49 protein-coding genes and 1 pseudogene are annotated in these 57,671 nt (G+C 38.3%); 17 read left to right on the top strand and 33 right to left on the bottom strand.

Annotation, left to right across the window (positions count from 1 at the left end):
- The first annotated feature begins 934 nt into the window (after nt 1–934).
- Together fabF and fabZ are read left to right on the top strand one after the other, a co-directional pair.
- Entirely contained in the window at nt 935–2,173 is a 1,239-nt protein-coding gene (fabF, locus tag ACPWSO_RS02475; RefSeq protein ID WP_426081213.1) for a beta-ketoacyl-ACP synthase II, read from the top strand.
- A 1-nt stretch (nt 2,174) separates the two neighbouring features.
- A complete protein-coding gene (gene fabZ / locus ACPWSO_RS02470) occupies nt 2,175–2,609 on the top strand; it encodes a 3-hydroxyacyl-ACP dehydratase FabZ (protein WP_426081212.1) in 435 nt (144 codons plus the stop codon).
- A gap of 110 nt (nt 2,610–2,719) precedes the next feature.
- Here fabZ and ACPWSO_RS02465 read toward each other — a convergent pair whose 3' ends face one another.
- From ACPWSO_RS02465 to ACPWSO_RS02430, 8 genes are all read right to left on the bottom strand, one after another.
- Nucleotides 2,720–3,391: a methyltransferase family protein gene (locus ACPWSO_RS02465; RefSeq protein WP_426081211.1), complete on the bottom strand. Its 672-nt coding sequence runs from the start codon at nt 3,389–3,391 to the stop codon at nt 2,720–2,722.
- Nucleotides 3,392–3,687: 296 nt separating this feature from the next.
- Nucleotides 3,688–5,010 carry a PTS sugar transporter subunit IIC gene (locus ACPWSO_RS02460; RefSeq protein ID WP_426081210.1) on the bottom strand — a complete coding sequence of 441 codons (1,323 nt, stop codon included), beginning with the start codon at nt 5,008–5,010 and terminating at the stop codon, nt 3,688–3,690.
- A 12-nt stretch (nt 5,011–5,022) separates the two neighbouring features.
- Nucleotides 5,023–6,297 (bottom strand): DUF4038 domain-containing protein, encoded by a 1,275-nt coding sequence (locus ACPWSO_RS02455; RefSeq protein ID WP_426081209.1) that lies wholly within the window; start codon nt 6,295–6,297, stop codon nt 5,023–5,025.
- 15 nt (nt 6,298–6,312) lie between these two features.
- Nucleotides 6,313–7,182 (bottom strand): alpha/beta hydrolase, encoded by an 870-nt coding sequence (locus tag ACPWSO_RS02450; protein WP_426081208.1) that lies wholly within the window; start codon nt 7,180–7,182, stop codon nt 6,313–6,315.
- A gap of 46 nt (nt 7,183–7,228) precedes the next feature.
- Nucleotides 7,229–8,653 (bottom strand): FGGY-family carbohydrate kinase, encoded by a 1,425-nt coding sequence (locus ACPWSO_RS02445; RefSeq protein ID WP_426081207.1) that lies wholly within the window; start codon nt 8,651–8,653, stop codon nt 7,229–7,231.
- A gap of 1 nt (nt 8,654) precedes the next feature.
- The gene (locus ACPWSO_RS02440; RefSeq protein WP_426081206.1) at nt 8,655–9,596 is read right to left on the bottom strand and encodes a transketolase family protein; all 942 of its coding nucleotides are present in this window, start codon (nt 9,594–9,596) and stop codon (nt 8,655–8,657) included.
- A complete protein-coding gene (locus ACPWSO_RS02435; RefSeq protein ID WP_426081205.1) occupies nt 9,583–10,419 on the bottom strand; it encodes a transketolase in 837 nt (278 codons plus the stop codon). Before ACPWSO_RS02435 ends, ACPWSO_RS02440 begins: the two co-directional genes overlap by 14 nt.
- A 2-nt stretch (nt 10,420–10,421) precedes the next feature.
- Nucleotides 10,422–11,828 (bottom strand): L-fucose/L-arabinose isomerase family protein, encoded by a 1,407-nt coding sequence (locus tag ACPWSO_RS02430; RefSeq protein ID WP_426081204.1) that lies wholly within the window; start codon nt 11,826–11,828, stop codon nt 10,422–10,424.
- A 278-nt stretch (nt 11,829–12,106) separates the two neighbouring features.
- On the opposite strand from ACPWSO_RS02430, the gene ACPWSO_RS02425 reads away from it, so the two are divergent.
- Nucleotides 12,107–13,126: a LacI family DNA-binding transcriptional regulator gene (locus ACPWSO_RS02425; RefSeq protein WP_426081203.1), complete on the top strand. Its 1,020-nt coding sequence runs from the start codon at nt 12,107–12,109 to the stop codon at nt 13,124–13,126.
- A 169-nt stretch (nt 13,127–13,295) separates the two neighbouring features.
- On the opposite strand, the gene ACPWSO_RS02420 is transcribed toward ACPWSO_RS02425, so the two are convergent.
- The 4 genes from ACPWSO_RS02420 to ACPWSO_RS02405 all read right to left on the bottom strand — a co-directional run bounded on the left by ACPWSO_RS02420 (nt 13,296) and on the right by ACPWSO_RS02405 (nt 18,627).
- Entirely contained in the window at nt 13,296–13,595 is a 300-nt protein-coding gene (locus ACPWSO_RS02420) for a hypothetical protein (RefSeq protein WP_426081202.1), read from the bottom strand.
- Between the two features lie 15 nt (nt 13,596–13,610).
- Entirely contained in the window at nt 13,611–14,552 is a 942-nt protein-coding gene (locus tag ACPWSO_RS02415; RefSeq protein ID WP_426081201.1) for a pre-toxin TG domain-containing protein, read from the bottom strand.
- 451 nt (nt 14,553–15,003) lie between these two features.
- Nucleotides 15,004–17,286, bottom strand: a complete 2,283-nt coding sequence (locus ACPWSO_RS02410; RefSeq protein WP_426081200.1) for a family 78 glycoside hydrolase catalytic domain — start codon at nt 17,284–17,286, stop codon at nt 15,004–15,006.
- Nucleotides 17,287–17,310: 24 nt separating this feature from the next.
- Nucleotides 17,311–18,627, bottom strand: a complete 1,317-nt coding sequence (locus ACPWSO_RS02405; protein ID WP_426081199.1) for a PTS sugar transporter subunit IIC — start codon at nt 18,625–18,627, stop codon at nt 17,311–17,313.
- 176 nt (nt 18,628–18,803) lie between these two features.
- Here ACPWSO_RS02405 and ACPWSO_RS02400 point away from each other — a divergent pair, with 176 nt between their 5' ends.
- The gene (locus ACPWSO_RS02400) at nt 18,804–19,787 is read left to right on the top strand and encodes an AraC family transcriptional regulator (RefSeq protein WP_426081198.1); all 984 of its coding nucleotides are present in this window, start codon (nt 18,804–18,806) and stop codon (nt 19,785–19,787) included.
- A 491-nt stretch (nt 19,788–20,278) separates the two neighbouring features.
- Here the strand turns inward: ACPWSO_RS02400 and ACPWSO_RS02395 are convergent, their stop codons facing one another.
- The gene (locus ACPWSO_RS02395; protein WP_426081197.1) at nt 20,279–21,277 is read right to left on the bottom strand and encodes an aldo/keto reductase; all 999 of its coding nucleotides are present in this window, start codon (nt 21,275–21,277) and stop codon (nt 20,279–20,281) included.
- Nucleotides 21,278–21,349: 72 nt separating this feature from the next.
- Here ACPWSO_RS02395 and ACPWSO_RS02390 point away from each other — a divergent pair, with 72 nt between their 5' ends.
- Entirely contained in the window at nt 21,350–21,763 is a 414-nt protein-coding gene (locus tag ACPWSO_RS02390; protein WP_426081196.1) for a MerR family transcriptional regulator, read from the top strand.
- A gap of 166 nt (nt 21,764–21,929) precedes the next feature.
- Here ACPWSO_RS02390 and ACPWSO_RS02385 read toward each other — a convergent pair whose 3' ends face one another.
- Nucleotides 21,930–22,283 (bottom strand): hypothetical protein, encoded by a 354-nt coding sequence (locus ACPWSO_RS02385; RefSeq protein WP_426081195.1) that lies wholly within the window; start codon nt 22,281–22,283, stop codon nt 21,930–21,932.
- A gap of 375 nt (nt 22,284–22,658) precedes the next feature.
- Here ACPWSO_RS02385 and ACPWSO_RS02380 point away from each other — a divergent pair, with 375 nt between their 5' ends.
- On the top strand, nt 22,659–23,351 hold the full coding sequence (locus ACPWSO_RS02380; RefSeq protein ID WP_426081194.1) for a phosphoribosylaminoimidazolesuccinocarboxamide synthase: 693 nt from the start codon (nt 22,659–22,661) through the stop codon (nt 23,349–23,351).
- Nucleotides 23,352–23,656: 305 nt separating this feature from the next.
- On the opposite strand, the gene lepA is transcribed toward ACPWSO_RS02380, so the two are convergent.
- A complete protein-coding gene (lepA, locus tag ACPWSO_RS02375; protein ID WP_426081193.1) occupies nt 23,657–25,492 on the bottom strand; it encodes a translation elongation factor 4 in 1,836 nt (611 codons plus the stop codon).
- Nucleotides 25,493–25,760: 268 nt separating this feature from the next.
- Between lepA and ACPWSO_RS02370 the strand changes: the two genes are divergently transcribed.
- The 4 genes from ACPWSO_RS02370 to ACPWSO_RS02355 all read left to right on the top strand — a co-directional run bounded on the left by ACPWSO_RS02370 (nt 25,761) and on the right by ACPWSO_RS02355 (nt 28,772).
- A complete protein-coding gene (locus ACPWSO_RS02370) occupies nt 25,761–26,981 on the top strand; it encodes a GNAT family N-acetyltransferase (protein ID WP_426081192.1) in 1,221 nt (406 codons plus the stop codon).
- 201 nt (nt 26,982–27,182) lie between these two features.
- Complete coding sequence (locus ACPWSO_RS02365) at nt 27,183–27,665, top strand: nucleoside 2-deoxyribosyltransferase (protein ID WP_426081191.1); 483 nt, start codon at nt 27,183–27,185, stop codon at nt 27,663–27,665.
- 35 nt (nt 27,666–27,700) lie between these two features.
- On the top strand, nt 27,701–28,387 hold the full coding sequence (locus ACPWSO_RS02360; protein ID WP_426081190.1) for a hypothetical protein: 687 nt from the start codon (nt 27,701–27,703) through the stop codon (nt 28,385–28,387).
- Between the two features lie 31 nt (nt 28,388–28,418).
- Nucleotides 28,419–28,772 (top strand): hypothetical protein, encoded by a 354-nt coding sequence (locus tag ACPWSO_RS02355; RefSeq protein WP_426081189.1) that lies wholly within the window; start codon nt 28,419–28,421, stop codon nt 28,770–28,772.
- A gap of 57 nt (nt 28,773–28,829) precedes the next feature.
- Here the strand turns inward: ACPWSO_RS02355 and ACPWSO_RS02350 are convergent, their stop codons facing one another.
- On the bottom strand, nt 28,830–29,636 hold the full coding sequence (locus ACPWSO_RS02350) for a WxL domain-containing protein (RefSeq protein WP_426081188.1): 807 nt from the start codon (nt 29,634–29,636) through the stop codon (nt 28,830–28,832).
- Between the two features lie 238 nt (nt 29,637–29,874).
- Here ACPWSO_RS02350 and ACPWSO_RS02345 point away from each other — a divergent pair, with 238 nt between their 5' ends.
- The 3 genes from ACPWSO_RS02345 to ACPWSO_RS02335 all read left to right on the top strand — a co-directional run bounded on the left by ACPWSO_RS02345 (nt 29,875) and on the right by ACPWSO_RS02335 (nt 33,057).
- Entirely contained in the window at nt 29,875–30,813 is a 939-nt protein-coding gene (locus ACPWSO_RS02345; protein WP_426081187.1) for an alpha/beta hydrolase, read from the top strand.
- A 363-nt stretch (nt 30,814–31,176) separates the two neighbouring features.
- Nucleotides 31,177–32,550: an MATE family efflux transporter gene (locus ACPWSO_RS02340; RefSeq protein WP_426081186.1), complete on the top strand. Its 1,374-nt coding sequence runs from the start codon at nt 31,177–31,179 to the stop codon at nt 32,548–32,550.
- 60 nt (nt 32,551–32,610) lie between these two features.
- Nucleotides 32,611–33,057 (top strand): hypothetical protein, encoded by a 447-nt coding sequence (locus ACPWSO_RS02335; RefSeq protein WP_426081185.1) that lies wholly within the window; start codon nt 32,611–32,613, stop codon nt 33,055–33,057.
- Nucleotides 33,058–33,155: 98 nt separating this feature from the next.
- On the opposite strand, the gene ACPWSO_RS02330 is transcribed toward ACPWSO_RS02335, so the two are convergent.
- From ACPWSO_RS02330 to ACPWSO_RS02265, 14 genes are all read right to left on the bottom strand, one after another.
- Nucleotides 33,156–34,076 carry a TMEM175 family protein gene (locus ACPWSO_RS02330; protein WP_426081184.1) on the bottom strand — a complete coding sequence of 307 codons (921 nt, stop codon included), beginning with the start codon at nt 34,074–34,076 and terminating at the stop codon, nt 33,156–33,158.
- 159 nt (nt 34,077–34,235) lie between these two features.
- On the bottom strand, nt 34,236–36,848 hold the full coding sequence (clpB, locus tag ACPWSO_RS02325; RefSeq protein WP_426081183.1) for an ATP-dependent chaperone ClpB: 2,613 nt from the start codon (nt 36,846–36,848) through the stop codon (nt 34,236–34,238).
- 519 nt (nt 36,849–37,367) lie between these two features.
- The gene (locus tag ACPWSO_RS02320) at nt 37,368–37,841 is read right to left on the bottom strand and encodes a hypothetical protein (RefSeq protein ID WP_426081182.1); all 474 of its coding nucleotides are present in this window, start codon (nt 37,839–37,841) and stop codon (nt 37,368–37,370) included.
- Nucleotides 37,842–37,970: 129 nt separating this feature from the next.
- A complete protein-coding gene (gene dnaI, locus ACPWSO_RS02315; RefSeq protein WP_426081180.1) occupies nt 37,971–38,900 on the bottom strand; it encodes a primosomal protein DnaI in 930 nt (309 codons plus the stop codon).
- The gene (locus ACPWSO_RS02310) at nt 38,900–40,312 is read right to left on the bottom strand and encodes a replication initiation and membrane attachment family protein (RefSeq protein WP_426081179.1); all 1,413 of its coding nucleotides are present in this window, start codon (nt 40,310–40,312) and stop codon (nt 38,900–38,902) included. Before ACPWSO_RS02310 ends, dnaI begins: the two co-directional genes overlap by 1 nt.
- Before the next feature lie 12 nt (nt 40,313–40,324).
- On the bottom strand, nt 40,325–40,810 hold the full coding sequence (nrdR, locus tag ACPWSO_RS02305; protein WP_426081177.1) for a transcriptional regulator NrdR: 486 nt from the start codon (nt 40,808–40,810) through the stop codon (nt 40,325–40,327).
- Between the two features lie 228 nt (nt 40,811–41,038).
- Complete coding sequence (gene coaE / locus ACPWSO_RS02300; RefSeq protein WP_426081176.1) at nt 41,039–41,635, bottom strand: dephospho-CoA kinase; 597 nt, start codon at nt 41,633–41,635, stop codon at nt 41,039–41,041.
- A 1-nt stretch (nt 41,636) separates the two neighbouring features.
- Nucleotides 41,637–42,476 carry a DNA-formamidopyrimidine glycosylase gene (mutM, locus tag ACPWSO_RS02295; protein WP_426081175.1) on the bottom strand — a complete coding sequence of 280 codons (840 nt, stop codon included), beginning with the start codon at nt 42,474–42,476 and terminating at the stop codon, nt 41,637–41,639.
- A 102-nt stretch (nt 42,477–42,578) separates the two neighbouring features.
- Nucleotides 42,579–45,224, bottom strand: coding sequence for a DNA polymerase I (gene polA, locus ACPWSO_RS02290; protein WP_426081174.1), 2,646 nt, complete (start codon nt 45,222–45,224; stop codon nt 42,579–42,581).
- Between the two features lie 593 nt (nt 45,225–45,817).
- Nucleotides 45,818–46,525, bottom strand: coding sequence for a hypothetical protein (locus tag ACPWSO_RS02285; protein WP_426081173.1), 708 nt, complete (start codon nt 46,523–46,525; stop codon nt 45,818–45,820).
- A 20-nt stretch (nt 46,526–46,545) separates the two neighbouring features.
- Complete coding sequence (locus tag ACPWSO_RS02280; RefSeq protein WP_426081172.1) at nt 46,546–47,457, bottom strand: aldo/keto reductase; 912 nt, start codon at nt 47,455–47,457, stop codon at nt 46,546–46,548.
- Nucleotides 47,458–47,516: 59 nt separating this feature from the next.
- Nucleotides 47,517–48,992 carry a helix-turn-helix domain-containing protein gene (locus ACPWSO_RS02275; protein ID WP_426081171.1) on the bottom strand — a complete coding sequence of 492 codons (1,476 nt, stop codon included), beginning with the start codon at nt 48,990–48,992 and terminating at the stop codon, nt 47,517–47,519.
- A 165-nt stretch (nt 48,993–49,157) separates the two neighbouring features.
- Nucleotides 49,158–51,251 carry a heavy metal translocating P-type ATPase gene (locus ACPWSO_RS02270; RefSeq protein ID WP_426081170.1) on the bottom strand — a complete coding sequence of 698 codons (2,094 nt, stop codon included), beginning with the start codon at nt 51,249–51,251 and terminating at the stop codon, nt 49,158–49,160.
- Nucleotides 51,252–51,347: 96 nt separating this feature from the next.
- Nucleotides 51,348–51,908 carry a hypothetical protein gene (locus tag ACPWSO_RS02265; RefSeq protein WP_426081168.1) on the bottom strand — a complete coding sequence of 187 codons (561 nt, stop codon included), beginning with the start codon at nt 51,906–51,908 and terminating at the stop codon, nt 51,348–51,350.
- Nucleotides 51,909–52,130: 222 nt separating this feature from the next.
- On the opposite strand from ACPWSO_RS02265, the gene ACPWSO_RS02260 reads away from it, so the two are divergent.
- The 3 genes from ACPWSO_RS02260 (at nt 52,131) to ACPWSO_RS02250 (ending at nt 55,532) form a co-directional block, all read left to right on the top strand.
- Nucleotides 52,131–52,751: a helix-turn-helix domain-containing protein gene (locus ACPWSO_RS02260; RefSeq protein ID WP_426081167.1), complete on the top strand. Its 621-nt coding sequence runs from the start codon at nt 52,131–52,133 to the stop codon at nt 52,749–52,751.
- A gap of 280 nt (nt 52,752–53,031) precedes the next feature.
- Nucleotides 53,032–54,336: a murein hydrolase activator EnvC family protein gene (locus ACPWSO_RS02255; RefSeq protein ID WP_426081166.1), complete on the top strand. Its 1,305-nt coding sequence runs from the start codon at nt 53,032–53,034 to the stop codon at nt 54,334–54,336.
- Nucleotides 54,337–54,479: 143 nt separating this feature from the next.
- On the top strand, nt 54,480–55,532 hold the full coding sequence (locus ACPWSO_RS02250) for an acyltransferase family protein (protein WP_426081165.1): 1,053 nt from the start codon (nt 54,480–54,482) through the stop codon (nt 55,530–55,532).
- Nucleotides 55,533–55,639: 107 nt separating this feature from the next.
- Here the strand turns inward: ACPWSO_RS02250 and ACPWSO_RS02245 are convergent, their stop codons facing one another.
- The 3 genes from ACPWSO_RS02245 to ACPWSO_RS02235 are packed head-to-tail and all read right to left on the bottom strand — an operon-like array spanning nt 55,640 to nt 57,042.
- Nucleotides 55,640–55,705 (bottom strand): hypothetical protein, encoded by a 66-nt coding sequence (locus tag ACPWSO_RS02245; RefSeq protein ID WP_426081512.1) that lies wholly within the window; start codon nt 55,703–55,705, stop codon nt 55,640–55,642.
- Between the two features lie 39 nt (nt 55,706–55,744).
- Nucleotides 55,745–56,515 carry an IS3 family transposase gene (locus ACPWSO_RS02240; RefSeq protein ID WP_426081511.1) on the bottom strand — a complete coding sequence of 257 codons (771 nt, stop codon included), beginning with the start codon at nt 56,513–56,515 and terminating at the stop codon, nt 55,745–55,747.
- Nucleotides 56,485–57,042, bottom strand: coding sequence for a transposase (locus ACPWSO_RS02235; RefSeq protein ID WP_426081164.1), 558 nt, complete (start codon nt 57,040–57,042; stop codon nt 56,485–56,487). Before ACPWSO_RS02235 ends, ACPWSO_RS02240 begins: the two co-directional genes overlap by 31 nt.
- Nucleotides 57,043–57,358: 316 nt before the next feature.
- On the opposite strand from ACPWSO_RS02235, the pseudogene ACPWSO_RS02230 reads away from it, so the two are divergent.
- A pseudogene (locus tag ACPWSO_RS02230) lies at nt 57,359–57,671 on the top strand (lysozyme); the annotation flags it as partial.

Below are 57,671 nucleotides of genomic sequence, written 5' to 3'. Positions count from 1 at the left end.
CCAAAATCGATGGCACCATAACGCGTTAAAAAACGCGAATTCTAGCCCTTTTAATTATACTGAACAGCTAAAGTCCCATTTTCCTGTCTTTACTTATTCATATTTTAGCTAAGTATTCTTAATCGCTTCATTTTACTCTTGAGCCTGCTTGAAAGTAGAGTAGCAGCCGAATTTTTCAGGGATTATTATGGAAATTAAGAAAAACCACAGGCTAGCTCATTTTAGAATAGTCATTTTTAATACTATTGATTGAAAAATGACTTTTACTTTCGGATGCATACCATTCTGTTAGCACGTCTTTAGGCAAACAGAACTGGCAATATGGTGTGTAAGCAAGTCAGTCGCCAGTTCTGTTTACTTAAATATAGTGACAGAATAGTCTGTGCTGTTTCGATAACGATTGTTTGAAAGAGACTAGCGTAACTTATCTTTAAAAATTAGTTTATCTAACGATTCGTTACTAAAATTTTTAGATATATTCTAACATCTTAGATTTTATTTTCTCTCTTCATTAGAATCTTCTTTGCCTTTCTGCCATAAGCGCTAAAATGAAAAACTAATTGAAAAATATTGAACAATCTTATAGCTATACTTGATTTTACTAAAATAATAATTTCAACAAATCTTTATTCTTCAGCATATCGAATCAATCCTATAATTATTTTAATTTGTGAATATCCCATCAATATCACATTCCTATTCAAATACCACAAATGATTTAGGTTGACGAATAAAAACACAACTGGTATCATCTGTTTGAGAATGATAATATCATTCCGTAATTGAGAATAAAAAAAAGACAGACATTTTTTAATGTCTGAATTATTAACCATTATACTTTGATAATCAAACTATTTCATTTGATAAATCAAAAAAAGTATAAGTTAATCAACCATTTATTACTTTGACTATCAAGATAACTAGGAGGATTTTAATGAAACGTGTTGTAATAACCGGCATGGGTGCAGTGACCCCCATTGGCAATACTGTAAAAGAATACTGGCAGAATTTAATTAACGGGCAATCAGGCATTGGAAAAATCACGAAATTCATTTCTGAAGAGATTGGTGTTTCCTTAGCTGGTGAAGTAAAGGACTTTGATCCCAGTGCCGTCCTTGATCGAAAAGAACAAAAACGGATGGATTTGTTCTCACAATACGGGCTGGCTGCTGCTCTAGAAGCTTGGCAAATGAGCGGGCTGACAGAAGCTCTATTCGACCCTAAACGCTTTGGCGTCATTGTAGGCAGCGGAATCGGCGGCATGACTACGCTGCAGAATCAGGTTCGAGTGATGGACAAAAAAGGACCAAACCGAGTAACTCCTTTCTTCGTCCCTATGGTCATCGCAAATATGGCTTCTGGTAATATATCCATTCGCTTAGGAGCAAAAGGAACATCACAGACTATTGTAACTGCCTGTGCCTCAGCTACAAATGCAATTGGAGAAGCGTTTCGGGCAATCAAATACGGTTCAGCTGATGTTATGATGACTGGTGGAACAGAGGCGACAATATGTGAGATTGGAATTGCGGGGTTTGCCGCATTAAATGCCTTAAATACCACAGACAACCCTGCACGTGCCTCCATTCCCTTTGATAAAGAACGCAAAGGCTTTGTTATGGGCGAAGGGGCTGGCATGCTGGTGTTGGAAGAAATGACGCACGCCCAAAAAAGAGGAGCGGTAATTCTTGGCGAAATTGTCGGCTATGGTAGCAACTGCGATGCCAGTCATATGACGGCCCCATTAAAAGACGGCAGCGGTGCAGCCGCTGCAATGCAGATGGCACTCGCCGAAGCTGATATCCAGCCGGAAGAAATCAACTATATTAATGCTCACGGCACATCCACACCAGCCAACGATGCGGCGGAAACTGCAGCTATCAAACGAGTATTTGGCGGGCAGGCAAAACATGTTCCCATTTCAAGTACCAAAAGTATGACTGGTCATCTGCTGGGGGCAGCCGGCGGCATCGAAGCAATCGCTTGTGTAAAAACACTTCAGGAAGGAATTGCTCATCCCACCATCGGCTATGAAATTCCTGATCCGGAATGTGATTTGGATTATGTAACTGGGAATGCCCGTTCACTTTCAGCAGAATATACCCTCAGTAATTCTTTTGGCTTTGGCGGACACAATGCTGTTATTTGTATGAAGAAATGGAGCGATGAATAATATGGAAAAAGTAATGACTGTTACTGAAATAATGGATTTAATCCCCAATAGATACCCAATCTGTTTTATTGATTATGTAGATGAAATCATTACCGATAAAAAAATTGTTGCTACTAAAAATGTTACAATAAATGAAGAGTTTTTTCAGGGTCACTTTCCTGGAAACCCAACAATGCCTGGCGTTTTGATTATTGAAGCACTTGCTCAGGTTGGTTCCATTCTCATTTTAAAAATGGATCAGTTCAAAGGAGAAACAGCTTATATTGGCGGAATTAACAAAGCGAAGTTTCGACAAAAAGTAGTTCCCGGCGATGTACTAAAGCTTCATTTCGAAATCGTGAAACTACGTGATTTCGTCGGCATCGGTCAGGCTATTGCTTATGTTGATGGCAAAAAGGTCTGTGAATGTGAGCTGACTTTTATTGTCGGCAGATAGCCTCAACTGGCTTTTACGACGGGTAAACTAGCCGCCAGGATTCGAAAAGAGCTGCTGTATTCTCTCATTAAAAAGAGCAGCAGCTTTTTCATGCCAAAAATGTAATGACGCTACCAGATAAAAGGGATTAATCGATATCTAACCTTCTGCTTATACGCTTCATAGCCGGTAAGCGCTTGGGAAAGCACGATTTCTTCGTTTGTTATCCGTTTTATCAATAGAAATGGATAGAGTAAAAAAATTAGCAGTGCTGGTATTGACCCTAGAACAATCGGCATTGCTAAAAAAAGAAGAATTGTGGCTAAGTACATTGGATGTCTAACCACACCATATAAACCTGTATCGATAACCTGCTGATTTTGCTGCACCTCAACCGTACGTGACAAATAGGCATTTTCCCGCATAACTTCCCCATACATAGCATAGCCTATCAGCAACAGGACGGATGCCAAAACGATTAACCACAACGGTAAACGGCTCCAGCCAAATCGAAAATCTAGGCCCGCAGTAATAAAGCCCCCTAAAAACATTATCAGAGACAGCCAAACGACCTGTTTTTGCTCGGTTTCTTTTTCTTTTGTATTTAGACGTTTTTCCAAGAGCACAGGCGTTTTTACCCACAAAACAATACCCAACACTGCCATAGGTATAAACAACAATCCCCCAAGCAGCCATGCATTCCAAAAATCCAGCGTTCCAGCTGGAAAAAACAGCAACAAAGCAATGGCAGCCAACCCTAGTATAAATTTAACTGCTGCTTGAGCTAAAAGTTTTCCCTTCATCCGATTCCCTCCATCCTCCACTTTTTAACTATAACAAAGCTGTAAAAACAAAGATAGCTGAACCGGCAAGCTGTTGCTTTATCGTGTTCATTCATTTGAACGGCTGAAGCTTCGTTGAACTAAAATACTTTTCTCATTTTTAATAATCTTTTTTATTTTTTAGGATTCAGGGCATTGACCTAAACGCTCTGCCAATTTTTCTCTTGAGACAAAAATGTTTATTGAATTCAAAAAGCGAAACAAAACAGATATTTCATTTTGTCTCGCTCATCTTTTCATTTAGCGGCCTGCAGTCTCTATACTGTTTCTCCAGCTGTATCCAGCTTGTTATTTTCTGTCTCACCATTTTCTAATGCTGCCGCCTGTTCTTCCCCTCTTACCTTCTCTTTATCCAAAATTTTTACAAAAGGAAGGTAGAGTAGGCAGCCAGCTAATACACAAATCAACTGTAGTAAAGCAATCTGCCAGCCTCCGGCTAAAAAGCCATTAAGAAAAATCGGCGTGCCAAATGGCACTTGAATTCCACTAAGACGCGGGAATAGACCACTCCATATTGCAATATAGGCAACTAGCGTTTGAACCAAAGGAGTTAAAATGAAAGGAATCGCCATAATTGGATTTAAGATTAGCGGCAAACCAAAAATCATCGGCTCATTGATAGTGAACAATCCCGGAACAGCACTTAAATTAGCGACAGTTCGCGCCTGCTTCGATTTAGCAACCAGCAGAATAACAATGATTAGCGCCAAGGTTCCACCGGCTCCGCCAATCCCCGCAAACAAGTCATAGAAAGACTTACTTAAAATATTCGGTAAATCCGACCGTGCCGCACCAGCGGATAAAGCATCCATATTTTGAACATCCATAGGCAGATACAGTGCTGTAACAAAACTGCCAACAACCAGTGAACCATGGATTCCGAAAAACCAGAGAACCATTTGAATCAGAACAATAAACAACAGCGAACCTACGCTAGAGGACAGGCTTTGCAAAGGTGTTGCCAAAATCTGATAAATAAAATCTGAAAACGACCCATACGATGTGAAGCTGAACAGCCAGCTTATAATGATTGCAATGAATCCTGAGATAATCGCTGGAATCAATCCAGCAAAGGTATCCGTTACAAACTGAGGAACACCTGCCGGCATTTTAATAGCAATGTTTTTTTCTAAAATAAAACAATAAATTCTCGCAAAAACCAGTCCGCAAATCATTGCTGTAAACAGACCGCCTGCACCTAATTTACTCATATCCAATGTTGTTGTCTCCTCCAACGTAACTAGAGGGGTCATCATTAAAAAAGCAAACAAGGAAACAATTCCCGCAGGAACAGCAGATTGATTAAATTCTGTCGCCAGTCTATGTCCGACTAGAAAAGCGGCATAAATTGAAATAACACCCACTGTCATACTATATCCGGCTGAGAGATAACCGCCAATATTAATTGAAGCAATAAAGTTTTTCCAGCCTTCAATTGGCAAAACCGCCAAGAGCAGTGCCAGCGACCCAATAATATTGACAGGCAGCGTCGCCATTAGTCCATTTGAAATAGCTTTTAAATATTTATTATTTGAAATTTTATCTGCAAATGCTAAGACGTTATCCATGTATTTTTCCATTTTTTTCACTCCTTATTTATAGGCAATAATCAAGACATCTTCTAAACAGCGGTGTGTATCAAATGTGGTTTCATTTCCCGAAATTTCATACTCCGGCTTCAAAAAGCAATTTTCTTTTAAATCAATCAGAATTACTTGATACTCAGATAAATCAATCGACACAGTAATTGTCGTATTACTAGGTATATAAATCAGATAACAAGCGGCTTCTTCCGTTTCAGCCAAACGAATCTGTTCATCTCCTCTTACTAACAGCTGATTACACGGAATGAGATTCTTGATATGAAGCATTTCAAATAGCTGTTTCATAAAGCCATAGTCATTCGCTCCCGGAAACTGCAGCGCATCCTGCCAATGCATGGGGCGATCAAAGGCTTCACCAATATTTTCAGCAAAAGTTGCGGAATGTCCATGCCAGCTCCAAATTCCGTGAGCCCCATAAGTAATCCCTGCAGCCCCTCCTGACAGTACCGATTGCCAAGCAGCTTGACGAACATCTCTTTGACTAAATCTGCCATAAACCTTTCGGGCAAAACCCATTTGTTCATAGCATGGCTCCGAATTAATGATGGGCTTTTCTTCCTCCAATTGGTAAAAATGAGAGGCAAGCGCATAAGGCATGTTCAGAAATGAACGATTATGTCCAGACTGATACAGATAAATAGCCAAACGCCGGCGGATTTCTTCTGGAATTTCTTGCAAGCGGCCTTTAATATGAATTGTTTTTAGTGTCTCTACTGAAGCTTTCTCAAAAAAATCGAAAGCTTCTATATAAGTGTCAATCGTTTCTTGTATAGGAAAGTCGGTATCTCCACCAATTAAGTAAATAGGAGAAAATTGATCAAAGGTCTCAACCACTTTTTCAAAATACTGCTGCCGATACATTTTGGGTATAACATTTCTCCGATTGTCCAGCTCACTTGCCCATGTTCCGGCTACATAGTTTGACCATAAAACAACCAACGCCAGGGTAAATCCATGCTCCTCTGCTATTTGACAAAGCTTTTCAGCACGCTTGAAATATTCCTCATTTAGCACAGAAAAGTCATAGCAACTGTTTGTTTGAGTATACGGCAGTATATCTAAGCTTCCTCTACTTCGATCCCACTGAGGCAAAATGTTGATTTGTAAAGTATTAAACCCTTGTGATTGCCGCTTCTTCAAGTAGATTAACCATTCTTCTTCTCTGATGCTGGTAAAGGCACTCCAGCAAGTGTCTGCGAAATAGAAAAAATGCTTTCCCTCTCGAAGTAACGTCCGTTTGTTTTGATTAACAGTTATTTTCATCTCATTAGCTCCTCTCTATCTTGTATTATCATGGTCAATATAGCCTCCTAGCCAGCCTTCGCATAATTCAAACCATTTTGCCACATGAGGATTAATATGACTCGGTTTTCTGGCTGTTGTCCGATCAGCCAACGCTAATCCATGTTCCCCCTTTTCAAAAATGTGCAGTTCAAAAGGAACTCCTGATTCTCTTAACGCTAGGCCCAGCTTTAGAGAATGCGCAACATCTACCAGTTTATCTTCTGTTGTATGCCAGACAAACATGGGAGGTGTCTCCTTGTTCACAGAACAAAGTATATTCATTTGTCGGACAGCGTCTTCAGATGGCTGCTCCATGCCAAAGTATCGTTCATTAGCTGTCAGCGGCTGTTTAATTAAATCAACCCCAAAACCAAGTTCATCTTTTTGAAATGCTTTCTGGTAGACTAGCGGATAACCAGTAACTGCTAAATTTACTCTAATATTCTCCTTAGTCATTTTGAGTGTCTTTAATAGTTGCGGGTCATTCCACCGTGTAGCTAACTGTAGAGCAAGGTGTCCTCCAGCGGAAAAACCGCATATAATGATGTTTTCTTTATCTATCAACCATTCATCAGCATGGCTTCGTACATAGGCAACTGTTTGAGCCGCCTCGATCAATGCATTATTGGGAATATTTTTTACCGTGTCACCTGTTGTATACCAGAGGACAATACTGTTCAGACCCATACTGTTAAACTTCAAGGCAATCGTCTCCGCTTCCCGATCACTGGTAAACGCATATCCGCCGCCAGGACAAATAATAACAGCTGGGCGTTTCTTCCCAACATTGTATTCTTGTGAATTGTGCAATAAATAAAGCTCAAAATAAGCAGTATCATTCACAACTATTTTTCCTGTTTTCACTTACCTTCACTCCTTTTGCCATTCACTTCACAAGTACGCCATCATCTCATTGCTCAATCAACCGCTTCCATTTTTTATATGCCAAATGGATATCCTCAGAATTCTGAGATGGCTTGATTGTTTCCTGTCGAATATGCTTCATCTGAAGAGCAGGATTAGCAAGGGCAGCTACGCCCAAAGCAGAGTATTCCTCAACTTCACTGACAATGACTTTTTTATCCAGTAATGATGCTAGCAAAATCATCAACGCCTTATTTTTGGAAACCCCGCCATCAATAAACACCTGATTAATCGCCTGACCGGAAACCTCCTCCATTGCATCAGTCACTGCTTTAATTTGAAAAATAATGCTTTCAAGAACGGCTCGCAGCATTTCTTTCTCTGTAGTGGTTCTTTTTATACCAAAAAATGCGGCCGTCATTGTATTATCCCAGAAAGGGGCACCCATCCCCTGCAGCGCCGGTATGAAAAAGATATCTTCTTTATTTCCTAATAATACCTCATTGCACAAGTCAGAAATACCCTCTGACACAGCTATAGTTTGACAAAACCAATTGACTGCATCCCCGCAGGAACGGATAATCCCCTCTAACGCGTAAACTGCCTCATTCTTTTTTTGCCAAGCAACTGTTGTTAAAATCTGTCTATTTTTTAGATTGTTCTGCTCCCTAATCTGCATCATTACAGAGCAGCCGGTTCCCATCGTAATTTTAACATCTCCATAGCTCGTACAGGCTTCACCCAGTAAAGCTGCCTGAGAGTCAGCCATCACACCTATTATCGGAATCCCTTGATAGCAGCCAAAGTTCTCATCCGCTGCTCTAATTTCAGGTAAATCTGTCTGGTTAATCCCAAATAGCTGGATAAGCTCTTCATCCCACTGTTGCGTATTAATATTGTACAGCAATGTTCGGCAAGCGTTACTCCCATCTGTCGCGAAAACTTTTTCCTGCGTCAAATTCCATAGCAGCCAGCTATCCATTGTGCCAATAGCCAACTCTCCTGTTCCAGATTTTCCTGCGATAGCTGGATGCTTTTCAGTCAGCCACTTAATCTTCGTACCAGAAAAATAAGGATCGAGCCGTAAGCCGGTTTTCTGATTTATCACTTTTTCCAAGCCCTGTTCAATTAGAGCTTCACAAATGTCGCTGCTTCTGTTGCACTGCCAGACAATGGCATTACATAACGGTTTTCCTGTTATCTTATCCCAAGCTAGAATCGTCTCCCGCTGATTAGTAATCGATATAGCCAGAATATCTTCTTTCTGTACCTTTTGTTCCCTAAAAACCGTTGCCAGCAGTTCTGCTGTGTTGTTCCAGATTTCGAGCGGGTCGTGCTCGACCCATCCTGTTTTCGGATAAATCTGTCGATGCTTTTTGTCGTAGCGTTTAACAATTCTCCCCTTTTTCAATAATAGAAGCTTTGTACCAGAAGTGCTTTGATCAAGGATGATTTGATAGTCTTTACCCATATCATTCACCCATGAAGCTTATCGCTGCTGCTGCTAAAGAGGGCCCATCTAAGCCGTAGTGCTGAAACAGTTCTGGTCCTGAGCCTGTAATTAGCGATTCATCTGGAAAGGCGATGATTTTCTGTTTGATTCCAGTTTCCTCAGCTACTGCCTCGGCTACTGCTGCTCCAAGTCCGTTATACAAACTATGCTCTTCAACTGTAATCACATATCCAGTTTTTTTAGCAGCCGCCAGCACCCCATCCGTATCAAACGGCTTCAATGAATGAACATTTAAAACCTCAATAGAAACACCTTTCTCCTTCAACAGCTCAGCTGCATCCAGCGCTTGCCGCACCATCTCTCCTGTAGCGATAAAGGTCAAATCCTTACCTTCGAGCATAGTCACAGCTTTTCCAATTTCAAAAGGATAGTCTGCATTTTCATAACAATCCTGAACGGGATTCCTTCCTAAACGAATATAGGCCGGAGCTTCAGACTTAACCAAGGCGTTAAACATCTGAATAGTTTCAAAACGGTCAGCCGGAACTAAAACCTGTAAATTGGGAATCGCCCGCGTCACTGCGATATCCTGCAGTGAATGATGGCTCATCCCTAAAGCGCCGTAGCTGACACCACCGCTGATTCCAACTAGCTTGACATTTTTATTTGAGTAGGCGACATCTACTTTGATTTGCTCGATACTCCGCATACTCAAAAAGCAAGCTGGGGAAGCTACAAACGGTCGTTTGTCCATATGAGCCAGACCAGCTGCAAGGCTGACAATATTTTGTTCAGCGATTCCAACTTCTACAAGCTGATCTGGTAATTCTTTTGCAAACGCCCCTAATGAAGCTGATCCACGGGAATCGCTAGTCAATACAAGAATAGACGGATCAAGCTTAGCTGCTTCAATCAATACCTCGCACATAGCCTGTCGATTTGCTATATTAGTTGTTTTCATATGTCAGAGCCTCCATTTGCTGATCTAGTTCTTTTAGTGCCTTTGCCAGTTGTTCATCCGTTGGTACTTTATGATGCCAGCCTGCCTGATTTTCAGACTCTGAGAACCCTTTTCCTTTTATCGTTTTGGCAATAATCAGCTTTGGCTGCTCTGGCTTGTTAGGTTTCGACAGTACATTCACCAACTCTGCCATGTTATTGCCATCTACTATATGCACATCCCAGCCGAACGCCTGCCATTTTTTATCCAGCGGTTCTACGCCCATCACATCCTCGGATTTCCCTGTAATCTGCAAGCCATTCCGGTCGATAATGGCTGTCAGGTTATCCAGCTTGTAATGGGCAGCTGCCATTGCGCCTTCCCAAACTGAACCTTCCGCAAGCTCTCCATCTCCCATCAGTGTATAGGTATGATACGGTCTCCGCTCCATTTTTCCCGCCAAAGCAATTCCCACAGAGACAGGCAGACCATGGCCAAGTGAACCTGTATTCATCTCAACACCAGCTACTTTATTGTTGGGATGTCCGATTAACCGGGAGCCAAATTTCGAAAAGGTTTTGAGTTCCTCTTTTGGTAAAAATCCTTTATCGGCCAGTACTGCCCATAGCACCTCAGCTGCATGTCCTTTACTTTGAATATACTGATCTCGATTTTCCAAATCCGGCTGCTGCGGATTGGTGGTCATTACTTGATAATAAAGAGCTACCAGAATATCGGTACAGGATAAGTCTGAACCAGTGTGACCTGTCTTAGCCTCATAAATCATTTGTAAAACATCTTTTCTTATCTCGATTGCTTTCTTTCTCAGCTCAATGATATCCATACTTACTCTCCTCTCAAATAGGCTTGAACCTCTTCTTCAATCGGATCATAAAAATCAGGCTGAATGCCTAAATACTTACACGCCTCATATAAAATAGGAACAACATTTTTTCTTACCGCTGCCACATGATGAATGTACGGGCCATAAACCAGCTTGAATTCCAGTCGATTCAGATTTTCAAATTCCAAGTATAAATAAGTTCCTTGATTAAATGGACCGTCTATCCCTTTCCCTGTTCCCATCAATAAAGAGTATTCTCCATTATCTCCGTCAAACCGGCATAAAGTATATTCATCTTTAATCGCTCTAAAAGCAACCGATCCAGGATAATCAAAGACAAAATGCCGTTTAGGCAGAACAGGCTTAGTTTCTGCCGTTGAATAGGCAAATACACCTAAATGCTGTAGTAATTCACCATTTTCATTTTCCGGATGACGACAGTTTACATCAGCGAAAATAGCTCGATGCTCGCCAAGCGATGCTGCTTCGATTAGTAATTCCGAAATAGCTCCATGAACATCCGTTTCACAAACGAAAGGCAGCCCTTCTTCTTGAAGAAGAGAGAGAGAAGCATAAGGCAAAATACCGATTTCATCTTGAAGCGCAGTCCAGCATTGAATAACTCCGGCATTGCAGCCATAGACCATACAGAGATTTTGCAGAGCTACTTTTAACGCAGCAACCATCTCCAACTCCTCATTTGTAATTTGAACTTCCGTATTTTTCTTGAAATAATCAATAACCATCGCTATTCTTTCGTACTCTTCAATCTTTATTCTCTCAATTTCCTGAATAACTTCTTTGATTGGCACAGGAGACAGCGAGATATTGAAGCGTTCCAATAATTCACCTTCATTGCAGATTACTGTCCAAAAATCGAACGGACGAGGACCAACCTGTAAAATTCTTGTTGCCTTAAATGTTTTGACAACATTACAAACTTTTATAAAATCTTTAATCCCTCTTTCAAACTCAGGGGTATCAATATCAGAATTTTTTATATAGGTAAATGGAACCTTGAATCTTCGAAGCACCTTGCCAATCGCAAAGAGTCCGCACTGTGTATCTCTTAAGCGTGAACCATCTTCTGCCGGCATCTCATCCTTCGGTCCCCAGAGAAGTACCGGAACGTCCAGTTTTTTAGCCAGCCGTGCACAGGCATATTCTGTTCCAAAATTTTCATTGGCTAAAAATAAACCATCAATACCCTCTGCCTTAAACTTGGCAGCTATTTTCTCTACACCCTCATCATCGTAAAGCAAGCCATCCCGATTGATATCTAAAATATCAACATAAGAAATTTCCAGCTCATTCAGTTTTTTTCTTGTCAAATTTGCATATTCAATGGCTGCTTCTGCACTAAACAAATTTCTTCTAGTAGGAGCAAAACCAATTTTCACTTTATCCACTCTCTCCAACTCCAATCCAACAAATTTATAGTATGAAACGCTTTCTTCAAAATCAGAATAGCATCGTCTAACTAAACTCACAATAAACAAATCCATTTTTTTCGTTAAAATATTTTTAGTTTAGTAAACTAACGAAAATAAAAGGACTTAACTTACTATATTGTTTTGAAAATACGTCTTTTTATCAAAAATTAAACAAAACAACTATTTTTATTTCACTAAATTTATTTGATTGTTTTTTAGTTATATGATAAATTGAAAAAGTGGAGGAATGACTTATGAAGTTAGAAGATATAGCAAGAATTGCCAATGTTTCAAAATCAGCTGCTTCCCTTGCCTTAAACGGCAAGCCTGGAGTCAGTGAAGAAACAAGAAAAGCGATTTTAGAGGTTGCTGAAAAGTATGAGTACAGCCCTTTAAGAAGACGCATAAAGAAAGAAGAGAACAGACTAAAAATTCGATTTATTGCCTGTACAAACGAAGATGTTGTACCGGAAAATTATGATCAGCTTCCTTTCTTTAAAGAGCTGCTTTCCTATATATCAACAGAAATTGGAGCCAAAGGACATATTCTTACTACGAACAGCTTGCCTAAAGAAGCTCTATTTAGTGAACTATCACTCATTGAAGAGCTTGATACTAGTGACGGTATTATTATCTTGGGAACGAATTTGACTGCCGCTCATATTAAAACAGTCAATGAACACTTTAATAATTTGGTTATTCTTGATACCCAATGCAGCAGCCTCGACTGCAACACAATTACTATGAATAATTTTCTTGGGGCCTATGACGCTACACAACACTTGCTAAAAATGGGACATCAGAATATTGGTTATATCAAAGGAATACAGCGAATCAATAATTTCTATGATCGAAGACGGGGCTTCAAAGCAGCAATAAGCGCAGCAGGTCTCTCCCCTTCCGATATGCCAAAATTTTATTTACCTGGCATGGAGATTAATCCCATACAAAATAAGCAAGAGCAATTTTTAGATTTCATAAAAGGAATTACTGCGGTCTTTTGTGAAGATGACTATATTGCAATAAGTGTCATCAAGACCTTATCAAAAATAGGTATCCGTATTCCTGAAGATCTTTCCGTCATTGGCTTTGATGATATTTCTGAAAGCCGTGTAATTACTCCTGAGCTGACCACCGTCCATGTACCAATTAAGGAAATTGCTCAAGAGGCAATTTCTCTAATCGAACAAGGAACAACAGCTACCTTAGTGAAGAAACAGCTTTTCCTCAACACAAAGCTTATTTGCCGCGATTCAGTAAAAAAAATGAATTAACTGAATTGAGGAAGAGATGGTATTCTACAAATATGGATAAAGAAGCTGGGGAAAGATTTAGGGTCTTTTCTCAGCTTCTTTCTTTATATGTTGTTAGCTATTAACAACTTGATAAGTGATCTAGTCGGAGCTCCACTATCTGACACTAATCAGATAGCGGAGTACTTTTTTATTTTATCAAATTCCAAAGCTTATTATTTAATGCGCTGATGGATTGATTGATTTCTATTCTTTTTGAGCTGTCATTATCCCAAACATAAAAATCAGTTAACCCTCCCTGAGGAGGATAAATATTCTCCGACATATCTCTTAACGTTTCTTTTTTTTCTGAACTACTCATCTCTGAATCTATAATTTCATTTATATCTCTTAATTTCTGAATTTGATAATTGATTTTTTCATTATCATATTTTATTAAAAGTGGTAATAATTGTTGTACTACAGTTTTAATCTCAAGTTCAATTTCCAAGTAACTCACCCTATCCTACTTTAATGGTTGTTTCCCTAAAACATTTACATTCTCTAAAAGCCATGGTTCTTGAATAAATACTTGATCATTATTCAAGCCTTCTTGGTAGATTCCTCCTTGAGTTCCTACAGGCCCCTTGTAAATTGTTGTACCGGTTGGTATCTCAATCTTATAAACTGTGTCTATAGTCGATGTCCCCGTTAAAGCTCCATTTTTATCAAACCATTGAGGTTTTACTGCTGAATTGATACGAACCTTTGATACTGAATTAAGCGGGGTTTCTGTAAACCATTGTCCTAGGGGACTAGTCGAATCTCCACCCCTATAGTAGATTTTCGGTTCTTTTAAAACCTCTATATCATATCTTCCACCATAAAAATCCTTATTTGGTTGTCCTCTAACTTCATTTAATGGTCCTGGATTGTCATACCCATTATATTTATAAGTATATAAATCATCATATTTTGAAGTTCCATTAACCTCACTAGCTTTCTCCGCTTCGTTTAAATCGTCCACCTTATCAACAATCTTATAATCTCCGACATCATTTAGCTTGTTGAATAATTTCAGCTCTTTTTCTGTCAGCGATACGCCATCCAAAAGCTTATTACCTAGTCTAACATTGTCTAATAATGCTAGCACCTGTTTAGCGGATAAAACCTCTAATGCCGTCCAAAATCCGGCTTGCATCCATTCCCCAAAGGTTAGGCTTTCACCTGTAATGGGGTCTTTTCCCAAAACAACCCTGTACAAGTCGTACGCACCTGAAAACTCGCCCGCTACGTTTAACATGTCCTTTAAGCTCTCCTGCATGGATAACCAGACATATTTTTCAGTTAGCTCTTTACTATACGTGCCGTTTCGATAGACTTTTAACTGGATGTCTTTATCTCTGCCCCAGTCTACAGTGAAGCGAACCGCTCTACTTTCTGGTTGATTCTCATTGAAATCCGACAATCGATTAAACCAGTCCGCCTTTTTATAACTCCTAGGGGCGTATCCATGCGTTGGGGTAAAGTGTTTTTGTGTTCTGATTTGTCGCATTCCCGTTTTTAAGTCTGAAATTGCCCCTTTATATCATCAAACACGCCACTCCTCAAAGTTTTTTTATTTAACTCTTCATGTTTATTTATTTTTATTTATTATATTATATAAATATTTTATTAAAAGAAATTTCAAGAACAAAAAAATGAGTGAGACATAACTCATTGAGTTATATCCCACTCACGTGGAATCTCGATAGACGGTGGGGCAGGAGCGCATATCAGCATTGAACTGCGACGAGTAACCGCAGGAGCACTTGCCTTACTACCATCTGCGACGAGTAACCGCAGGAGCAAGACCTGCGGAAATAAGCCGAAATTCTCGAGACTAAACACTTCTGTCCATCCTCTTTTTAACCTTTAGTTCACGTTAAGCAAGAATAAGTAATAATTAATTCATCATTTTTCTCAGCTTTCTTATCCATGCTGTAGCCGGCGACTTCTTCCAGTTGATAGCTGATATGTTGTGGAATGATCAATGTAAATACAACGACTGACCCTTTACGCTCCCAACAGGAACGGATTTCGCCCTGTTTAGTCTGAATATGCCCTTCGAACGTATTTATTTTTTTTGAAAAATAAGGTTTTATGAGTATTTTAGAAAAAGCTGCTGCATCCTCAGCAATTGATATTCCTGCTAAAGCTTCAAAATACCACTGTTGATAGCTGGCAAACATCCCGTGATTCATCGAATAATGCTCGCCTACAAATAATTCGGCTAATGCCTGATTACCGTTTTTCAGCATATTACTAAAGCTAATTTCCGATTTCTGAAACAACCATCCTTCAATAATCTCATTATAGTCATATGCATTTAAAGCTTGATACGTTAATGCCATGCCGAAAATTCCAGAATTCAAAACAAATTGATCCTTTTGTATCTTATTTGCGAGCTGTCCGGCTAATTTTTTTGAATCGCCCAAACCTAGTTCAATTGCAAAGGCAAAGGATGTCTGTGTTCTCTCACCATATGACTGATCCTCATTCAAAAATTTATCTTTCACGTTTTTTTTAAGCTCATCATAAATTTGTTCAAAACGAACAACATCCTCATTTAGAATTTGTTTCAAAAGAATATTATATTTTAGAAATAGCAACACTGTACAATAACCAACGAACAATTTATCTGGTGTAGCTTTATTGAAATGTCCTGCAATAATCGGACTGCCGTGATCGCCGATGCAACAGTGAACAACCTCATCTATCCCTTTAGATAGTAAATAGTTCATTTGTTTTTCAATGAAGGGATATTCTTTCCTTACCAGCTCTTTATCTCCATAAAATTGATAATGCTTATAAGTTAAATAGGGATAAACGAGCTGCCATAAAATAGGACCTTCTCCCTGACCAGTTCCATTGGTTTGAATTCCCATGTAAGGAGCTGTTTCAGGAATTCCGCCTTGTTCTGTCTGATCAAAGCGAAAATCATAAATCACTTTTTTAGCGAATTCTTCGAGATCAAATGTGTACAAACTCGAACTAGCTAATGCGACAATATCCCCGCCATAGCCAAGTCTTTCCCGCGAACAATCCTCAAATATTGAGTGGACATTATTCAGCTTCGTTCGTAAGGCAGCAGCAAACAGTTCATTTAAAAACAGACTATCCGTCTCCACTAGGCCTATCTGCTTCAAATCAGTATGAACATATTCAGCTTTAATCTCCAGCAAATCCTCAGCCTCACACCCTTCCAGACAAACATACCGGAATGAATGATAGGAGAATTTATTTTGAAATAGAGTCAAACCATCCTTACAAATAATGACATCTTGCTGAATTGCTTCCTCTGGCGCTCCTAACCCTCCGAATATTTTACGGTCACCTATTTTTGAACCAACACTGCCGATATAGGAGGATTCAAAATCTATTGCTATTCCTCTTCGTCTTTCTCCATAGTTCAAATAGACTTTTTGATTCTTTTTCGTTTTTAGCTTTACCATAATAAAACCTGAAATCATTTCGCCAAAATCAACAATGAAACCATTTTCCCCTTCCTCAATGCTTTGAGGAAGCACTGTTCCAGTCCGTTTGATTTTCGGAATAAAACTTTTGTTCATAAGCTTTTGTTCAGTAAAGTCTTTTGTTGTCGCTTTGTTCCATAACTCATCTTTCGTTAAATCAATCGTTTCACCTAAATAGAGATTATTAAAAATTCTATTTCCTTCGGATACTGCCCAGCTATCATCGCTGGATAATAAAATCTCATGATTTCTTTCAATGTCACAAATTAATTTGGGCGTACCAATTTTAGCTAGCCGTTCTCTCAAACTGTATTTCCCTAACAATTTAAGCGGCGAGGGATTGTACATTCCATTCCCCAGTTCAAAAACCAGCTCATTTTCACCAATCCTCAAGTATTTGGTAATATCATATACATCATAATAAATACACTTTTTAAAATTTGTCCAATCACTATTTAGTTCAAAATTTTCAATTCTCTGTCCGTTCAAGTAACCAATATAATAGCCTAAAGCAGCAGCATATAATTTAGTAGTTTCTATTTTGTCTATAGTAAAACTTTTTTTCAAAAGCGTGTGTGTATTCTTTTTATAATAAAGCTCAGCTTCTAAGCCATAATCAACCTCTTCATTTTGAATCCATTTCCCTCTGAAATTCCATTTCTCTGTGTTTAAAAGACTATTATCCATAAGCTCTCCTTACTATCAATCACCTTATTCTTCTGCCGCTTCTGAAAGATCGTCGCGGAGAGTTCCTTCTTCTTTTATTAACTGGCTATCTGCAACTTTTACAAATGGAAGCCATAATAATGTAACAGCAGCTATACAGACAATCTGCAAAATCGCACCTGCAATACTACCCGTCACTAAATATCCGCTGATTACTAAGGGGGTTGTCCAAGGGACCTGAGCCAAGCCAGTAGGAATCGGTACCAGTCCCAGCGCAAATGCACCATAGGAAATCAGAATAGATGCAACATTACTTAAAATAAAAGGAATAAAGTAAGTGACATTCATCATCAATGGTATCCCGAAAAGTGTTGGTTCACCAACGTTAAAAAGATAAGGAACACCTGCAATTTTTTTCATTTCTTTGTATCTCTTGCTTTTAGCAATAATGATGATTGAAATAATCGAACCAATAATTCCTATATTGGCAAAGCTGTCCCAAAAGCTCTGATTTATAATGTTAGAGGGGATACTTCCTGCAACAGAAGCTGCTCTATTTTCATCCTGTAGTACCTGAAAAATAGGCGACATCACTCCTCCAACAATTGAATCGCCATGGATGCCAAAGAACCAAAGCAGCTGACTAAAAATTTTAACAATGATGATTCCAAAAAGTGAACCACCCATCATTTTTAATGGAGCACCTAACGTATTATTAAATAATTCCAATGCACTCGCTGCAAAAATCCCGTCAAGAAGCAATCGGATAATCCAGAAAAACGTAACCACAAATAGTGAAGGAATAATCGATTCAAAGGGAGCTGAGACTGCGGGCGGGACCGCTGCCGGCATTTTGATTTTAAGTCCTTTCGAATCAATAAATTGATAAATTTTAGCAACTAGAACAGAAATGACTAACGCAATAAAAATTGACTGTGCTCCAAGGGAGGCGACCTCAATAACATTGCCACTTTCTTCTGATGTAAATGGGGTTAACAGCATGTAGGATACGATGGCGGTCATTAACACTTGAATCACATTAATGTTCATCTTTTCTGCAAGAGAACGACTAACTGAAACTAGCACAAGCAATCCGCCAATTCCCAAACTGGAATCACTTACAAGATTTAGCTTAGCCTGCCAGACAGCTTGCTCTACACCAGTAATCATAGTAATAAATTCACCAACCTGCGGGACTGGAAAGAAAGAAATAATTAAAAAAATTGAAGCAATGAATGTAAATGGCATATAAGCCAACATACCATCTTTAATTGCATTGATATAAATATTGCCATTTACCTTCATTGATAAATGACCAAGAATATTTTGCAAGCTATCAAAAAATGTTTTTTTGTTTTCCATAATTTTCCCCTTACTACTTTTTTATTTATTGTGAAATTCTTTTTAATAAGAGCTCTTTACTAATAAGATAACTTAATTATACGTACTGAAAAACGCTTTCACAATATCAAATATAGAGAATAGGACTATCAAAATTTTGTTTCCATGCTATAATTTACTTGTTTGGAGGTGTCGTTATGAAGTATGACGAACTGGAAGAATTATTATGGAGCCCTTCCACTTACAGTGGCATGGCTGATGAAGAATTACTAGAACACTTTAATAAAAAATTTCCTGTTGTTCCATTTAACGAGGAAAAGATGTTTGTCTTTCATCCTAATCGTGAGTTTGAAAACAAAAATCATATTATTTCCGTACATGATAGAAAAAGCGGGAAAGTTCCCATGCATATTTTCCATTATATCGTCATGACCTATGTCTATTCTGGAACCTTTACTCTGACAGTGGAGGAAGAGCTTGTCACATTAAAGGCTGGTGATATCATTATTTTAGATAAACATGTTCCTCATAGCGTTGCTCCCACAGGAGAAGGCGATTTAGGAATCAACATTATTTTAAATGAACAGTTTTTTCCAAATAAATTTATTAATCGTCTGCCCAATAATCAGCTGATTACAACCTTTATCATTGAGATGATGAACAATCGTCACACACACAATCACTATCTTTTATTTTTCACTAAAAATGATGCACTTCTTAGAAACTGTATTCAAAATATTTTATGTGAGTACTTTGATCCCAGACTTTGTTCTGATGATATTATTGACAATTATATAATGATTCTGATTTCCCATCTTGCCAGAGAAAGTTCTTATAACACTAACTTATCCGCGAGTAAAATAAAAAATCAAGAACTTATCAATAGCATTCTTGACTATATCAATCAAAATTATCAAGCTGGTAATTTAACAGATATGTGTGCTGTACTTGGCTATAATCCTTCATACATTAGTAAATTAATTAAGCAATTTTCTGGAAAAACATATAAACAGCTGATTAACGAGCAACGTATGAAAAAGGCAGTAATTCTTCTCCAAAATAATGAACTGCCAGTTTATGAAATTGCCGAACAGGTAGGAATTTCCAATTTAACCTCCTTCTATAAGCGATTCCAAGCATTTACAAACTGTACTCCTCAGGAATATAGATTAAGAATTTAACAGATATTTTGACTAGTCAAAATATTTCCTCTGAGGTGCCAAAGAGGCTTTATCAAAAAAGTTTATATAAAAATAAAGCGGCAAAAGCCGCTTTATAGGAGTTTTAATTGCTAAAATTATTACAGAACCATCATTACCCAGTCAGTAAATTTTCTTGAGAGCAAATCCTGACAGCATTTATTTAGTTTACCTGCAGCATCATTACTTTGGTTGCAATCAGGTTTCAATGTCAACCTGATTGATGGAAAGAAGCGGCAAACTATCAAAACTAGAAAAAAGATTTTTGATTGATGGCTTTATTTGGAAGCCATCTCCATATCCAGATTTTCAACTTTTTTGTTCTGACAATAAAAAAATACAACCTGAACCCTATAAACATGAGTTTCAGATTGCATTTTTACTTATTCTAAAACAGAGCTTGGGGTATAACCTAATAGCTAATCTCCTCTTTCTCTAAAAGCTGAATAAACGGCGGCACAAAACACCTTTAATCATTTAGAAAATTGAGTTAATAATTTATTAATCGCCAGCAGTTCTTCCTCGGCAAAGTCTAACTTGTCTAAAGCCTTCAGATTATCTTCCAACTGGCTAAGTCGTGATGCTCCAATCAAAACACTGGCAACAGTTTCTTGCTGAAGATTCCAGGCTAATGCCATTTCTGCCAGCGTCTGACCTCTTTTTTGAGCAATATCATTCAATGCGGCAACTAATGTTAGTGTTGGCTGAACATTTTCTGCTGACAAAAAAGGACTATCGCTGCGTGCTGCCCGGGAATCATCTGGAATCCCATTTAGGTAGCGGTTTGTTAGTATCCCTTGTGCTAAAGGACTAAATACAATAGCTCCCAGCTGCTCTTCGGCTAAAACATCTGTTAGCCCGTCTTCAATCCAGCGATCCAGCATATTATAACGAGGCTGATGAATGATAAAGGGCGTACCCATTTTTTTAAACAATGCGGCAATACTCTTTGTCTCTGCTGCTGAATAATTAGAAACACCTACATAAAGCGCCTTTCCCTGACGAACCAATAAATCTAAGGTATGTGCGGTTTCTTCTAAAGGTGTCTTCGGATCTGGACGATGATGATAAAAAATATCTACATAGTCAAGACCCATTCGCTGTAAGCTTTGATCACAGCTTGCAACCAAATATTTCTTTGAGCCCCATTCTCCATAAGGACCATCCCACATGTTAAATCCTGCCTTAGAAGAAATTATCAGTTCATCACGATAGCTGCCTAACTCTTCCTTCAGTATACGACCAAAATTCGTTTCTGCGGAACCAGGCGGCGGACCATAGTTATTGGCTAAATCAAAGTGTGTAAGCCCACGGTCAAATGCACCTAAAACAATTTCTTTCTGTGTGCTTAGGCGATCTACATCACCGAAATTGTGCCATAAACCTAATGAAATTGCAGACAGCTTTAAGCCTGAATTGCCAACACGCCGATAATTCATGTTTTTATAACGCTGTTTTTCTGCTTGATACATGTTCTTTCACCTCTTTACAAGAGCATACCACTTCAAGTACACTTGAAGTAAATAACAAAAAGGAAATTAATCATGAAAACTTATACAATTAAAGAATTATCTACACTTTTCGACTTGCCGGCTTCTACTCTTCGCTATTATGAAGAGGTTGGTTTACTGACAAATATTCAGCGGGACGGCAAGCACAGAATTTATGAAGAGTGTCATTTTAATCGACTAAAAGCTCTTTGCTGTTTTAAAGAAACTGGTATGTCGATTGCTCAGCTGCTAACCTTCTTTTCCTATGAAGAAGACGCCGATAAAAATGAAGAGATGGTGGTTTTACTCACAGAGCATACAGCAAAAGTGGCAAATCAAATCACTCGGCTCCAAGAAAATATGCAGCATGTTCAACGAAAACTCAATTTCTATCAAGATATTTGCCAGGCAGAAAAGCTGCAGCAGCCAGTACCCAGCTGGGATAATTACAAAAATAGAAGCTACTAAGCGAATTACCTTCGAGTCTTGATGCCATTTTGAATCATAGATAAAGAAATGATGGTTCTAGTATCCTTTTTAAAAATCAGGACAGCCTCTAGTCCGGATTTTTAAGTTTAGAAAACTAAATAAGTGCTGACAGAATTTCCTTCCCTCAGCACTTGTAATCAATGATTTAATATTCTTTTATTGTTACACTCGAATCGGCATCATGAACAGTTAGAAATACCTTTTGCTGGTATTTTTCTGATAATTCCTTGATTGAATCAATTAAATGGTCTTCGCAGTTTACATATAAGACAAGCGCTTCAAATCGATCCTTAACAGAAGCCATGAAAGCTTCTGTCTCCTGCAGCAGCTTTTCTTTTGTCAATGTTTCATAGACGCGCATTTGTTTTCCTCTCACAAAGCTATGAGGAAGTTCGCCCTTATGGCTCAAAACAGCCACCTTGCTACCGGAATGATCTTTTTTTACAAGATCCCAAATTGTTTCAATTTTTCTAGAATTATTTCCTTTAACTACTATCATGTCTCTTCTCCTTTATCTGCTATTCATATGCGAATAAGACACAAAGAAGCTCATAAAGACTGGCACTTCTCTGTGTCCAGCTCTTTCATGCAAGATAATCCCCTCCCAATTGCGTGTTCTATCAACCATACCATATAAAAAATAAAAAGCAATCATCTAATAATCAAAAGTGAAACACAGCTTTTACAACCATCAAAAAGCGAACAAAAAAAACAAAAAACATCCATTAAAATGCTTTTTCGCACAAATTCACTAACGAAAACACGAACTTTATCTATATTTTTCGTATTAAAAGCCAAAAAAACATCGACAGAAAAATTATCCAATGTTATGCTTTTTTAAGACACTGAATACTTTAAAGAAGGCGGGAAGAACATGAAAGAACTGTATGATGGTAAAACAAAAACAGTTTTACTTGATGAAGAAAAGAAAGAAGTTTACTTATTGTTTAAAGATAGTGCAACCGGTGAAGACGGCGTTTTTGATCCTGGCTCCAACACAGTCGGCGGCAGCGTTGCCGGCAAAGGCAAAGTTGGTTTGACTGTTTCCCAATACTTTTTTGAATTGATGGAAAAAAATGATATCCCTACTCATTACCTGGGAGCAGATATCGAAAAAGGCATTATGAAGGTTCGTCAGCTAACGGTACCAAATCTGGAATTTGTTCTACGCTATTTTACTGCTGGTAGTATGTGCCGTCGTTTTACCTTACCAGAAGGGCTGCCTTTTGACCCGCCTTATTTGGAAGTAACGTTAAAAGATGATGAACAAGGAGATCCGTTGATTACTGATCGTTTGTGTCAAATGAAAGGCATTTTAAACCCTGGACAATATGATGAAGCACTTGATATTTTAACAAAGGTTGGCGCAGTTCTTAAAGATGCTTTAGCTGATATGGACTTAACCTTGATTGATTTCAAAATTGAAATTGGCTATGATACTGATGGAAAAATGTATGTCGTTGATGAAATCACCCCTGATATTTGGCGTGTCAAAGATGAAGAAGGCAATATTCCCAACCAAATCGACTGTGCCCATCTAATCTTAGATAAAATTCAAACGGTATAATTTTTAGAGCTGGTAGAGTCTTTCTATCAGTTCTATTTTTTTAAATTAAACAACCTGAAAAAGTTCAACTACTGTATACTACGCGTCTCTGCCTTTTTCTGTTCCTTCAGTATAAGTTCGGCTTACGCTTCAAATCAAGGATACAAAAAAGCATCCCCTTTTAGGAATGCTTTCATCTTGTATCTATCTTTAACATTTTTTAAATCAATTTGCTTTTCTTGTCCTTTTGCAACTAGTACAATGGATTGAAACTGGTCTTCTTTGCAGCAGCCAAAAGCCTGCCGAAGATGCTGTTTTTCTCAAGCTTATTTCTTCGGCTCGTCCTCATCCATTTTCAGAACAGCCATAAAGGCTTCCTGCGGCACTTCCACAGAACCAATCTGCTTCATCCGCTTCTTCCCTTCTTTTTGCTTCTCTAATAGCTTACGTTTACGGGAAACATCTCCGCCATAACATTTCGCCAATACGTTTTTACGCAATGCTTTAATGTCTGAACGGGCAACAATTTTCTGTCCAATAGCTGCCTGAATTGGTACCTCAAACTGCTGACGGGGAATCAGTTTCTTCAGCTTTTCAACAATCGCTTTCCCACGTTCATAAGCAAAGTCTCTATGCACAATGAAGCTTAACGCATCGACTTTTTCAGCATTTAAAAGAATGTCCATCTTCACGAGACGGCTTGGACGATAATCGCTCATTTCATAGTCTAATGAAGCATAGCCCTTGGTACTCGATTTCAGTTTATCAAAGAAATCAAAAACAATTTCTGACAGAGGAATGTAATACACAACATTCACCCGGTAATCATCCAGGTAGTCCATCGTAATAAACTCTCCGCGTTTTCTCTGAGAAAGCTCCATCACTGCACCCACGTAATCATTCGGCACCATAATCTGAGCCTTGACGTACGGTTCTTCTACTGAGTCAATTACACCAGGATCTGGAAATTCTGCTGGATTATCAACAACCACCTGTGTACCGTCTGTTTTATTCACATGATAAATAACGGATGGTGCTGTTGTAATCAGCTCAAGATTAAATTCTCTTTCCAGACGCTCTTGGATAACATCCATGTGCAGCAGTCCTAAGAAGCCGCACCGGAATCCAAAGCCTAGAGCCTGTGATGTTTCTGGTTCAAACTGTAGCGCAGCATCGTTCAGCTGCAGCTTTTCTAATGCTTCCCTCAAATCATTATAACGAGATGTATCAATTGGATATAGACCACAATATACCATTGGGTTCATTTTTCGATAGCCGTCCAATGCTTCTTCAGCCGGATTGTCCGCTAAAGTAACAGTATCCCCTACACGAGTATCCTGAACAGTCTTGATACTAGCCGTAATATAACCTACATCTCCGACCATTAAGAAATCTCTGGCAATTCCTTTTGGAGAAAACACACCAACCTCTGTTACATCAAAGGTCTTGCCGTTACTCATCATTTGAATTTTATCACCGGGTTTAACAACTCCGTCCATGATACGGACATTCAAAACGACTCCCCGGTAGCTGTCATATACTGAATCAAAAACCAGCGCCTTCAGCGGCGCTTCAACATTGCCTGCCGGTGCTGGAACGTATTCAACAATTTGCTCAAGGATGTCTTCAATTCCGATCCCAGCTTTAGCACTTGCTAAAACGGCTTCACTAGCATCGATGCCAATCACATCTTCAATTTCCTTACGAACCCGCTCAGGATCTGCAGCCGGTAAATCAATTTTATTGATAACAGGTAGAATTTCCAAATCGTTATCCAGCGCAAGATAAACATTTGCCAGTGTTTGTGCTTCAATTCCCTGTGCAGCATCAACTACTAATATTGCTCCTTCACAGGCAGCCAAGCTACGTGACACTTCATAGGTGAAATCCACATGCCCAGGGGTATCGATCAAATGGAAAATATAGGTTTCACCGTCTTTGGCTGTATAGTTTAGTTCCACTGCATTCAGCTTGATTGTTATGCCACGTTCTCTTTCAAGATCCATAGAATCCAACAGCTGCGCCTGCATTTCACGAGAGGTCACTGTATTCGTCTTTTCCAGAATTCGATCCGCAAGTGTCGATTTCCCATGGTCAATATGGGCAATAATCGAGAAGTTGCGAATTTTCTCCTGTCTTTTTTTCATATCATCTATATTCATCGTATTCCTCATTTCTTTTCAATCAGCAATTCTCATTATAACAAGGTTTTTCATAGATTTAAAGAACTTTCAGTAAATGAGTTTTCATCCGTCAATCATATACCGGTTTTGACTCTTCATCATTGATGAAATTAGAAATACATGGTGATTTTAATTTTCTCCAAATAACAACCTGTTCTAAAAATCATGCGCTCTTCTTATCGGCTGTATGTTTTTCAGTTTTTTGATATACTTATTCTAAACGAATGTTTAATTGGAGAGAAAAATAATGGATTATCAAGAATTTCGAAAACAATTGGAGCTAAGGCCTGTTGGTCAAGAACATCTCAACCAGTACAATGAACTACTTAGCTATGTTTTTCAATTTACCGAGTCAGATTTGGAAGAAAGCGGTTTTGACAACAAACGAGAGTTCGTCCGTTCAAAACGTCCCATCCTTGAAGTTTCGAAGGTTTTCGGCTGGTTTCATGATGAGAAGCTGATTTCACAAATTTCTATTTATCCCTGTAAAGTGAATATTCACGGTCAGCTGTATGATATGGGGGGTGTCACTGGTGTGGGTACCTACCCCGAATATGCGAATCACGGATTGATGCAGGATTTAATTCATGTAGCTCTCGAAACGATGAGAGCTGATAAACAATGGATTTCCTACCTCTACCCATATAGTATTCCTTATTATCGCCGTAAAGGCTGGGAGATTCTTTCAGATAAGCTGTCCTTTAAAATCAGAGATACTCAGCTGCCCAAAAATATTGATGTATCTGGAATGGTCGAACGAGTACCAGTGGATCATGAGGATGTACTCAGTGTTTATGACCGCTTTTCCCGAGAAAATCATGGGGCTATGATTCGCAGCCCGTTTAATTGGGAGGAGTACTGGCGTTTTGAAAATGAAGAAGAGCGAACTGCAGCGATTTATTACAATAGCGAGCATCAGCCCCAAGGTGTCCTATTTTATTGGATTGCTGAGGATGTCTTCCATATCAAAGAAATGTTCTATATGAATCAGGAAGCTCGAAATGGTTTGTGGAACTTTATCTCTGCTCATTTTTCGATGGTTTACTGGGTCAAAGGCAGCATTTACAAAAATGAACCACTAGCATTTCTTTTAGAAGACAGTCAGATTAAAGAGACAATTGAACCTTATTTTATGGCGAGAATCGTTGATGTGAAGGAATTCTTGCTAAATTATCCCTTCAAAGAGACTGCCGAGCCGTTTCATCTTATTATTGATGATCCAGTTGCTGAATGGAATAACGGTGTATTTGGGCTTCAATGGGCTGAAGATGGACAGCTAGCCGTCAGCAATCAGGCCTTAGGCAATCCCGTTCGGATGAATATTCAAACCTTAACCTGTCTGTTAATGAACTATCGAAGAGCCAGCTATCTTCATAGAATTGAGCGGATACAAACAGATAAGCAAACATTGCGGATATTGGAACGGATTCTTCCTGATCAGGAAGCCTATTTCAGTGATGACTTTTAGTTAAGGGATACCTTATAAAAAATGCAGACCCGTGGGTATCTACAAAACGTTGCTATACAAAAATTGGTCATTCACACTGAAAATTTCTGTTTTTTATGGATAATGATTAGTACTAAAATTAGACAGTCTTCTTTGTCGAAAAAAATGTGCAGCATTTATCATCTGCAACAAAATAAAACCAACACTGGAGGGAATCTTTGAATGAAAATCTACTTTGCAGGACCCATGTTTGCTAATGCAGACTTACGTTATAATGAACACTTAGTTGGGAAAATTCGTGAGCTTACCTCCGAATTAGAAGTCTATCTTCCACAGGAAAATGGCGCAATTAATGATAAGACAGCCTACGCCGACAGTAAAATGATTGCATTAGCCGACACAGAAAAAGTTCTAGAAAGTCAACTGTTGGTCGCTGTGCTTGATGGCTTAACAATCGATGCCGGCGTTGCTTCCGAGATTGGTGTCGCCTATGCCAAAGGTATTCCTGTTTTGGCACTCTATACAGATACACGCCAGCAAGGCGCGGATAATTCGAAAAAGCTGGCTGCTTTGAAAGACATTGCTGAAAATCAATTTCACTATTTAAATCTTTATACGGTGGGATTAATCAAATTAAATGGGGATGTTTACAGTAATGAAGAAGCATTTTTAAAGGCGATACAAGAGTTTGTGACAAACAAATAACTTAGCTGTCTTGAGCAGCTCAGAAGGAGAAACGAATGAAACTAGAATTTGAAGACAAACAGGAACGTCTGGCCTTTTTCTTCCTGTTGATTTTTGGGTTTATTACTTTAGGTGTTAATATCGTTAAAATGTTTACAATGGAACCAGCTAGTCAGTATCAGCTGTTAACTGTAGAGATGATTGCTGGTATCGCAATTATTTTCCTGCCTTTCCTGTTCACAAAACTTACGGGGCTGGTTTTTCCAAAAATTGTTCGCCTTTACTATTGGTTTTTCCTATGGATTTCTGTATTTTTAGGAACTGGGCTGCGACTAATCATTGCCGTTCCTTTTTGGGATAAAATTCTCCATGCGGTCAGCCCTATTTTATTAGTTGCTGTTGGCTATGCGTTAATCGGCTATTATTTAAGAAAAAGCGACTTTACAACTGTTAGTCCTTGGCTGTTTATCGTTATGGGCTTTGCCTTTGCGGGACTTTGTGGTGTTTTTTGGGAGTTCTGGGAATTTTTATGTGATAGTCTAGGCAATATGAACCTGCAGCGTTATATGACCGAAGCGGGACAACCGTATATCGGGCGCGAAGCTCTAATGGATACCATGGGCGATTTATTAACGAACACAGTGGGTGCATTGATTTTAACCGTCTACAGTTTCACTCAAAGACACAAACCGGAATACTTTAAATCTTATGCTTTCCGGAAAAAGACAGACACTCTAAACTAAATAGGATGCCCTAAAAAAAGGAGGAAATGAAATGGCTAATTTATATGTAAAAAAAGGCTTATTATCCAGCAAAGAATTCATAGGCAGCTACAAAAATGGCGACGTCTATAAAAAAGATGGTGTTCTATCACAGGAAAAGGTTGGTTCCTATAAAGAAGGCACGATTTATAAAAAAGACGGCATGATTTCTAAAACAGCGATTGGTTATATCAAAGACCAGAAGATTTATCGAAAGAGCGGTTTAATAGGGAAAGATGTTGTGGGAACTTGTAAAAATGGAAAAATCTACAAAAAACGAGGCATAGTCTCTGAAGATCTCATCGCCTATTACGATGGAGACGATGATGGAGCGGCTGCTGCCGCTTTGCTCCTTTTAGATTTATAATAGATAAAAAAGACTTGGGTCGTATGTAGTGACCCAAGTCTTTTGGTTATTGTTTTATTATTTTGTAACTTCTACGGTCCAAGTAATTGTAGAGGTATATGCCCCGTCTTCTGGAATAATCGTTTTATTATCTGTTCCTAAAATGATATTTTCTTCTGTATAGCTGTATTCTTCATGTGCGCGAATTTCAGGTTGGTTAAGAACCTTCCCTTCTTGATTCGGTGCTTTAAACGGAGAAATTAAGTGTTTCCCTTTTGCAGCACTTCCCTTGTACGCTGCAATGACAGTTTTTTCTTCTGTAAGTGTTGCATGGTCTGCTAACCAGTAACTATTATCTGGTAATCCATTTGAACTATACCCATCTACTTTTTCACCTTCCACTTCAGCATTGTCGGTAAATTCACCAAAATAGAGACGTTCATTCTTCATTTGTGCTCCTGTTTCCACATGTGTCATTGGTGTCCGTTCCGCACAAAGTTTCCACTCACCAGGATTAGTTGATGGGTCTGTAATTCTAACTAAATAGGCTCTCGCGTCAACATATGTCCAATAATCAGCAACATGTCTCGGCATAATATGAAGACTATTATCAAACGGATTTTTCATCCAATCATTGTAAAATGAATCTTCCCAGCTAAACTCATTAACCATTGTATATCTTTGATTAATGGTTGGATGATAGGCCTCTCTATCTAATGACGTTTTAATAGCCCCAAAATCTAAACTTCCAGGTGCAGCTTCTAGTGAAATTCCACCAGATTCTACCTGAACTGGCATCTCTGTTGAAGCTTCTTCAGCATGTACCCTTACTCCGCCAACAGTCCCTAAAACTGTTAACATCCCTAAAATAACCCTTTTTTTCATTTTATGACCTCCCTAGTTTATGTTTCAATTTTATTTTAACATTAATCTTGTTATTTATTTTCTCTAATTTTTTTTTAAAACATAAAAAAGATGATAATATTTGATATTCGGAATTTTTTTATTAAATTTAAGAAAGTATTTTTATTTTAATAAAATATTTTCTGCTAATTTTGTATAGATAATATTATTTTCTAGTGTTACAATGTAAGCGTATAAAATAACTATTAAGGAGAACTTTATGAAAAAAACACACAACTACCATTCTGATTTCGATCAACTTAGTGAACAATATGCTTTCCTAAATACTGCTACCTTGGAAGATTTTGCAGAATTAAACGTTGACCTACGGAAAGCATGGGCAGCAAACGATAGTGATGAAGAAGTAAAAGTCACAAAAACACAAATTAAAAGCTCTGATGGTTACCTATGTGATATTCAAATTATTGAACCTGTGGGACTTAAAACTCCAGCACCTTGTCTGTTGTTTTATCACGCAGGTGGTTTTTTAATTACCGGGATGGCTCATCACATTGACCTGATTCGTGAGTATGCGTTGAAAGTTCAATGTAAAGTCATCTATATTGATTACCGTCTTATACCAGAACATCCATTTCCTGCAGCAAGTAACGACTGTTACGCTCTTTTAGAGTGGGCCTATGAAAATTCAGAGAAACTTGAGATTGACCCAAAACGCATTGCTATTGGCGGAGATAGTGCCGGGGGTTGTATGACAGCAGTTGTGGCTCAAATGGCTCGGGATAAAAATGGTCCTGCATTAGCTGGCCAAATGATGATTTTCCCTACTACAGATGCAGCGATGAGTACTAAATCAGCTCAAGAGTTTGTTGATACACCAATTTGGAATAGTAATTTATCAAAAATGATGTGGCCGCTTTACTCAAAAAACGGTGATTTTGGAACACCCCAATATCTATCTCCTATGCAAGCAGAAAGCTTTGAAAATCTGCCAAAAGCATATATGGAGACTGCTGAATTCGACTGTTTAAGAGATGAAGGAATAGCTTATGCACAGGCACTGAAAAATGCAGGTGTTCCAACAATTCTGAATGAGACGAAACGAACAGTCCACTGTTATGATGCAGAACCTAATAGCAGTATTACAAAAGAAAACATCGCAAAAAGAATCGACTTTTTAAAGAGTATTCTTTATAACTAAGCTTTGATTCTTAATTAAATAAAAAGGTTCTATATCAATTTGTGTTGGTAGGACAAAAACTGAATAGAGTCATCGTAGAGCTTGAAACAAAAAAACAGAGAATCTGTGGTTTTGTTTCAAGTTCTTTTTTGAAAGAAGGAAAGGAGCACAAATGATCTCGGCAGCTGGCCGTAAGCGACTTGGCAAACCCCGTGCCAAGTCCATTCCTAAATCGAGTCAAAGCAGCTGTAAGAACCTGGACACACAGTCGCTAATTCCCTATAAAAATGAGTATTTTCCATTCTTATCTTGACCAGCTTATTTTCTGATGGTAGACTTTAATAGAACGTTTGTTCGAAAAAACAAGAAGTTGAGGTTTTAAGTATGGAGCAGGATTTAACATTTGGACACCCCATAAAAAAAATACTCTGGTTTACGATTCCAATCTTTATCGGAAATCTATTCCAGCAGTTTTATAATTTTGCAGATACAATGATTGTTGGACGCCTGTTAGGTGTCAATGAACTTGCTGCTGTGGGAGCAACCGGCAGTCTAATGTTTGTTGTTCTTGGATTTACACAGGGATGTGGAGCAGGCTTTTCAATTATTCTCTCTCAATATTTCGGTAGTAAGGATGAAAAGAAAGTTAAAGAAGGTTTCGCCGTCAGTATTTTTTTAAGCTTAGTTATCGCTGTTATTGTTACAATTGTAAGCTTTGCATCTATTCGTCCTCTGCTTCAATTTATGCAGACCCCAACGGAAATTATGTCTCTTTCCTATGATTACTTATCAATTATTTATTTGGGAAGTATTGCTGCATTTGCGTTTAACTTGCTAAGCAACATGCTGCGGGCACTTGGTGACAGTAAAACACCTTTATATTTTCTAATCTTGGCCTGCATCCTAAATATCTTTTTAGATTGGTTTTTGATTCGCGTTATTCCGATGGGTGTTGGCGGAGCTGCTGTTGCAACAGTCATCGCTCAAGGTGCTGCTTCAATTGCCTGTATTATATACATTGGTCAGCGTTTCCCACTCCTTAAAATTAAGAAAAGGGATTTTAAATTGGAGCGTAGTGAAATAAAGAAGCAGCTGACTTTAGGAATCCCTATGGGCTTTCAATACTCAATTATTGGTCTCGGTCAGGTTGCTCTGCAATATTCTCTGAATCTTTTAGGTACTGCAGCGGTGGCAGCTTATACAGCAGCCGGCAAGATAGAATTTTTCTCGTCAATGTCCGTTCAGGCATTAGGAACTGCCCTTGCTACATTCACCGGACAAAATTTTGGTGCTGGTAAAATAGAACGAATTCGTTATGCTTTCCGAAAAATACTATGGATTGCTCTAGGCATCGCGGTTTTTATGGGCGCTATTAACTGGTTTTTAGGTGATTTCCTGATTGCTCTATTTGTTTCAAAAAGCGAAACAACGGTGATTAATCTCGGTGTTCAGGTACTACAGGCTAACGGGTTGAGCTACTGGCTCCTTGCTATCCTGTTTATCTGTCGCTTTACGCTACAAGGACTTGGTAAAAGTGTCATCCCCACTGTCTCAGGTATTATGGAGTTAGTCAGTCGTTTTATCACTGCTTTTATCCTATCCAAACAATTTGGCTTTTTCGGCATCACTTTAGCCAACCCGCTGGCATGGCTGCTGGCTGCTATCCCTTTAGCCATTGCCTGTTACGTCACACTGCGTAATTTGAAACCTTCTGAAGAACTTTCTTCTATGGATTATGACGGTACTTTACTTGATTAACTTTGGGCCGTTGAAACAAGAATTGCTGTTGAATAAATGTCATGTAAAGGAGAACAAATAATGAGTATATGCAAAGAGTGCTATAGCTCAAACAATAGGATTACCCCTATTCGTGGAGCCAAAGAATGTCTAGAAACCCATACACAATATATTTGTGGAACGTGCGGTCGCTGCATCTGCATTGAAAAAGATCCTCGCAGACACCTTCAGCGTTGGCATTTTCCTTTCCAAAAACAGGAAACGGCATTACTCTACTTACGAACTGCTGACGTTAGTGAAAAAACAAACTGTGGCATCTATCAGCTAGCAGATGTCAGCGGAAGATTATCCTATAAAATTTTCCCAACAAAAGCCGCTTTGGAAAGCTATTTGATAAAAAATAAATCGAAAAAAAGTACTTCATACTCTCCAGTTTACCAACAGGCAATTTATCAGGTTTTTCCGGACACTCAAATTCGCAGACTGACATTGGATGAAGCTGCACAATACCTATCAGAAATAAGCTAAGTAGCACGATTACTTATATATACTAATGTGTATATTTTACTCGTTCATTTAAACAAGGAGGTCTAACTGAGCATTACTCGTTCAGTTAGACCTCTTTGTTATTGTCTTTTTAATCGTTCACTCGTTCTTTCCATAATTTTTTCTATCTTTTGTTTCTCCATCAGTAAACGCTGCTGTTCTCGTTCATATTGGCGGCGCTCAGGTTCACTGGATGCTTTTCTTAGATTTTTTTCTGCTTCTTCAATCTGATCATTTAATGATTTTTTCCATTGCTGATTAAAATTCAGCCACCACTGCTGCTTCTTTTCACTCTCTTGGGAACCATCATTTAGAGAAGAACGGAGCAAATTCATATATTGTCGAACGTTGCCTCCCTTTTCTCTTCTTAAATCTTGAACATAATAATTTTTTTGTTCGGTATTCATCTGCGACACATAGGTATCTTCCTCACGATCAACAATATTCTGTAAAAATCCAAGGATTGGCAATACTAGATACGTGACCAAACCGAACTTTGGAAAGAAGTAGGCAAAAATTAGAATAATCAAGCGGAAAGCCAGCATCATCAATTGACGCTTGTCCTCTCTTTGGCGAAAATATTTCGGCAGGCGGTCCTTTTCCTCGATTTGTTCCCCCAAAGAATGAAGCAAAATAGACCATAACAGTGTCACGAAAAAGCTTAAAACACCGTATAAAAAAACAACTTGCTGATTGGTGTCTTCAATCAGTAATCTGGTAAACGTTGGTATCAAAGATAACGCGAATAAAAAGAACATATATACAACAAAATCTTTATTTTTTATTTTTCCAGTTTTAGAAAACTTTTGTGCTCCCTGATACCAAAGATCTCCTACAAAACAAAAACTAATAAAATAAATTCCAATGGAACGAAAAAGAATATAAGAATCTAATTCACCACTTGAAGAAAGCTTTATTGGCAGCTCTAATACAATAATCGTAATAATAATTGCTATGATTGCATCACCAAATGCAATAATGCGTTCTTTCATCTTTTCCATCATTTTTCTCCTCATTTCAGGTCCAATCTAATTAGTAAATCAAAACAACAGGGGCTGCGACGCAGCCCCTGTCAGCTCTTATTTACTATAGACCTAAACCAGTGGATAAATCAAATTATCTGCTGTTTAACCAGTTATTTATAGATTGTTTGTTAGTTCTTACGCTTGAACGGCTTCCAGTTGTTCATTTTCAAATACCAATTGACCATCCAGCAGCGTAATAGTTACTCTTGTCTTAGGAAGCACACGACCAGATACAATTTCTTTTGCCAACGGTGTTTCCACTTCTTTTGTTAAGAAACGCTTCAGCGGTCTAGCGCCATACGCTGGGTCATACGCCTGCTGAGCAATCCAGTCCTTAGCATCTTCAGAAATAACTAATTCTATTTCCTGATGCTCTAAACGAGCAGACAGCTGCGCCGTCAGTTTGGTAATAATGCCCTTCACATCTGCTAAGCTTAGTGGAGTAAACAGAATCGTATCATCAATTCTATTGAGAAATTCTGGTTTGAAATGACCTCTCAAAATTCCTCTGACCTGTTCTTCAACCGCTTCCGGGATTTCGCCTTCTGCAGTCACTCCTTCCAGCAGCAGCTGTGAGCCTATATTGCTGGTCATAATCATTACAGTATTTTTAAAGTCTACTACTCGACCTTTAGAATCAGTTAAACGCCCGTCATCTAAAGCCTGAAGCAAGATATTAAACACATCTGGGTGAGCCTTTTCTATTTCATCCAGTAATACAATGGTGTAAGGGTTTCTGCGGACTGATTCAGTCAGTTGTCCCCCTTCTTCATAGCCTACATATCCTGGAGGAGCACCTACTAGACGAGAAACACTATGTTTCTCCATATATTCACTCATATCAATCCGTACCATATGATCTTCAGAATCAAACAGATTTTCTGCCAATGCTTTGGCAAGTTCTGTCTTACCCACACCAGTCGGTCCTAGAAACAGGAACGAACCTAATGGACGATTAGGATCCTGTAGACCTGCTCTTGAGCGAATCACCGCGTCGCTCACAGCATCAACTGCTTCATGCTGCCCGATTACCCGTTTATGAAGAGTTTCATTCAGCTTCATCAGTTTTTCCCGTTCCCCTTCAACCAGCTTGGTTACCGGGATGCCAGTCAATCGTCCGACAACTTGGGCAATTTCATTTTCAGTAACTGATTCCTGCACCATTTTTACATGATTATCCAGATTTTTTGCTTCCAAGTCTTTCAATTCTTTTTCAAGCTCTGGAATTGTCCCATGACGTAGAACTGCAGCACGTTCTAAATCATAATTATTTTCTGCATCCTCCAACTCATGCTTTGCTTTGTCAATTTCAGCTCTTTTATTACTAACCGCATTTACTTCATCTTTTTCTGTTTCCCATTGCAGCTTCATATTGTTCGCTTCTTCTCTCAGTTCAGCCAGTTCTTCTTGAAGATGTGTTAGACGCTTCCTGCTGGCATCATCTGATTCCTTCTTTAAAGCTGCCTCTTCAATTTCCAGCTGCATCAGACGGCGTGTTACCTGATCCAGTTCGGTAGGCATTGAGTTCATTTCAACGCGAATCGTCGCACTCGCTTCATCAACTAAATCAATGGCTTTGTCCGGCAGAAAACGGTCAGTGATATAGCGGTCAGACAAAGTTGCAGCTGCAACAAGTGCGTTATCATGAATATTTACGCTATGGTGGATTTCAAATCGTTCCTTCAGCCCCCGTAGAATACTGATAGTGTCTTCAACAGTAGGTTCTTTTACCAATACTTTCTGGAAACGACGTTCCAATGCTTTATCCTTTTCCATGTACTGACGGTATTCATCTAGTGTGGTTGCACCAATCAGATGTAGCTCACCCCGAGCTAGCATTGGTTTCAACAGATTGCCGGCGTCCATGCTGCCTTCTGTTTTACCAGCACCTACTATATTATGAATTTCATCAATGAAAAGGATAATTCGACCATCGCTTTTATTGACTTCTTTTAGCACTGCCTTTAGCCGTTCTTCAAATTCTCCACGGAATTTTGCCCCAGCAATTAAGGCACCCATATCTAAAGAAAAAATTGTTTTATCCTTTAGATTTTCCGGTACATCCTTGCGTACAATCCGCTGAGCTAATCCTTCGATAATCGCTGTCTTACCAACACCCGGTTCACCGATTAACACTGGATTATTTTTTGTTTTTCTCGAAAGAATTCGAATAACGTCCCGAATTTCTTCATCTCGTCCGATGATAGGGTCCTGCTTTCCGCTTTTCACCTGTTGAACTAAATCAACCCCATATTTTTCCAGCGCTTTGTATTGTTCTTCCTGACTTTGAGAGGTCACTCGATCTCCACCCCGCATATCTTCGATATTTTTTCTCAATTCCTTTTCTGTAATTCCTTGACTTACCAAGTATTTAGTCAACCGATAATTTTTCAGCTTCATCAATGCAAGCACCACAATTTCAGTTGATAAAAACTCATCTTGAAAGCTAATCCGCAGTTGATCTGCTTCATTTAAAAGACTGAATAAATTTTGGCTCATTGTTTGCCCATACTGGACATTACCGCCTTGAACAACTGGATACTCATCCAAAGCTCGATCAACTTCATGCTCAAATCCAGCAACATCCAGTCCTGCATCTGTATAAAAGTTACGTCCAAAATGGTTTGGCTGCAATAAGATTTTCCATAAGTGAGCAATATCTATTTCCTGGTGACGACGTGTTACCGCAATTTGTTGAGCTTCAGCAACGGCTTCTTGCAATGTCGTAGTCATTTTTTCTATTTTCATTAATTCTTTCCTCCTATAACAGTAATAATCTATTTATATATCCTCGCTTCTATTATGAATCTCCCATAACTAAAAGACAAAGATAACGAATGCTTATAGTTAAATTATAGCTAATTGGTCAGTAAAGGTCAAACTAAAAACAGTGATTTTTACTGACTTTTTTTCATACTCTTTAGTTAGTCACTTCCACTAGAATCTTACCAGAGTTTTTACATAAAAAAATCAGCCCTTAGAACGAACTACATACTACAATAACCCAAGTTAATCAGCCGTCCCCATTTAGACACTAAAAACCCCCTAAGTTAGATTTTCTGGTCTAACTTAGGAGGTGTATTTCATTCACTCTTTATTTCAAAACATATTCCAAAGAAGGTTAAAACAGAAATCTAACAGCCTCGAATGAAAAGCATTTGTATTTCCTGTTATTTGAAAAGCATTTTTCTTATTACCTAAATCCCCTGAAAGGTATCTTAGCATCTGCTAGTTTCTCAAGCTGTAAGAGCTCGTTCCAAACATGCACTATACTTTTTCGATTTGTTTAATCGAGTTCCCCGGAATTTGCGGTGGAATCGACATAGTCATAATTGGCAGTCCTGTTAAGGTGAAACGGATTTTATCCCCTTCCTGCAGTTCATTCAAAGTCAGCCCTTGTGCCAGCTGATTTTCTCCAGCATTTAAAATAACGCCATCTGATTCCATCATTGGTAAAATCGTTTCAGGGTCTTCTACTGCTTCAACAGATGTTAAGGTAATACGGACAGTACCGTCTGTTTCAGCAGCACCCGTGGTCAGCACTCCTGTAAAAACAGATTGTGTTCCTTGTATATTTGATGATGCGCTTGTTTCATCAGATTGCTCTGCAGTCTTATCATTTGTTGAGTGATCAGACATGTTAGCCTCACTGCTTTCTTTTGATTTATCACTGCCAGTACCACACGCAGCTAAAAGTAATACGGTACCCACTATACATGCAATCAATTTTATTTTTTTCATCCAAAAATTCCTCCATACATACTCATACATGTTATTTGAAAGTAAGCAAACAGACTATACATCCTCATTGGTAAAATTTTGAGAAAATAAATGAGTTTATACAGTCTGCCGTTTGTTCTGTCAGCTGAGTTAACCGTTTCTTCGGTCTTGTCCGCTCAGCGTAATTTCTTTTGCCAAATAACGTATCCGCTCCATCAGCCGCTTCGCCTTCAGCGGTTCTTGCTCACCTCTTTGAGAAATTGTAAGATGGCTTTCCAGCCCTTTCATGTCAAGGTTTGAAGAAAAGAAGGTAACTAGCTGTTCCTGCATACGGTATTGAAGTATTACACTTAGAACATCATCTCTAATCCAGCTGGTCATCGATTCTGCACCGATATCATCAATCATCAGAATTGGGGCTTTCTTAACTGCGTTCAGTTTTTCACCCACCAAATCCTTTGCGATTGCCTGCTTCATCTCTACCGTAAATGTAGGAAAATGAATGATTGTTGTTAAAAAACCATCTTTCGCTAAATCATTAGCAATAGCTCCCAAAAGATATGATTTTCCCACACCAAATGTCCCTTGCAGATACAATCCCCGATGAAATTCCTTAGGATTATTGACATAGGCATCAATAAACTTTGTTGCTTCGCTTAGGGCTTCAAAGCGTCCGCTTGATGACCGGTCAAATTTTGCAAACGTCGCATTCCGTATATCCTTCGGCATGGTCATTGCACTAACCCGTCTGCGGACTTCCTCTTCCTTCTGCTTGGCCAAAAGCAATTCTGTTGGGATATATGTGACATCGATGTAATGGAAGTTCAGAGTTAATTTTGGCTCATAGCCCGGAGCTATCATATTGGGATCGTTCAATTGAAACTTCTTCTTTTCCTGAACAAACTCATAGAGCTTCGAATAGCTTTTTTGAATGTCCTCATCTGTTAGCTGATCCCGATGGTCACTAATAAATTGTTTGACATCCGGATCTTCCATCACCGAGTGAACCAGCTCATTGAATCGTTCATTCAGTTGTCTTTGCCGGATGATTTTTGACATTTCTTTTCCTACATCTTCCACTATCGTTCACCTCTTCTCCTTAAGAATTCTTCCATTTCTCTATCTAGTTTTTCCTGTGCTTCTTTAGATAACTTTTCCTCTGGAACAGGATTGTCTACCCAATCAGGCAGTTCTTCCTTTCGGACAGGATTTTGCCGGTAGCCGCTAGTATATTCGCGTTTTTTTCGTTTATTCTGATTTTCAGTTTGCTTATTTTTTAAATACTCCATTGCTTTTTCCGGAGAAAAAATTTCTTTTTTTGCCCAGTCGTTAGCAATTGTATAAGCATACTCCGCTTTTAGCGTGGCTTGTTTTTGAATGATTAACACATAAGAAATTAAAATATTAATCACGCTATTAGGCAAGCCCGATCTCTTAATCAGATATTCAATGATATATTTTTCCTGTGCAATTTCAAAACCGCCCAGCTGCTCTTTTACTGCAGCTAGATATTTTAACGGTGGAATGGTTTCACTATCAATAATCGTCCGTATATCGTCATCTGAAAAGCCATCTTTTTTTAGTGAGTTAAACCGATACGTCCGTTGCTCCTCTTCTGTTAAAGCGGCCTGCTCATTTCTTCGCACCTGAGGTTCAGCTTGTTTACGCTGCTCCTCATAGTGCTTATGAACTGCTGCTTTCAATGCTTTGGTGTCAATTTCACTCGTATGGTAGTCAAATGTTTCTTTAGCAAATTCAGCGAGTTCCAGCTCATCAGGACCATACAAGCTATTCAATGTATAGACTGCTTCTTTAACTTGCTGAGAATTCTGCGGAATTTTTATTCCAAAACGCTCCACCTGACTGACAAAAAATGCCCAGTCAAACTGCTGCTGGTTCACCGCAGTCAACGGCCGACCCGATACAGGATCTTCAAAGGATTGCTTTAAAGCGTGAAGCAGCTTATGTTCTGAAACTAGCTGTTCTTCCTTAAAAGAGTATACCTCTCTATAAGTGGAAGAAATGTTTTCATAACCCGCTAAAGCTGTATACTTTGGCTGAAAGCGTTCAAACAACTGTTCAAATTTCTTTTTTCCTACCCGATTAAGTAAGGTTAAGGTCAAAATTTCATCTTTAAAAAAACGTTCTATACTCTCAGGATGATTTAACCGATATACATAGGTGATTCCCAGCTCACTATCTGTTTTCACAAATGTATCGAGTAAGCCGATTCCTTCCAGCTTCGCTCGAGCTTCTTCCAGCTGCCTGCTGCCAAGATCCAGCTGCATAATCAGCTCCCGGTGAAAACTTATTTCACTTAATCCAGCAGCAGAAACTTCTCCCAAAAGTGTCAAATACAAGCTAAATGCATTGGCTCCAACAATCGGCTGGTATAAAAATAGTAGGATTTCTTTTTCCTGATCCGACAACGGCTGACTAACCAGCACACTAAAGATATCTTTCGGTTGGATTTCTTTCCTGTTATTTTTCACGGAAAGACCTCCTTATTCATTCTCCGTATCATTTTTTTCTGATTGTGCTTTATCAACAATTTCCTGGAGCTCCTTCAAAAAGACACTCATATCTTTAAACTGACGATAAACACTAGCAAAGCGAATATAGGCAATCTCATCCAGCATAACCAGATCCTCCATTACGAACTCACCAATTAATGTAGTTGAAACTTCATTTTCACCTAGTTCACGCACTCTATTCTCAACATTATCAACAATTTTTACCATTTGTTCCATCGCAACAGGACGCTTTTCCGCTGAACGGATAAGTCCTCTTAAAATTTTATCTCTATTGAATTCTTCACGATCACCGTTTTTCTTAATAACAAGTAACGGAGCAGCTTCAATTCGTTCAAACGTTGTAAATCGGTTATGACAGTTTTCACATTCTCTTCGTCTACGGATAGCTCTCCCGTCATCAGCCTGACGACTGTCAATTACCCGAGAATTATTATGATGGCATCTAGGACAACGCATAGTGATCACCTCAATTTTCATTTAAGTTAGTAGTTATATTATAACACGAAATGTGGTGAGAATAAAAACCCTTCATCGCGTACCAACATTTTAACATGATACTGCACCGCTATGTTGTTTGAAACTACAATTATTAAATAAAAAACAAGCTTTACGCCTATTTAATTCAAACAAATAAATAAGAGAACTACAGTTTAGCAGCTCCCTCAATCTCTCTTTAGTCATCTTTTAAATTAGCCGCTCATCTTTTAGCCAATTCAGAATCTGTCTTTCCAATTTTTCAACGGTTCCCTGATTGTCAAAAACGATATCCGCTCTCTTTTTCTTTTCCTCAATAGGCAGTTGGCTGTTCATGCGCTGGCATGCTTCTACTTCTGAGATAGCATCTCTCGCTGCTAATCGCGTAACCTGTAGTTGTTCAGGGATATAAACAACTGCAATCCTATCCACTGAATCTTCATAGTTCTTCTCATAAAGCAAAGGAATATCCGCAATCACCAGTTGACTTGTCTCAGCAGCAGCTTTAATCGCTTGACTAATCTGCTCTTGTAAAAAGGGGGCTAGGGTATCATCCAGCAACGCTCGTTTTTTATCATTTGAAAAAATCAAACGCCCCAGCTTTTTGCGGTTCAACGTGCCGTCTTCGTTTAATATTTCTTCGCCAAAAACGGCTGTCACTGCTTTAAGTCCTGGGGTTTCAGGCTCAACAACCTGCCGGGCAATCTGATCAGAATCCACAACAGGGAAACCATTTCTTTTAAACACTTTCACGGCGGTCGTTTTACCTGTTGCGATTCCGCCGGTCAGACCCAAAATTAAGCTCATGCTACTTCATTCCTTTCAGCTTTTGGCATGTGGGACAAAAATGAGTACCGCGTTGAGCAACTTTGATTTTTTGAATCGGAGTGCCGCAGCGTAGACAAGGCTCTCCAGTTTGCCCATATGCATGAAGAGATATCTGAAATTTCCCAGCCTCGCCTAAGGCATTTAAATAGCTTCGAATCGTTGTCCCCCCAGCTTCAACAGCCCTTGCCAAAACATCAATAATTGCAGCGTACAGTGCTTCTGTCTCCTTATTTTTAAGACTGTCTGCCGGTTGCTCAGGGTGAATCTTTGCTTCCCATAGTGCTTCATCTACATAGATGTTTCCCAAGCCCGTCACTAGCTTCTGATCTAACAATAACGGTTTTATTGCTTTATGATGCTTTTTTAGCCCCCTACGAAAGTCCTTCAAATGAAACACTTCCGGCAAAGGCTCCGGACCTAAAGCCAGTATCCCTTTGTATTGACTTGCCTGCTCTTTATCAACAAGAACCATCCTGCCAAATTTTCTAACGTCCAGATACCGTAGTTCGGAGCCATCCGTAAACAAAAAGCGAACATGGGTATGCTTGATGAGAGTATCAGCCGCTGATTCATGAAATTCGTATTTCCCTTCCATTCTTAAGTGGGAAATCATATCAAAATCAGTTAGTTTAAAGATTAGAAACTTCCCCCGGCGTTCAACTGCTTTGATGGTTTGGTTTTTAAGCGAAAGCTCAAATAGCTCCTTTTCCGGCTGTTCGATAATTCGTCCCCATAATACCTGTACGTCTTCGATTGTTTTTCCTACTACCAATTTCTCCAGTCCTTTACGAACTGTTTCAACCTCTGGCAATTCCGGCATATTCGTCCCTCCAATCAGTTCAATTTTCATTGTCAAAACTGTTTACTCACTTCATTTAAATAAAGAGGCGCTGCTTAGCCGCCTCTTCGATTATTCCTTAGATTATTTTGCTTCATACCAGGTTTTTCCCCAGCTGCTGTCAGTAATCAACGGAACATGGAGTTTTACGGCCTGCTCCATCTCTTCTTTAACAATTGTTTTCAACTGCTCAAGTTCTTGTTCAGGGGCTTCAAAGACAAGCTCATCATGTACTTGTAGAAGCATCGTCGCCTGTACTTTTTCTTTTTTCAGACGTTCAGCCATATTAATCATGGCAATCTTCAAAATATCTGCTGCGCTGCCTTGAATAGGCGTATTAATAGCTGTACGTTCAGCAAAAGAGCGTAGATTAAAGTTGCGGGAATTAATATCGTTTAAGTAGCGTCTGCGGTGATAAAGCGTTTCTACATAGCCTTTATCTTTTGCTTCACGGACGATTTCTTCCATGTATTTTTTAACACCTGGATATTTTTCAAAGTATGTGTCGATATACTGTTGTGCCTGTTTGCGGGTAATTCCTAAATTTTGCGAAAGACCATAATCACTAATCCCATAAACAATTCCAAAGTTTACTGCTTTGGCCTGACGGCGCATATTTGGCGTGACATCTTCCGGCTTTTCAAGACCAAACACCCGCATTGCAGTACTTGCATGAATATCTTGACCGTCAATAAAGGCCTGCTTCAAATGCTCATCGTCTGAGATATGAGCCAGAACGCGGAGTTCAATTTGAGAATAATCCGAAGAAAAAATCAGCCAGTCTGCTTTTCTCGGAACAAATGCTTGGCGAATTTTCCGTCCCTCATCTAAACGAATTGGAATATTCTGCAGGTTAGGATCGACCGAACTCAACCGGCCCGTTTGAGTTAAGGTCTGAACATAGCGGGTATGGATTTTTTCATCTGGCTGAATAACTTTCAGTAATCCCTCCACATAGGTTGACTGAATCTTGGCAATTTGACGATAGGTTAAGATATCTTCGACAATCGGCGCTTGCTCCTTCAGCTGTTCCAGTACATCTACTGCCGTTGAGTAGCCTGTCTTCGTCTTTTTAATTACTGGCAGTCCCATTTTCTCAAACAAGATAACGCCCAGTTGTTTTGGTGAGTTCAGATTAAATTCTTCGCCCGCTTCTTCATAAATTTTCTGCTCAATACCTGACAGCCGTTCAGAAAACTCAATTCGCATTTCCTTTAATCGCTGAGCATCTACTCGAATACCAGTAATTTCCATATCTCCAAGAATTTGAGACAACGGCAATTCCATTTTATAAAAGAGATCCACCTGATTCTTTTCTGTCAGTTCTTTATCCAGCGAATTCGTTAGAAAATGAATGGCTTTGATTTTTCGGGCTAAATGACTGTAAAACACTTCTTCATCTTCCGGCAGCCCTTTTTTTGCTCCTTTTCCATAGACAGCTTCATCTGAACGGATTTCAGTATAACCGTAATGCTGAGCTACACCTTCAATATCCGCATTGCTGTCGTTTGTATCCAGCAAGTATGCGGCTAAAAGAACATCAAAAGTTACTCCCTGCATCTTTCCCGAATACCTGTTTAATGCAACGTAGGTGCGTTTCATATCATAAACTTTTTTCTTATATACATCAGACAGCAGCCATTTAGTGAAATACGGATTTTCGAAAAGCGCCAAATCGCTAGTAACATAAATTTTTTCTTTTGTGCCCCATGCGACGCCAACAATTGGAGACGTATGGTAGTTATCCTCCATCATTTCCACGTACAGAGCCATGTCGTCAGTAAACATTTCTTCAGTGAAGGAATCCACTACTTGAAACAGGACATCCTCCATTTCCTGATGCTCTTCTTCAATGTTAAGCTTGCTGAGAAACTGTTTAAATTCCATCTCCTTGTAGAAAGGAACAAGCTTGTCCAAATCCTTTCCTTCATACTTCAAGCTGTCAATATCAATATCAACAGGCGCATTGACTTCAATTGTTGCCAAACGCTTAGACATAAACGCCTGCTCTTTATCATTTATCAGATTTTCTTTCATTTTACTTTGCTTCAGTTCATCAATATGCTCATAAATCCCTTCAACAGAGCCATATTCCTTCAGCAGTTTAATCGCTGTCTTCTCACCAATTTTAGTTACGCCTGGAATATTATCGGATGTATCCCCCGCTAGACCTTTCATATCAATAATCTGTAATGGCCTAAGTCCATCGTATTTTTCTGCCACATATTCAGGTGTATAGGTCTCCAAATCGCTTACACCCTTAACTGTGATATCAACTTTTACTGAATCCGTTGCCAGCTGAGTTAAATCCCGATCGCCAGAAAGAACAACTACATCAAATTCTTCTTTAGATACCTTATTAGCTAAAGTTCCGATGATATCATCTGCTTCATAGTTATCCAGTTCATAGTACTGGACACCAAGTCCCGTCAACAGCTCTCGAATGTACGGCATTTGTTCTTTAAACTCGCCTGGTGTTTTAGAACGCCCAGCTTTGTATTCTGCATAGAACTCCGTTCTGAACGTTGTTTTTCCAGCATCAAAAGCTACAAGCACATGAGTAGGGTTTTCCTTTGCCATAACATTTTCAAACATTGTATTAAAAGCATAAATTGCATTCGTATGCAGCCCGTTCTTATTTTTGAAGCGTTCTAATGAATTGTGAAGAGCAAAGAAAGCCCGAAAAGCTACACTGTTGCCATCTACTAATAAAAGTTTATTTTTTGTCATTGAATTTTCTCCCTTTTCTTGGTTTTCTTCTACTCTATGGATTTACGCTAAAAATGAATCACCTATAAGCTGGGTAAGTATTGAGCAACAGCTACTAGGTTTTCTTGCTGTGTCTCTTGACTCTTTTCGAATAATCCGTCTGGTTAGCCACTGCTTTATTATAGAAATAAATGTTCAGGAAAATTCGGTAAAATAAGGGCCACACCAATCATTTCACTAACAGCTTCTATATCTGGATAGATGGGACTCCGATTACTCAACGCAACCCGTATTTTCTAAATCACTTAACTGACAACCCAAAGCTTAGCTCTTTTGTCTCAATCTCAATAAAATATGCATTTTTTCTACTTTTACCAGAAACATAGTTCTGTTATATTCTAACAAATATCTACAGAATTTGCAGTAAGAAGGTAAAGAAAAGACCGAAACAACTTAGGAGAGCTGTTTCGGTCTTATAGGAGTTCACACACATAAATTCACACAAATGAAATTAATTTAATTTTCTATTTGTACTTATTGTACTGTGCATTTTTGAATTATTTATGACTGATTGTTTTCTAAATTGTAAAACTTACAAGAACAACAATGAACACTTAGTGAATTTTGCTTAATTTTCGCGTTCTAACAAGTTCTTCCTGAATGACTTTTTCAGAAAACGATACCTCAATCTCGGCTAAAACATCATGAGTATAGGCTGGTGGAAATGCCGAACAGAAAGTGACAAATTTCCAGACCAACAGCAAATCAGCGGAATATCTTTCATAATATGCTTTACCTTTTTCGAAATTTTCCAATGTCTGAAGCCTAGAGGAATAAAAGATTTGATAGCCTAAAGCGTCTAGTCCTTCTCTAATAGCTTCAGGTTCTTTTAACAGTTCAAAAAGCACAGCCACAGTAAATTCTCCCATATTAGCTAATGTACGGGCAATAATATCCCTTGCCAATGGATAATTCTTTTTTTTAGAACTTTTGGCGTCAGCAATAGTTTGATGCTGATTTTTTCCAAGCTTACCAATATAAGGTATCATTTGCTCGACAGTTTGGGCATTGCCCTTGCCTAAAGCAGAGCAAATTTCCATACGGGAATAGAGCTTTTTTTCGATTAGCAGACGCTCTAGTAGAGCTTTAGCTGCTCCTGCTTCCAGAATAAACGAATGCCCAATCAAACGTGCGGCGGCTGACCGCTTCACAGGGTCTGCTGCATCTAACTGGTTAACTGCCTCTTCTTTGGAAAGCTTCTGAATGGAGCTATCCTCTGGCAGATAGCCTCTACTCGCTAATTCCTTCTGCGATGATTTCATGCTATTTTTCCCCGTTCACACTATGGTAAGATGTTGCCTGCTGCTAAATAAATAGCATACCAGTCTTCCCGGCTGAGAACTATTTCTGAAGCGGCAGCAATCTCCTTGATTCTTCCGATATTCATTGTACCAGCAATCACCTGCATTTCAGCAGGGTGTCTTAAAATCCAAGCAGTTGCCAAACCGGTTGGCGTAGTGCCGTATTTTTCTGCCAGCTCTTCCATCTTAGCATTTAATTCAGGGAATTTATCATTGCCAATGAACACTCCTTCAAAGAATCCATATTGGTAAGGAGACCAAGCCTGAATTGTCATTTGATTCAATCGTGAATAATCCAAAATACTGCCGTCATGATCGAAGCTTCCTTCATCTGTCATATTTACATGAATCCCCTGATCCACCATTTCAGTGTGCTTAATGCCAAACTGAAGCTGGTTAGCCAGCAGCGGCTGAGTCACAGTCTTTTTAAGCAATTCAATCTGCATTGGCTTTTGATTACTTACGCCAAAATATTTCACTTTTCCTTGCTTTTCAAGTTGATCGAATGCAGCAGCCACTTCTTCCGGTTCCACCAATGTATCTGGCCGATGAAGCAACAGTGCGTCAACATAGTCAAGACCTAAACGCTTCAAGCTTCCTTCAACAGAATCAATGATGTGTTCTTTAGAAAAATCAAACATTCCTTTACGAATGCCGCATTTCGTTTGAACAATAATATCATCTCTGGATATACTGCTGTTTTTTAACGCTTGACCAAAAATTGTTTCACATTCTCCAGCGCCATAAATATCTGCATGGTCAAAGAAGTTAATTCCCTGATCAACAGCTGTCTCTATGATTTCTTGCGGCTTTTCCGCGCCGTTCATGCGCATACATCCTAAAATCACTGCTGCTGCGGTTAAATCACTGGTACCAAATTGAATTTGTTTCATCAAAATTCCTCCTAATCGTTTAACTCATTCCTATTTTATCACACTTGTGTGAAAGGGTTTTATTTTTTATCCTCTAAAAGTGATTCTAACTGAAAAAAGAGGATATGATCGTCCATATTCGTAATAAAGAGAACTGGGCAAGTTATATTTTCATTTGTAAAAATTGGGTGGAGGGCAGTGGTCAGGATAATATCAGCATTATTGTATTCCGTTTGCGCGCCGGCTTCAATAATTTTAATATTTTTCCTTTGTCTAAAAAAAGAAAGAATCTTAGTTTTAAGCTCTCCTTTCTGTTCTATCGGCCACTCTAAAGCCAGATAGATATTTTTTCTTTTTTCCAGCGAAACAGGAGAACAAAGTCTGGTAAAGATTTGGAAATAACGAAATAGTAACTCTTCTTTATGAATTGCCTTAAACGATTTTGAGATTTTTTGAAGCTGGCTAATCCCCTGATTCAATCGTAAAAAGCAAACTGGATAAATTAACGTCATAGCATGTAACGCTGACGTTTTTTCATAATAGAACCCTTCCCATAACTCATGATACAGATGAAAACTAAGCATGGCTATGTAAATTTTTTTCGTAAAAATAATTTCTTTTTCCCAGAATACCTGCTTTAGCATCTTCGCTCCAAGATAAGAACATATTTGAACTCTGGATTTACTTTTATAATAATCAGAAATGCTTTTATCCCCTATCCTTCGACTAAAGGTTGCTGCATATTTTGCAAGCACAGTCAGAAATAGATACATATATTCTTCTGAAGAAAGAACGGCTGCTCTTTTTTTTCTTATTTCATTTATGAAATATTTGTATAGCTCACTGTCTAAACAAAAGCTTTCCATTTCGGATTTCAGAGCAATGCTTTTTTTCTGTTCTATTCTGTGCAGCTGGATGCAGATTATCAACATCAGCTGTTGCTTTTGAATATGATTAACCCTCATCTGAAGAACCCCAATAAGCCCATCACAAAGAGTTGTTGCTTTTCCTGACAAATGCCCATTAGTCCAGCTATCAAATCCTTGAAAAATCTGCCAGCGAAATTTAGCTATAAACTCACGAATTTGGAGCTCTGTTCCTGTCAGTTCCAATGTATTGTGCCGCAGTCCTAAATAATAAGGCTTCAGCCATTCCCTGATTTTGGTAATTCTCTTTCTCATTTTTGCTTCACTTTCAGAAAAATGATTGGTCAAATCCACAATTGAGATGGGGGAAGCTGTGACTACTTTCTCTAGAATATAAACTTCGGGGGTTGAATAAATATAAAGCATACGGAACCTCTCCAAATATAGGGAATTGCTGTTCCGTAAACGCACGCTATCCTTTTCCGTCAGAGTAAGAACTAATTCTTTCTGGTACGTAGAATCCTTTAGGGCACCCTGCAGCTTATAAAGGTATTTTCGAACAGTTTTTACATGAACAGCTAATTTCTCCGCTAACGATTTTAGCAAAATATCTTCTGTAGCATTTTGAAGAATCCCTAGAATCTCTATTATTTTCTTTGTTTCAAAGTCTAAGATGTCAATTACTTCCATATAACCCCTCACATTTTTTTATCAACAGTTCATTTATAAACTACCTCTTTTTCCTGTTTTCATTTTTATTTTTACCTGTTTATAGCAAAAAATAGCCTGGGAAGCTGCCCCAGACTATTTCTGAATTAAACACAGAAAAACAAAATTTTGTAGTAAGCTTTTCTATTACTCGCCTTTTATCCTTAGTGTCATCGCATTTGAAGCCACAATCACCGTACTCAGAGACATAAGAATTGCTCCTACAGCTGGATTCAATATAAAACCGATTGGTGCAAGAATGCCGGCTGCCAAAGGAATAGCAATGATATTATATCCTGCTCCCCACCAAAGATTTTGTATCATTTTTCTTCGAGTTTGTTTAGCTAGGTCAATAAAACGAATAATATCAAACGGATCACTGTCGGTCAAAACAACATCTGCCGAATCAACAGCGACATCTGTTCCTGCACCAATAGCGACACCGATAGTTGCTCTAGCTAGAGAAGGTGCATCATTAATTCCGTCACCTACCATCATTGTTTTATTCCCTTTATCCAGATATTCCTTAACCTTTTTTTCTTTTTCTTCTGGAAGCAGTTCACTATAGAAATCATCTATTTCTAGATATGTTGCGATAGCAGCAGCAGAAACCTTGTTATCACCAGTAAGCATTACAGGAGTGATAGCCAGTTTTTTAAGCGCCTGAATGAATGCCTTAGCTTGAGGCTTAACTACATCACCTAAAGCAATCAGCGCTGCCGGCTGGTCATCAATCAGTAGATAGCTTATTGTATTTCCCTGCTTCAAATAAGCTTCCTTCTCTGACTGTTTAATGGATAGAGATAAACGTTCTACTTCCTTTTCATTCACTACTTTTACAGAAAGACCATCAATTGTTCCAGTCACTCCAACACCTGAAAGGTTCTTTAAATCCTTTGCCTGATAAGGGATAATCGTCTTCTGCTTCAAATAATTCATAATACCGGCTGCCAACGGATGGTTAGCATCAGCTTCCAATGCACCTATATATTTCAATGCTTCTTCTTCAGAGTATTTTTGATTCAATAGGCTTATTCCTGTTACAGTAAACTTTCCTTCAGTCAGGGTACCGGTTTTATCCAAAAAGACATATTGCAAATCATTAGCTTGTTCCAAGGCATTTCTATTTTTTATTAGCAATCCATGTTTGGCTGCAATAGTTGTTGATCTGGCTATTACTAAAGGAATTGCCAGTCCTAATGCATGAGGACAGGCAATGATAAATACCGTGACCATTCGCTCAAATGCCTGACTTAAATCACCAGTTACCAAAAGCCAGATGAGAAATGCAGACAGTCCAACAATTAAAGCAATATAAAAGAGCCAGCGGGCTACCTTATCTGAAATCGATTCAAGCTTTGATTTTTCAGAACGAGCCTGTTGTACCAGCTGCATAACTTTTGATAGATAACCAGATTCTCCTGTTCCGGTAACTTCAATTTCTATTGTTCCACTTCCATTAATGGCGCCGCCAATGACCGTATCTCCGGTATTTTTTGTCACCAATTTTGCTTCACCTGTAACCATCGATTCGTCTACTGAACTTGCTCCCGACAAAATCCGACCATCTGCAGGAATCTTATCTCCGGAACGGATCATCAATCTATCGCCTTTGCCAACTTCTTTTAACGATACTATTTCTTCTGTCCCATCATCCTGAAGCCGTTTTACAGTATCAGGGAGCAACGCCGCCATTTTATCCAACGCGTCTCCGGCATTTGAGATAGCATTCATTTCAATCCAGTGACCCAAAAGCATGATAACAATCAGTGTTGCCAGCTCCCAGAAAAAGTCCATGACATGTTTATCTGGAAAAAGATGATTCATGATAAAAGCGTACACACTATAAAAATAGGAAACAGAAATCCCCATAGCAATCAGCGTCATCATTGCCGGTGCTTTTGCTTTTAGCTCCATTTTGGCCCCGCTTAAAAAGGGTTGTCCGCCATAAAAGAATAAAATTGATGCTAAAACGAGTACCAGCCAGTCTGACCCAGAGAAAGTAAACTGAAAAGGCAAATCAATCCCCATCATCGGAGAAATAAAAATGATCGGTATTGCCAAAATCAGAGACAGCCAAAATTTCTGCTTGAAGTTTCCCATATGCATTGAATGATCCATCCCACTCATTTCATGCCCATGTTCGTGATGTTCATGCCCTTCATGATTCATCATAGCGTGATTCATTGTTTCAGAAGACACCGTATGCTCTGTTTTTATATGATTATGTTTGTTATCCATAGTAAGTCAACCCCTTGCTCATTTAATCTGAAAGATTTCTCTCACTCAATTACAGCATAGCATAGGATTAATCTTCAATGAAATGAATTGACTTCTTTAGCTGTGAAACTTTAAAAAACCTGAAAATCGTTTCTTTTGATACATAGAAAATCTGCAGATTTTACTAAAAAAAGATGAAAAAATACCGTCAGCCAAACTTGCTGGTGCTGACTCAATTTCCTGATACATCTGTTCAATTCTTCTTCTATTGTACTTATATTTTTTTCTAAAACCTCCAGTTACTCCATAAAAAATTTCAAATCCGTAATTTTTTTTAGCTTGAGAAGGTGCATTTTTTAGAAGTCTGTTATATTTTTTAACTAAGCTCTCTAAAATATCTTTTTTTAGTGCTTCGTTATCAACTTTTCTATTAACTATCTGATAGATTTTTTGATATTCTTCCTTAGCGGTTTTCTTATATAAACAGCATGCGTAATCGAAGCCTTTATATAATATATGAGCACTAAAAATCAGACTAACCATTCGTTCATATTCATTAGAATATGTATCAAAAATTGCCGCTTCATATTCATTTATAGAATGATTATGGGATAGTTCATTTAAAAACCGGGAGATTTTCTGCTCATTTCTTTTTTTCATCAATTTCATTTTTTTCATGCTTCCCTCCTAATTTGCATATATTTCGGTAATTCCACTTCTAAAAGTACTTGCACTTCTCACGATGAGTAAGGATACACACAAACAATTGAATATATTTCGGTAAAAAAATTATATCATAGTAAACTAAACTATTCAATATGAAGTTCATGAACACCAAAATGAAAAATGAGAATAATTGTGGTATATTAAATAAAGAACCCTATATAAGGAGGAAATCATTTGACAACAAATCTGTTTGCTGCAGGTGAAAGAATCAAAAGTATACGAAAAAAGCATCGCTATTCAATGGCAGCTTTTGCAAAATTAGTAGGGAATTCCAGTGCAAGTACAGTCAATAACTGGGAAAAAGGAAATAATCTTCCTAAAAGAGAACGTTTAGAAAAAATAGCTATTCTAGGAAATACGACTGTTTCCTGGATTAAATACGGCACCTTCACCGAGTATGTCCTAAGCCTATTAGTAGATATTAACCCTTCAATCAAGCTTTCTGACGATCAGCTGCATAAATTAATTACCACACTTCAACAGAAAAGCATCTCTTATGAAGAAGATTTAGACATACTCGCAACAGCAAAGAACCTATTTCCGACGGCATTTGATTATGTTTACGAAAAAAAAAATACTGAAGTCTTTGCATTAATTGGAGAAGAAGCAACAGACTACTTTATTGAAAAGGACCCTAGCTACCGTATACGGCTCTTGCCTGTAATTAATCAACTAGCTAAAGATGAAACTAAATTTCAACTGCTTCAGACAGCAGCAGAACTGTTAATCGAAGAAGAAGCAGAGTTCTTATCTTTTTTGAAAATCTATTCTGAAAAACAAACAGATGAGAATTAGAAGCATAATTGAGAAGCATCGTTTCCACCCGTTCAAAGACCAGAGTAAGATTGCTTTTCATTCCAGCTCCATACACTGATTATCTTAACCGCTTTTTATGTTACAATTATGTCTTCAGTTTGCGTTATTATTAAAAAACAGTAAATCACAACTATTTTTTTCTAATTTAGGGTATACTGATAAAGGAGTTTTACTTAATTGCTTTTAATGATTTCATTAGTTATATCAATTAAAGCAAAGCTATTATTTAGCATATATCGAAAAAAGTGAGGACTATAACTTGAAGAAAAAGATTATTTTGACCCTTTCCTTTGCCCTATTACTAGGCACTGCACCAGTTGCGGCATTAGCAGAAACAATTGATGATCAGATTGAAGCAAAAAATCAGAAAATCAGCGAAATAGTAACCACTCAAAAGGAAGCAAATGAATATCTGGCAACGCTGGATGCTGAGATTACTGCATTAGAAGAAGAATATAATGCTGTTCTAGCAGAAAAACAAAGCACTGAACAGGAAATCAATACATTAAATACCGAGATTACTAATCTTGAAACTAAGATTGCTAAAAGAAATGACCAGCTGGATGCACAGGCGCGGGCAACACAAACCGGACAGGATACGTCTATTCTTTCTGTAATGCTGAATGCTACTTCTATTTCTGATGCAATTTCCAAAGTCTTAGCTGTAAATACAATTGTTAGTGCAAATAATGATATTATTCAAGCACAAAAGCAAGACAAAGAAAATTTAAACAGTAAAAAAGATACGCTGGTTGAAAAAGCAGCCGCGCTTGAAGCTAAAACTGCTGAGCTATCTGAAAAAGAAGAAGGGTTAGCGCAAGCTAAACTGGACCAAAATATTAAATTAAATGAAATAGCTGCAAGCTTAGCCAAAGAAACTGCTGAAAAAGAGCAGTTTGAAAAGCAAAAAGAAGAAGCTGAAAAGCAAAAACAAGCAGAATTAAAAGCACTTGAAGAGCGCAAACAAAAAATGGCGGAAGCTCAAGCATTGGCTGAAAAACAGGCAAAAGAACAGCAGGCCGCTCAAGCAGCAGCCGAAGCAGAAGCTGCTGCCAAGTCTGAGGAAAATCAGCAAGCTCCTACTGCTGAAGCAGAAGCTACTCCTTCTGTGCCTGATACGTCACTGCCGACAGATACAGAGGACACTTCTACACCTCCTGCTTCAAATAGCGGCTGGGGACTGCCGGTAAGTAGCGTAATAGTTACCAGCGGCTATGGCTATCGTGAAGATCCTACAGGTATTTCCGGAAATTTCCATGATGGCATCGATTTTGGCGGAAGCTCAAGCACAGTGATTATGGCAGTTAAATCTGGAACAGTTGAAGTTGCCGGATATGACGGTATGTCTGGAAACTATGTGATTGTCAACCATGGAGATAGTTATTATTCTTACTACGCTCACCTAAGCAGCTATACAGTAAGCCAAGGACAGACTGTTACACTTGGACAACAGGTTGGTTTTATGGGAACAACTGGTAATTCTACTGGTGTCCATCTACATTTTGCAATTGCTACTGGAATCTGGTCAGGTTTTGTTAATCCAGGACCACTTCTAGGCATCTAAAATTTAGTACTTTGACGGAAATCTATCGATAATAGGTTTCCGTTTTTTCATTTTTTAACTGTATTTGTAACATTGCTAAACTGCTCAAAATATAGTAATGTTATTTTGGGGATTTAAAATAAATGAAAAAGAGGGTTTAAAATTTGAATAAAGCAACACGTGATACTCGAATTGATGTGCTTCGATTTTTAGCAATTATACTTATTCTTCTGGGACATTCATCTCCTCCTACACTTTTGGGGAACCTTCGTACTTTTGACGTCTCATTAATGGTTTTTGTAATGGGCATGTCTTACTCATATAGTCGAGAAAAAGGAGTGGATAAGTATGGATCTTATGTAATAAAACGCTTATCACGTCTTCTAATTCCTACTTGGAATTTCTTGGTAATTTTCTACCTATTTTTCTTTGTTTCTACTTTTATTACAAGAATAACTTATCCTTTCTCTGTTGAAACAATGATATCATCATTTCAACTTGAATCAGGTTTTGGCTTTGTTTGGATATTTCGTGTTTTTATTGTTATTTCACTGTTCTTTCCCATTAGTTACATTATTTTGTCTAAAGTAAAGTATCTAAGCATACAGTTGACCTTGTTGACTTTCCTACTACTCTTTCAGCAAAGTGTTATCCGCTTTCAACAATTTTTCCCTGAGAGTATTAGTCCACATTATCATAACTTTATAGTTATTCCTTTTGGTTATCTGATTGTCGCCGCTTTCGGGATGCTTGCAGTCAAATTAAGAAGAGAACAATTGTTTTGGGTTTTTGAACTGTATGTTGTTATATTTTTAATTTCAGCTTTTTATCAGAACTTTGAATGGGTAAATAAGTTTAAGTACCCGCCAAATGTTTATTATTTATCTTATGGTCTATTATGTTCTTTTTTATTATTATTTTTACTAACATCTAAATTTACAGCAATCTTTAGACAAAATGACATTGTCAAATGGTTTTCAACTCATTCTCTAGATTTGTATTATTGGCATCTTATCATTGAATTTATACTAAGAATATTTTTTAGAAATTGGTTGCCAAGTTGGCCGCTTAAATTTACTTTATTACTAATTGGTTCCTTCATCCTTACCGTTCTAAACAGTAAACTAGCACCTAGATTACTATCTACTAATTATCTACTGCTGCTTCTAAGAAAATTGGGTGTCTTTACAAAAAAAGCAGACCTAGTTAGAAAATAACATTCTATACCTAAAACATCAGTGAAATGAAGGCTCTATACTTTTTGATGTTGTAGTGACCCCCAAAAGTTAGACTTTTTATAGAGTGGATTTTTCCACTCTATTTTTTATGCCATTTTTTGATTGAACTGTCGAAACTCTACTGGGCTTTTCCAGTTAAGTTTTTCTTTGATTCTATAATGATTGTAATAATAAATATACTTATGAACGACTTATCTTAACTCATTTTGGCTTTGATAGACTTTTCCATAATACATTTCTTGCTTTAGAATACTGAAGAAATTCTCCATAGGAGAATTGTCTAAACAGGTTCCTTTCCGAGACATACTTTGAAAGATACGGTTATCCTTTAAGGTTTGTACATAGGTGTTCATTTGACAAGCCCAACCTTGATCAGGGTGGAAAGTGCGACGATAGAGACAATCATTTGTTTGAAAAATTGCTTCTTCTAGCCCTGCCATAACTTTTTTACCATTTGGCTGAGTAGAAAGGCTGTAGCTTAGAACTTCACTGTTATACATATCCATAAACGGATCTAAATATAGTTTTTTGGGGCGAAGAATGCCAGTTTTATCTGCTTCAAAATATTTAAATTCAGTTGTATCTGTCGTGATTTTTTGGTGAGGAACAGAGGTGTTGAATCGGCGATGAATCAAGTTTCTAGCGATCTTACCAATACTTCCTCTATATGAATTATACTTCCTTGATTTCTTAGTGAAAGCATTGACTTGTAACTGTAGCTTTTGAATTAATCGCTGCACTTTCTTTTTATTTACTTGAAGTCCAAGTCGTCTCAATTCTTGTGTCATTCTTCTATAGCCGTAATGTTGATGCTCCTTACGAATCGCTTGAATTTCTTCTTCCATCCTTTTTGTTGGATTACTTCTGTTTAATCGTTTTTGCCAATACATGTAAGTAGCTTTGGGAAACCTTAAGGTTTCCAGAATATCTTTTAATTGATAGTGTCCTCGGAGGCTGTGAATGATTCGTGCGATTCGTTCATTTTTCGTTCGTCCTCTAAACGTAGCCTCCTCAATTCTTTTAAATAGGTATTCTCAATTTTCAACATTCTGTTTTCTTTTTCTAGTGTATCTAATCTGGATTGTTCATCGGTGAGTAGCTTGACTTCTTTTGATTTCTTCTTAGGCATTGTCGTTGGACGTCCTTTCTGATTAGAGAGTCCATCTATTCCCTGTTTCCGATAGGTTCTAAGCCAACTCGCAATTAAAGGCAGATTGTTAATTTCCAGACGATTGGCTACTTCTCGATAGGACAGCTCTGTTGTTAAATACAACTCTATCGCATCTAATTTAAATTGAACAGAATAATTCCTATTTTTTCGACTACGGAGTAGTCCTTCCTTACCAAATTCATTATAAGCATTGATCCATCTTCCTATTTGACTATTACTTTTAAACCCATATTTTTTTGCGAGAAAGTTTATCCCTCGCTTTTGATCCAGATATTCATGGACTACTTTTAACTTAAAATCAAAACTATATTTTGCCATACAAAAAAACCTCCAAAAGTTAGATTTTCAGTTCTAACTTTTTGGGGTTGGTACATCGGTACATTTAATTGTTAGTCATTTTTATATCTACGAATTATGCGCTCTTATAAATTTTTCACAGTCATTCCTTTTCTTCTCTAAATAGAAAGAACTCATTATTATTGACTACAAACTCCTTAATGCCGTCAGCAGCTTTATCAATAGCTGGTCAATTTTCATAGGGAGACAAGCAACAGTAAGTTGACAGTTAGAAAACACTTATATTCGCTATACTAACGTTGTAAGATCTTACAAAAAAGTAAAGAAAGGAAAACTTATGGCAAAAACAATTGGAAAAGTAAAAAGTTTTCTTGATAGTCTTATCGGTCAAATAACAGTTGATAAATCTGATGCCGGACTAAATGGACAATGTGTTAGCTTAATTAAGAACATTCTTGAATTTGTTGGCGCACCAAATCCATATGCTGCGCGTGGAAATGCAAAAGATATCCCAGTTACGTATGTTTCAGAAGGAATTGCAAACGTCGGTTCTGGTACGCTTAACATTGCAGTTAATAGAAATGGTGGTGGCGGCTATGGACACGTTTGGGTAAAAATCGGATCTGATAGTTGGCAAGCTAACTGGGCGG

It is taken from the genome of Enterococcus sp. LJL51, from assembly GCF_049894025.1.
Taxonomy (GTDB): Bacteria; Bacillota; Bacilli; order Lactobacillales; family Enterococcaceae; genus Enterococcus_L.
This window is presented reverse-complemented; position numbering and strand designations above follow the sequence as displayed.

Coding starts and splice junctions, on each gene's coding strand:
- fabF (WP_426081213.1), top strand. CDS start 935: ATGAAACGTGTTGTAATAACCGGCATGGGTGCAGTGACCCCCATTGGC.
- fabZ (WP_426081212.1), top strand. CDS start 2,175: ATGGAAAAAGTAATGACTGTTACTGAAATAATGGATTTAATCCCCAAT.
- ACPWSO_RS02465 (WP_426081211.1), bottom strand. CDS start 3,391: ATGAAGGGAAAACTTTTAGCTCAAGCAGCAGTTAAATTTATACTAGGG.
- ACPWSO_RS02460 (WP_426081210.1), bottom strand. CDS start 5,010: ATGGAAAAATACATGGATAACGTCTTAGCATTTGCAGATAAAATTTCA.
- ACPWSO_RS02455 (WP_426081209.1), bottom strand. CDS start 6,297: ATGAAAATAACTGTTAATCAAAACAAACGGACGTTACTTCGAGAGGGA.
- ACPWSO_RS02445 (WP_426081207.1), bottom strand. CDS start 8,653: ATGGGTAAAGACTATCAAATCATCCTTGATCAAAGCACTTCTGGTACA.
- ACPWSO_RS02440 (WP_426081206.1), bottom strand. CDS start 9,596: ATGAAAACAACTAATATAGCAAATCGACAGGCTATGTGCGAGGTATTG.
- ACPWSO_RS02435 (WP_426081205.1), bottom strand. CDS start 10,419: ATGGATATCATTGAGCTGAGAAAGAAAGCAATCGAGATAAGAAAAGAT.
- ACPWSO_RS02425 (WP_426081203.1), top strand. CDS start 12,107: ATGAAGTTAGAAGATATAGCAAGAATTGCCAATGTTTCAAAATCAGCT.
- ACPWSO_RS02410 (WP_426081200.1), bottom strand. CDS start 17,286: ATGGATAATAGTCTTTTAAACACAGAGAAATGGAATTTCAGAGGGAAA.
- ACPWSO_RS02405 (WP_426081199.1), bottom strand. CDS start 18,627: ATGGAAAACAAAAAAACATTTTTTGATAGCTTGCAAAATATTCTTGGT.
- ACPWSO_RS02400 (WP_426081198.1), top strand. CDS start 18,804: ATGAAGTATGACGAACTGGAAGAATTATTATGGAGCCCTTCCACTTAC.
- ACPWSO_RS02395 (WP_426081197.1), bottom strand. CDS start 21,277: ATGTATCAAGCAGAAAAACAGCGTTATAAAAACATGAATTATCGGCGT.
- ACPWSO_RS02390 (WP_426081196.1), top strand. CDS start 21,350: ATGAAAACTTATACAATTAAAGAATTATCTACACTTTTCGACTTGCCG.
- ACPWSO_RS02385 (WP_426081195.1), bottom strand. CDS start 22,283: ATGATAGTAGTTAAAGGAAATAATTCTAGAAAAATTGAAACAATTTGG.
- ACPWSO_RS02380 (WP_426081194.1), top strand. CDS start 22,659: ATGAAAGAACTGTATGATGGTAAAACAAAAACAGTTTTACTTGATGAA.
- lepA (WP_426081193.1), bottom strand. CDS start 25,492: ATGAATATAGATGATATGAAAAAAAGACAGGAGAAAATTCGCAACTTC.
- ACPWSO_RS02370 (WP_426081192.1), top strand. CDS start 25,761: ATGGATTATCAAGAATTTCGAAAACAATTGGAGCTAAGGCCTGTTGGT.
- ACPWSO_RS02365 (WP_426081191.1), top strand. CDS start 27,183: ATGAAAATCTACTTTGCAGGACCCATGTTTGCTAATGCAGACTTACGT.
- ACPWSO_RS02360 (WP_426081190.1), top strand. CDS start 27,701: ATGAAACTAGAATTTGAAGACAAACAGGAACGTCTGGCCTTTTTCTTC.
- ACPWSO_RS02355 (WP_426081189.1), top strand. CDS start 28,419: ATGGCTAATTTATATGTAAAAAAAGGCTTATTATCCAGCAAAGAATTC.
- ACPWSO_RS02350 (WP_426081188.1), bottom strand. CDS start 29,636: ATGAAAAAAAGGGTTATTTTAGGGATGTTAACAGTTTTAGGGACTGTT.
- ACPWSO_RS02345 (WP_426081187.1), top strand. CDS start 29,875: ATGAAAAAAACACACAACTACCATTCTGATTTCGATCAACTTAGTGAA.
- ACPWSO_RS02340 (WP_426081186.1), top strand. CDS start 31,177: ATGGAGCAGGATTTAACATTTGGACACCCCATAAAAAAAATACTCTGG.
- ACPWSO_RS02335 (WP_426081185.1), top strand. CDS start 32,611: ATGAGTATATGCAAAGAGTGCTATAGCTCAAACAATAGGATTACCCCT.
- ACPWSO_RS02330 (WP_426081184.1), bottom strand. CDS start 34,076: ATGGAAAAGATGAAAGAACGCATTATTGCATTTGGTGATGCAATCATA.
- clpB (WP_426081183.1), bottom strand. CDS start 36,848: ATGAAAATAGAAAAAATGACTACGACATTGCAAGAAGCCGTTGCTGAA.
- ACPWSO_RS02320 (WP_426081182.1), bottom strand. CDS start 37,841: ATGAAAAAAATAAAATTGATTGCATGTATAGTGGGTACCGTATTACTT.
- nrdR (WP_426081177.1), bottom strand. CDS start 40,810: ATGCGTTGTCCTAGATGCCATCATAATAATTCTCGGGTAATTGACAGT.
- coaE (WP_426081176.1), bottom strand. CDS start 41,635: ATGAGCTTAATTTTGGGTCTGACCGGCGGAATCGCAACAGGTAAAACG.
- mutM (WP_426081175.1), bottom strand. CDS start 42,476: ATGCCGGAATTGCCAGAGGTTGAAACAGTTCGTAAAGGACTGGAGAAA.
- polA (WP_426081174.1), bottom strand. CDS start 45,224: ATGACAAAAAATAAACTTTTATTAGTAGATGGCAACAGTGTAGCTTTT.
- ACPWSO_RS02285 (WP_426081173.1), bottom strand. CDS start 46,525: ATGAAATCATCGCAGAAGGAATTAGCGAGTAGAGGCTATCTGCCAGAG.
- ACPWSO_RS02280 (WP_426081172.1), bottom strand. CDS start 47,457: ATGAAACAAATTCAATTTGGTACCAGTGATTTAACCGCAGCAGCAGTG.
- ACPWSO_RS02275 (WP_426081171.1), bottom strand. CDS start 48,992: ATGGAAGTAATTGACATCTTAGACTTTGAAACAAAGAAAATAATAGAG.
- ACPWSO_RS02270 (WP_426081170.1), bottom strand. CDS start 51,251: ATGGATAACAAACATAATCATATAAAAACAGAGCATACGGTGTCTTCT.
- ACPWSO_RS02265 (WP_426081168.1), bottom strand. CDS start 51,908: ATGAAAAAAATGAAATTGATGAAAAAAAGAAATGAGCAGAAAATCTCC.
- ACPWSO_RS02235 (WP_426081164.1), bottom strand. CDS start 57,042: ATGGCAAAATATAGTTTTGATTTTAAGTTAAAAGTAGTCCATGAATAT.